The organism is Kitasatospora sp. NPDC043950 (genome assembly GCF_056435345.1).
Map to the genome: position 1 here is coordinate 99,673 of NZ_JBWKER010000012.1, position 55,247 is coordinate 154,919.

The 55,247-nt window shown below is 73.4% G+C and carries 54 protein-coding genes (1 of these 54 running past the window's edge); 31 read left to right on the forward strand and 23 right to left on the reverse strand.

Translation table 11 applies throughout. The features are described from left to right. Positions 1-106: 106 nt before the first annotated feature. The gene (locus AC07BF_RS11035; RefSeq protein WP_363632113.1) at positions 107-526 is read right to left on the reverse strand and encodes an NUDIX hydrolase; all 420 of its coding nucleotides are present in this window, start codon (positions 524-526) and stop codon (positions 107-109) included. Between the two features lie 352 nt (positions 527-878). On the opposite strand from AC07BF_RS11035, the gene AC07BF_RS11040 reads away from it, so the two are divergent. The 7 genes from AC07BF_RS11040 to AC07BF_RS11070 all read left to right on the forward strand — a co-directional run bounded on the left by AC07BF_RS11040 (position 879) and on the right by AC07BF_RS11070 (position 6,266). Continuing rightward, positions 879-1,091: a hypothetical protein gene (locus AC07BF_RS11040; RefSeq protein WP_363584986.1), complete on the forward strand. Its 213-nt coding sequence runs from the start codon at positions 879-881 to the stop codon at positions 1,089-1,091. Then, entirely contained in the window at positions 1,075-1,590 is a 516-nt protein-coding gene (locus tag AC07BF_RS11045; protein WP_363632112.1) for a DUF6879 family protein, read from the forward strand. Before AC07BF_RS11040 ends, AC07BF_RS11045 begins: the two co-directional genes overlap by 17 nt. Next, positions 1,587-2,420, forward strand: coding sequence for a helix-turn-helix domain-containing protein (locus AC07BF_RS11050; protein ID WP_363632111.1), 834 nt, complete (start codon positions 1,587-1,589; stop codon positions 2,418-2,420). The genes AC07BF_RS11045 and AC07BF_RS11050 overlap by 4 nt, the downstream gene beginning before the upstream one ends. Positions 2,421-2,520: 100 nt before the next feature. Then, positions 2,521-3,423, forward strand: coding sequence for a phosphotransferase (locus tag AC07BF_RS11055; RefSeq protein WP_371517495.1), 903 nt, complete (start codon positions 2,521-2,523; stop codon positions 3,421-3,423). A 34-nt stretch (positions 3,424-3,457) separates the two neighbouring features. Next, a complete protein-coding gene (locus tag AC07BF_RS11060; RefSeq protein ID WP_363584978.1) occupies positions 3,458-4,453 on the forward strand; it encodes a nucleotidyltransferase domain-containing protein in 996 nt (331 codons plus the stop codon). A 10-nt stretch (positions 4,454-4,463) separates the two neighbouring features. Further along, complete coding sequence (locus tag AC07BF_RS11065; protein WP_363632108.1) at positions 4,464-5,138, forward strand: histidine phosphatase family protein; 675 nt, start codon at positions 4,464-4,466, stop codon at positions 5,136-5,138. A gap of 9 nt (positions 5,139-5,147) precedes the next feature. Then, positions 5,148-6,266, forward strand: a complete 1,119-nt coding sequence (locus AC07BF_RS11070; protein WP_363584975.1) for a hypothetical protein — start codon at positions 5,148-5,150, stop codon at positions 6,264-6,266. A gap of 137 nt (positions 6,267-6,403) precedes the next feature. Here AC07BF_RS11070 and AC07BF_RS11075 read toward each other — a convergent pair whose 3' ends face one another. From AC07BF_RS11075 to pdxH, 5 genes are all read right to left on the reverse strand, one after another. Then, the gene (locus AC07BF_RS11075) at positions 6,404-7,639 is read right to left on the reverse strand and encodes a cytochrome P450 family protein (protein ID WP_371517497.1); all 1,236 of its coding nucleotides are present in this window, start codon (positions 7,637-7,639) and stop codon (positions 6,404-6,406) included. A gap of 290 nt (positions 7,640-7,929) precedes the next feature. Continuing rightward, a complete protein-coding gene (locus AC07BF_RS11080; protein WP_363632238.1) occupies positions 7,930-8,739 on the reverse strand; it encodes an AAC(3) family N-acetyltransferase in 810 nt (269 codons plus the stop codon). Positions 8,740-8,754: 15 nt separating this feature from the next. Beyond that, positions 8,755-11,196 (reverse strand): FxsB family cyclophane-forming radical SAM/SPASM peptide maturase, encoded by a 2,442-nt coding sequence (locus tag AC07BF_RS11085; protein WP_478333280.1) that lies wholly within the window; start codon positions 11,194-11,196, stop codon positions 8,755-8,757. A 41-nt stretch (positions 11,197-11,237) separates the two neighbouring features. Next, entirely contained in the window at positions 11,238-11,420 is a 183-nt protein-coding gene (gene fxsA, locus AC07BF_RS11090) for an FxSxx-COOH cyclophane-containing RiPP peptide (RefSeq protein WP_350877535.1), read from the reverse strand. A 506-nt stretch (positions 11,421-11,926) separates the two neighbouring features. Then, positions 11,927-12,559: a pyridoxamine 5'-phosphate oxidase gene (gene pdxH, locus AC07BF_RS11095; RefSeq protein ID WP_363585069.1), complete on the reverse strand. Its 633-nt coding sequence runs from the start codon at positions 12,557-12,559 to the stop codon at positions 11,927-11,929. 416 nt (positions 12,560-12,975) lie between these two features. Here pdxH and AC07BF_RS11100 point away from each other — a divergent pair, with 416 nt between their 5' ends. Beyond that, complete coding sequence (locus AC07BF_RS11100) at positions 12,976-14,076, forward strand: citrate synthase 2 (RefSeq protein ID WP_350877533.1); 1,101 nt, start codon at positions 12,976-12,978, stop codon at positions 14,074-14,076. 194 nt (positions 14,077-14,270) lie between these two features. Next, positions 14,271-15,389, forward strand: a complete 1,119-nt coding sequence (gene serC / locus AC07BF_RS11105) for a phosphoserine transaminase (RefSeq protein WP_363584964.1) — start codon at positions 14,271-14,273, stop codon at positions 15,387-15,389. Positions 15,390-15,687: 298 nt separating this feature from the next. On the opposite strand, the gene thpR is transcribed toward serC, so the two are convergent. Beyond that, positions 15,688-16,275 carry an RNA 2',3'-cyclic phosphodiesterase gene (gene thpR / locus AC07BF_RS11110; protein ID WP_400808808.1) on the reverse strand — a complete coding sequence of 196 codons (588 nt, stop codon included), beginning with the start codon at positions 16,273-16,275 and terminating at the stop codon, positions 15,688-15,690. Positions 16,276-16,320: 45 nt separating this feature from the next. On the opposite strand from thpR, the gene AC07BF_RS11115 reads away from it, so the two are divergent. Further along, a complete protein-coding gene (locus AC07BF_RS11115) occupies positions 16,321-16,839 on the forward strand; it encodes a GNAT family N-acetyltransferase (RefSeq protein ID WP_363584960.1) in 519 nt (172 codons plus the stop codon). Positions 16,840-16,918: 79 nt separating this feature from the next. Here the strand turns inward: AC07BF_RS11115 and AC07BF_RS11120 are convergent, their stop codons facing one another. Together AC07BF_RS11120 and AC07BF_RS11125 are read right to left on the reverse strand one after the other, a co-directional pair. Then, a complete protein-coding gene (locus AC07BF_RS11120) occupies positions 16,919-18,208 on the reverse strand; it encodes an MFS transporter (protein ID WP_350877760.1) in 1,290 nt (429 codons plus the stop codon). Between the two features lie 357 nt (positions 18,209-18,565). Beyond that, positions 18,566-19,000, reverse strand: a complete 435-nt coding sequence (locus AC07BF_RS11125; RefSeq protein ID WP_063348195.1) for a MarR family winged helix-turn-helix transcriptional regulator — start codon at positions 18,998-19,000, stop codon at positions 18,566-18,568. A 151-nt stretch (positions 19,001-19,151) separates the two neighbouring features. Here AC07BF_RS11125 and AC07BF_RS11130 point away from each other — a divergent pair, with 151 nt between their 5' ends. Together AC07BF_RS11130 and AC07BF_RS11135 are read left to right on the forward strand one after the other, a co-directional pair. Then, on the forward strand, positions 19,152-19,571 hold the full coding sequence (locus AC07BF_RS11130) for a VOC family protein (RefSeq protein ID WP_363584958.1): 420 nt from the start codon (positions 19,152-19,154) through the stop codon (positions 19,569-19,571). A 309-nt stretch (positions 19,572-19,880) separates the two neighbouring features. Further along, positions 19,881-20,687 carry an MHYT domain-containing protein gene (locus tag AC07BF_RS11135; protein WP_363584956.1) on the forward strand — a complete coding sequence of 269 codons (807 nt, stop codon included), beginning with the start codon at positions 19,881-19,883 and terminating at the stop codon, positions 20,685-20,687. A gap of 124 nt (positions 20,688-20,811) precedes the next feature. Here the strand turns inward: AC07BF_RS11135 and AC07BF_RS11140 are convergent, their stop codons facing one another. The 3 genes from AC07BF_RS11140 to AC07BF_RS11150 all read right to left on the reverse strand — a co-directional run bounded on the left by AC07BF_RS11140 (position 20,812) and on the right by AC07BF_RS11150 (position 25,383). After that, on the reverse strand, positions 20,812-22,524 hold the full coding sequence (locus AC07BF_RS11140; RefSeq protein ID WP_363632244.1) for a hydrogenase maturation protein: 1,713 nt from the start codon (positions 22,522-22,524) through the stop codon (positions 20,812-20,814). Positions 22,525-22,741: 217 nt separating this feature from the next. Next, positions 22,742-23,665 carry a DUF4231 domain-containing protein gene (locus tag AC07BF_RS11145; protein ID WP_363584952.1) on the reverse strand — a complete coding sequence of 308 codons (924 nt, stop codon included), beginning with the start codon at positions 23,663-23,665 and terminating at the stop codon, positions 22,742-22,744. 257 nt (positions 23,666-23,922) lie between these two features. After that, positions 23,923-25,383: an NCS2 family permease gene (locus AC07BF_RS11150; RefSeq protein WP_363584950.1), complete on the reverse strand. Its 1,461-nt coding sequence runs from the start codon at positions 25,381-25,383 to the stop codon at positions 23,923-23,925. Positions 25,384-25,545: 162 nt separating this feature from the next. Here AC07BF_RS11150 and AC07BF_RS11155 point away from each other — a divergent pair, with 162 nt between their 5' ends. From AC07BF_RS11155 to AC07BF_RS11165, 3 genes are all read left to right on the forward strand, one after another. Further along, positions 25,546-25,848 (forward strand): DUF2530 domain-containing protein, encoded by a 303-nt coding sequence (locus tag AC07BF_RS11155; protein ID WP_363584948.1) that lies wholly within the window; start codon positions 25,546-25,548, stop codon positions 25,846-25,848. A gap of 52 nt (positions 25,849-25,900) precedes the next feature. Further along, positions 25,901-28,375 (forward strand): HAD-IC family P-type ATPase, encoded by a 2,475-nt coding sequence (locus AC07BF_RS11160; protein WP_363632245.1) that lies wholly within the window; start codon positions 25,901-25,903, stop codon positions 28,373-28,375. A gap of 71 nt (positions 28,376-28,446) precedes the next feature. Beyond that, positions 28,447-28,704, forward strand: a complete 258-nt coding sequence (locus AC07BF_RS11165) for a hypothetical protein (protein WP_363584944.1) — start codon at positions 28,447-28,449, stop codon at positions 28,702-28,704. Between the two features lie 64 nt (positions 28,705-28,768). On the opposite strand, the gene AC07BF_RS11170 is transcribed toward AC07BF_RS11165, so the two are convergent. Then, positions 28,769-32,065, reverse strand: coding sequence for a sacsin N-terminal ATP-binding-like domain-containing protein (locus AC07BF_RS11170; RefSeq protein ID WP_400988821.1), 3,297 nt, complete (start codon positions 32,063-32,065; stop codon positions 28,769-28,771). A gap of 169 nt (positions 32,066-32,234) precedes the next feature. Beyond that, a complete protein-coding gene (locus AC07BF_RS11175) occupies positions 32,235-33,116 on the reverse strand; it encodes a DUF3027 domain-containing protein (protein ID WP_363585068.1) in 882 nt (293 codons plus the stop codon). Between the two features lie 582 nt (positions 33,117-33,698). On the opposite strand from AC07BF_RS11175, the gene AC07BF_RS11180 reads away from it, so the two are divergent. From AC07BF_RS11180 to AC07BF_RS11195, 4 genes are all read left to right on the forward strand, one after another. Next, positions 33,699-35,054, forward strand: a complete 1,356-nt coding sequence (locus AC07BF_RS11180; RefSeq protein ID WP_478333291.1) for an MFS transporter — start codon at positions 33,699-33,701, stop codon at positions 35,052-35,054. Between the two features lie 72 nt (positions 35,055-35,126). Next, positions 35,127-35,657, forward strand: a complete 531-nt coding sequence (locus AC07BF_RS11185) for a hypothetical protein (protein WP_363584940.1) — start codon at positions 35,127-35,129, stop codon at positions 35,655-35,657. A gap of 10 nt (positions 35,658-35,667) precedes the next feature. Beyond that, positions 35,668-36,432, forward strand: coding sequence for a futalosine hydrolase (locus tag AC07BF_RS11190; RefSeq protein ID WP_363584938.1), 765 nt, complete (start codon positions 35,668-35,670; stop codon positions 36,430-36,432). Further along, positions 36,425-37,276 carry a 1,4-dihydroxy-6-naphtoate synthase gene (locus AC07BF_RS11195; RefSeq protein WP_363584936.1) on the forward strand — a complete coding sequence of 284 codons (852 nt, stop codon included), beginning with the start codon at positions 36,425-36,427 and terminating at the stop codon, positions 37,274-37,276. Before AC07BF_RS11190 ends, AC07BF_RS11195 begins: the two co-directional genes overlap by 8 nt. Before the next feature lie 9 nt (positions 37,277-37,285). Here AC07BF_RS11195 and AC07BF_RS11200 read toward each other — a convergent pair whose 3' ends face one another. Beyond that, positions 37,286-37,669 carry a cold-shock protein gene (locus tag AC07BF_RS11200; RefSeq protein ID WP_063348207.1) on the reverse strand — a complete coding sequence of 128 codons (384 nt, stop codon included), beginning with the start codon at positions 37,667-37,669 and terminating at the stop codon, positions 37,286-37,288. Positions 37,670-38,141: 472 nt separating this feature from the next. Between AC07BF_RS11200 and AC07BF_RS11205 the strand changes: the two genes are divergently transcribed. Then, entirely contained in the window at positions 38,142-38,384 is a 243-nt protein-coding gene (locus AC07BF_RS11205) for a hypothetical protein (protein ID WP_363584932.1), read from the forward strand. Positions 38,385-38,418: 34 nt separating this feature from the next. On the opposite strand, the gene AC07BF_RS11210 is transcribed toward AC07BF_RS11205, so the two are convergent. Continuing rightward, complete coding sequence (locus tag AC07BF_RS11210; protein ID WP_363584930.1) at positions 38,419-39,045, reverse strand: HAD family hydrolase; 627 nt, start codon at positions 39,043-39,045, stop codon at positions 38,419-38,421. A gap of 100 nt (positions 39,046-39,145) precedes the next feature. Between AC07BF_RS11210 and AC07BF_RS11215 the strand changes: the two genes are divergently transcribed. The 5 genes from AC07BF_RS11215 to AC07BF_RS11235 all read left to right on the forward strand — a co-directional run bounded on the left by AC07BF_RS11215 (position 39,146) and on the right by AC07BF_RS11235 (position 43,677). Beyond that, a complete protein-coding gene (locus tag AC07BF_RS11215) occupies positions 39,146-40,177 on the forward strand; it encodes a FecCD family ABC transporter permease (RefSeq protein WP_363377332.1) in 1,032 nt (343 codons plus the stop codon). Further along, on the forward strand, positions 40,174-41,250 hold the full coding sequence (locus AC07BF_RS11220) for a FecCD family ABC transporter permease (RefSeq protein ID WP_478333281.1): 1,077 nt from the start codon (positions 40,174-40,176) through the stop codon (positions 41,248-41,250). Before AC07BF_RS11215 ends, AC07BF_RS11220 begins: the two co-directional genes overlap by 4 nt. Further along, positions 41,250-42,056, forward strand: coding sequence for an ABC transporter ATP-binding protein (locus tag AC07BF_RS11225; RefSeq protein WP_063348212.1), 807 nt, complete (start codon positions 41,250-41,252; stop codon positions 42,054-42,056). The genes AC07BF_RS11220 and AC07BF_RS11225 overlap by 1 nt, the downstream gene beginning before the upstream one ends. A gap of 66 nt (positions 42,057-42,122) precedes the next feature. After that, positions 42,123-43,094, forward strand: a complete 972-nt coding sequence (locus AC07BF_RS11230) for an ABC transporter substrate-binding protein (RefSeq protein ID WP_478317377.1) — start codon at positions 42,123-42,125, stop codon at positions 43,092-43,094. Between the two features lie 139 nt (positions 43,095-43,233). Further along, positions 43,234-43,677 (forward strand): MarR family winged helix-turn-helix transcriptional regulator, encoded by a 444-nt coding sequence (locus tag AC07BF_RS11235; RefSeq protein WP_478333282.1) that lies wholly within the window; start codon positions 43,234-43,236, stop codon positions 43,675-43,677. A gap of 30 nt (positions 43,678-43,707) precedes the next feature. Here AC07BF_RS11235 and AC07BF_RS11240 read toward each other — a convergent pair whose 3' ends face one another. Continuing rightward, positions 43,708-44,307 carry a short chain dehydrogenase gene (locus AC07BF_RS11240; protein WP_400988825.1) on the reverse strand — a complete coding sequence of 200 codons (600 nt, stop codon included), beginning with the start codon at positions 44,305-44,307 and terminating at the stop codon, positions 43,708-43,710. 122 nt (positions 44,308-44,429) lie between these two features. Between AC07BF_RS11240 and AC07BF_RS11245 the strand changes: the two genes are divergently transcribed. Next, entirely contained in the window at positions 44,430-45,296 is an 867-nt protein-coding gene (locus AC07BF_RS11245; protein WP_400988827.1) for a LysR family transcriptional regulator, read from the forward strand. A 32-nt stretch (positions 45,297-45,328) separates the two neighbouring features. Here the strand turns inward: AC07BF_RS11245 and AC07BF_RS11250 are convergent, their stop codons facing one another. Together AC07BF_RS11250 and AC07BF_RS11255 are read right to left on the reverse strand one after the other, a co-directional pair. Further along, a complete protein-coding gene (locus tag AC07BF_RS11250) occupies positions 45,329-45,949 on the reverse strand; it encodes a cysteine hydrolase family protein (RefSeq protein WP_478333283.1) in 621 nt (206 codons plus the stop codon). Between the two features lie 72 nt (positions 45,950-46,021). Next, complete coding sequence (locus tag AC07BF_RS11255) at positions 46,022-47,437, reverse strand: MFS transporter (RefSeq protein ID WP_478333284.1); 1,416 nt, start codon at positions 47,435-47,437, stop codon at positions 46,022-46,024. A gap of 251 nt (positions 47,438-47,688) precedes the next feature. Between AC07BF_RS11255 and AC07BF_RS11260 the strand changes: the two genes are divergently transcribed. Then, positions 47,689-48,294, forward strand: a complete 606-nt coding sequence (locus AC07BF_RS11260) for a TIGR03086 family metal-binding protein (protein ID WP_400988832.1) — start codon at positions 47,689-47,691, stop codon at positions 48,292-48,294. 211 nt (positions 48,295-48,505) lie between these two features. Then, positions 48,506-48,868 (forward strand): nuclear transport factor 2 family protein, encoded by a 363-nt coding sequence (locus tag AC07BF_RS11265; RefSeq protein ID WP_363584908.1) that lies wholly within the window; start codon positions 48,506-48,508, stop codon positions 48,866-48,868. Positions 48,869-48,946: 78 nt separating this feature from the next. On the opposite strand, the gene AC07BF_RS11270 is transcribed toward AC07BF_RS11265, so the two are convergent. Continuing rightward, complete coding sequence (locus AC07BF_RS11270) at positions 48,947-49,423, reverse strand: hypothetical protein (RefSeq protein WP_363584906.1); 477 nt, start codon at positions 49,421-49,423, stop codon at positions 48,947-48,949. Positions 49,424-49,477: 54 nt separating this feature from the next. Continuing rightward, on the reverse strand, positions 49,478-50,128 hold the full coding sequence (locus tag AC07BF_RS11275; protein ID WP_400808831.1) for a hypothetical protein: 651 nt from the start codon (positions 50,126-50,128) through the stop codon (positions 49,478-49,480). Between the two features lie 102 nt (positions 50,129-50,230). Between AC07BF_RS11275 and AC07BF_RS11280 the strand changes: the two genes are divergently transcribed. Then, positions 50,231-50,965, forward strand: a complete 735-nt coding sequence (locus tag AC07BF_RS11280; RefSeq protein WP_363584902.1) for a TetR/AcrR family transcriptional regulator — start codon at positions 50,231-50,233, stop codon at positions 50,963-50,965. On the opposite strand, the gene AC07BF_RS11285 is transcribed toward AC07BF_RS11280, so the two are convergent. Continuing rightward, the gene (locus AC07BF_RS11285) at positions 50,862-51,701 is read right to left on the reverse strand and encodes a hypothetical protein (RefSeq protein ID WP_363584900.1); all 840 of its coding nucleotides are present in this window, start codon (positions 51,699-51,701) and stop codon (positions 50,862-50,864) included. The genes AC07BF_RS11280 and AC07BF_RS11285 overlap by 104 nt on opposite strands. A gap of 343 nt (positions 51,702-52,044) precedes the next feature. Here AC07BF_RS11285 and AC07BF_RS11290 point away from each other — a divergent pair, with 343 nt between their 5' ends. Beyond that, positions 52,045-54,546, forward strand: a complete 2,502-nt coding sequence (locus tag AC07BF_RS11290) for a helicase C-terminal domain-containing protein (protein ID WP_363632258.1) — start codon at positions 52,045-52,047, stop codon at positions 54,544-54,546. A 20-nt stretch (positions 54,547-54,566) separates the two neighbouring features. On the opposite strand, the gene AC07BF_RS11295 is transcribed toward AC07BF_RS11290, so the two are convergent. Further along, the gene (locus AC07BF_RS11295) at positions 54,567-54,818 is read right to left on the reverse strand and encodes a hypothetical protein (RefSeq protein WP_280678786.1); all 252 of its coding nucleotides are present in this window, start codon (positions 54,816-54,818) and stop codon (positions 54,567-54,569) included. A gap of 189 nt (positions 54,819-55,007) precedes the next feature. Here AC07BF_RS11295 and AC07BF_RS11300 point away from each other — a divergent pair, with 189 nt between their 5' ends. Beyond that, on the forward strand, positions 55,008-55,247 hold the 5' end (the start) of the coding sequence (locus AC07BF_RS11300; RefSeq protein WP_478333285.1) for a DNA repair helicase XPB. The gene runs 1,398 nt beyond the window's last position; the window shows 240 of its 1,638 coding nt (coding positions 1-240); it begins with the start codon at positions 55,008-55,010; its stop codon lies beyond the right edge, outside the window.

The following is a 55,247-nucleotide window of genomic DNA, read 5'->3' on the forward strand; positions in this document are numbered from 1 at the left end:
CTAACTGCTTTCTTTTTGGGCAAAAGGTGGGGGGGTTTCACCCCCTCCCCCCCCGACCCAAAACAAGAAAAGGGGCCGCCCCCCGAGACCCGGCGGGCCCCGCCGCCTACCGATCGGCGCTGAGCGCGGTATCGAGATACTCCTGCACCGGCTCGAACAGCCCGTACGGCACGTACTCGGGGATCTCGGCGAGAGCCACCCACGCGAGCTGGTCCAGCTCCTCCGTGTCGACCACCTCGGCGGTGCCGCTGACGACCTCACAGGCCGTGTACGACATCAGTCGGCCGGTCTTCGGGTGCACGCGCTCACCCAGGAGCTTGATCGCGGCCACACCGAGCCCGGTCTCCTCCGCCGTCTCTCGGACAGCCGCCAGCTCGGGCGACTCGCCGGACTCGATCTCACCAGCCGGGAACTGCCACGAGAGCTGGCCCTCGCTGACCCGCCGCCGGACCATCAGGACGCGGCCTTCGTGGGCCACGATCGCGGCGGCGATTCCCGGGCGTTCCTCGGCAGTCTGCTGTGTCACGTCTGCTCCTCCAGCGCGGCCAGGACGGGTGGAAAGATCGTATCGGCGCGATGAAGCGGGTCACCTTCTCTCGCCGACACCAGTGCCGAGACGATCTTCTCCAAGCGCTTTCTGGAGCACATCAGCTCCAGGGCTCGGCCGGGCCTCTGATGATGACGGACTTCAGCCGGACCAGCGGTTGCCCCTCGCAAGGAGCCGCCGGTCAACAGCTCCCCGGAGCGTCAGAGCGGGAGACCCCCGGCAAGATTCTTATTCCAGATCAGGAATATGCCCGATACGGCTTGGACAGGCGCCGCAGCCGGCCTTAGCGTCGTTGATGGGTTGGGAGGCACTCGACCTGGAAGGGGTCAGCATGGCTGAGTACCCGCAACTGCTGCGTCTTACCGGCAAGTTCAACGGCCCGAACTGCGACGATGACGACTGCCCGAACGTGTACGCCACCGACCGAGGGACGTTCGTGGTCCAGGGCGACCACTTCACGGCCCTGAAGGTGCCCACCGGGGAGTCCGCCGTCGAGATTCCCCGACACGTCCTGGAGGAGGCCATCCGTGCTCTTGGATGGTGACCAGTGGCGCGCTCACTTCGACAGTTACCAGCACGAAGCGTTCCGGTTCGAGGCGCAGCCCGCCTACACCATGCCCAGGGAAGCAGAGAGCCTGGCCCGCTTTCTGCGCGGCGAGCCGAAGCCGGTCGATCACAACGCGGCGTGGCACCGGAGGGTGCACGGCTTCGTCTCCTCGGGGCGGACGATCGGCCGCGTCCGGGTGGTGCGCCGCCCCCTCACGGACTACCAGCGGTACCAGTTCGCCTGGGGCATCCCCGGCAACATCGCCGCCGGGGAAGACATTCGAATCCTGGACGCCACTGAAGGGAACTTCGGTATCCCCGACCAGGACTGGTGGCTGTTCGATGACACCTCGGCGGTCCACCTGAACTTCCGACCTGACGGCACCCAGATCAACCGGGAGCTGGTCAGCGGCGACATGCGCCGCCACCGCGAGTGGAAAAGAATCGCCCTGGCTCACTCCGTGCCGTTTTCCGAATATCTGAAAGAGCTCGGGTGACGCTCGATCCAGATCAGCTCGGCCGGTCGAAGTCCGATCTGGCCGAAACGCTCAGAAGGCTCCGCCTGGAAGCCGGTCTCACAGGAGACCGGCTTTCGGTGCGTTGTGGCATCTCCCAGAGCAAGATCAGTAAGATCGAGACCGGAAAACTGACCCCGACCCTCGTCGATGTGGAGCGCATCCTCAGGGCTCTTGGGGCTCCGGCCGCCCTCGTCCGGGAAGTATCCTCGCTGGCTCGTACGGCCAATACCGAGTGGCAGGACAAGCGAACCTCATGGCGCCGGGGCATCGAAAAGCGACAGGCGGAGCTGGCGTCGCTGGAGTCGGACGCGACAGAGCTGCGATATTTCCTGCCGGCAATGATCACAGGCCTCCTGGCCACGCCCGAGTACATTCGGGCCAGCTTGAGCCACTCCCCCGGCGACAGGGCGATCATCGTGGGCCGCAAGCTGGAACGCCAGGTGGCTCTCTACGACGAATCAAAGTCATTCACGTTCCTGCTCACGGAGCAGGCGGTGAATTGGGCACTGCTTCCTCCTCAGGCAATGGCCGTCCAGATTGACCGCCTTGCATCGCTCACCCATCTGCCGTCCGTTCGAATCGGCGTGATTCCATATGGGACACTTATTACTCGCGGACCAATGAACACGTTCACGGTGTACGACGACCGCCTCGCCACTGTGGAGTCGTTCACCGGCCGTCTCGCATTTCGCGATCACCGGGACATCCAGCGCTATCGTGAAATTTTCTCGATATTCGAAGAATCCGCCCTCTTCGGCGACGAGGCCAGGGGGCGGCTCAGCGAATGGTCGATGATTTACCGTGGGTGATATTTATTCACTGACGGGAATATCGTTGTCCGGCCTGCTCGAACCCTCCTAGTCTGGACGCCTGCGCTACGGCGACTCGGTACGGCAGAAGGACGGGCCGATGAACACCTGGGAGTTCGTGAAGGACCGGACCGCCACCCGGGGTGCGGTCTGGAGATCGGCTGACGGCTCGCTCTACAAGCGGACCGGCGGAGAGGACTTGCGGGCGGAAGTCGAGTTCCAGCAGCTGGCCGCCGGACTTGGATACCCCGTACCTGCGATTGTCGACAGCGGATTCGAAGGCGGAAGTTACTTCGCCATCGAACGCACCATCGGCAACAGCTCACTGCACGAGGACGCCCTGGCCGACACTCAGCGGGCCGGACAGGTCGGCGACCACGTGATCAGCACCGCGGCCGCCGTCGCCTCGAAGCTCCTACAGGCCCAGGCGAGGCACCCTCTGCCCTCGACCCCGTGGTTCGAGAAGGCGGCCTTCGCAGCGGCCGTCTTCGAGGAGAACCCGGACTTCGACACGCCGCGGGTCCACCAGGCCGTCGAGCACGCCCTCGACCGGCTGTCCCGACTCCCCATCGTGCACGGGCACTTGGACTACGGTCTGCCCAACATCCTCACGGCCGGGATCATCGACTGGCAGCACCACGGACCGATCCCGTTCGGCTACGACGTGTACCCGGCGCTCGACATCGTGGCCTTCAAAGGTGGAGGCAAGGGCTACACCATCACCTCGGAGCAGCGCGCCACGTACACCGTCGCACTCGACCGGACCAGCACGTCCCTGATCGGCCGGCGGGTGAGCGATCACCTGGGCGACTTCCTGCTCGTCAAGTGCTTCTTCTTCCTCGCCCTCATGCGGCCCACTCACCCCGCAGGGCATGACAAGCACATCAAGTGGCAGTACCGCCGCGCCCTCTTCTCGATGGGACTTGAGCAGTATGAGTCGTCCACCACGATTGACACCGGAGCCTTCCCCGCTCTGGAGCAGTTCGCCGCTGAACACCGGTAGGCCGGTCCCCATCGTCCGCGACCGTGACTACCTGATGGATCACCACGGCGTCGTCTTCAAGGTCATCGGGGACAGCCACCCCGGCAGCCACTACCTGGGCTACGTCAAGTACCACCCGGACGAGAAGGGGGACCGGCGGGTGTTCGGCCGGACCTACCGGCAGAACAGTGTCGTGTCGAAATCCTTCGGCATCCTTGCCGACCGACCGGAGTGCTACGTCTACTCCGACGCCCTCGGCTGCGTCATCACGGGCATTCCGCGCGAGGACGTCGCCGTCCACTACTCGTGCCGCCAGGCCCTCTCTGCCATCCATGAGGAACCCGGATCGGTCGCCGACAATCCGGCAGGCAAGGACCTCCTGGCGATCACCGAGTGGGTCGCCACGAACGGCGCCCGGGATCTCCTGGGTGTCACCGGGTCCTTTCTCGTCGGCTGTTTCAACGAACGCTCGGACATCGACCTCGTCTGCTACGGGCCGGAGGGCTACGAGGCCGCCCAGGACCTGTTCCAGCAGACCGCTCTGATCAAGCCCTACGACGGAGACGACCTGACCCGGCTGTACATCCGCCGGGCCAAGTACATGGAGGGCAGCTCCTTCGAGGCCCTCATCAAGCAGGAACGCCGAAAGCTCCAGGGGCTCACCTCCAGCTCCGGCGCGCACATCAACTGCGAACCCATCCGCTCCGACCGCGACAGACCCTTCTCCCGCATCTCCTCCAAGGAGATCGGAGAGATCTCCCTCCTCGCGAGAATCACCGACCACGCCGAAGGCCTCACCACCCCGGCGCTCTATGGGATCAAGGTCAGGACCATCCTGAGCTCGACCATCGACGAGCCCGACTCCTTCGCCCGCCGGATCACCCACATGCGTTCCTACCTCGGCGCCTACACCGGCGCGTTCCGATCCGGAGACACCGTGCACCTGTCCGGCAAACTCGTCCACTCCCAGGACGGCGACCGCAGCAGCTTCGGCATCGAGCTCACCCCCTGGACCGTCAGCGGCTCCTACGTCGCCAACCTCGCCGCGTAGGCGCCGCGCGGTGGCCCTGCTCGTCATCCGGCACGCCGAGTCCGTCGAGAACGCCGACAAGTACCACGGCTTCTACCAGGACCCGCGCCCCTGCACCGGAGCCGTCGCCCACACCATCTCCCGCACGATCGTCGGCCTCACCCCGCACGGTTTCCGGCAGGCCCAGTGGCTCGCCGGCATCCTGCCGAAGCTCGCCGGCCCCACGCCACGCGTCTACACGTCGACCTACCGCAGGACGATCGACACCGCCGCGATCGCCCTGCCCGACATCCCCGACGGCTGGCCCCAGCAGACCACGCTCCTCGACGAGCAGCACTACGGCGACGCCACCTACATGACCAAGCGTGAGCTGAACGACAGCTACCCCGAACTCGCCGAGGACCGCCGCCTGCGCAAGCACCTCTGGACCGCACCGGGTGGCGGCGAGTCGCTCGCCGAAGGCGTACTCAACCGGGCCACCGAGTTCGCCGCCCTCGCCCAGGCCGAACTCCAGGAATCGAGCACCATCGTCGCCTTCACCCACCAGACCGCCGCAGTGGCACTCCGCTCCCTACTCGAAGCCTGCACCCTGCCCGAGATCCTCGCCGAGGAGCGGAAGGGCAAGATGCCCAACGCCGCGATCCTCCACTACGAACTGCGAGACGGCCGGTTCACCCGGACGCGAACCACGACCCCGCCGATCTAGGAGGAGTCCGTGCGACACCTGTTCCTCAACGGCCCTGTCCAGAACGGGACCTTCATCTTCGGCACCCGCCCCGGCAAGGCCGTCGGCATCCGCCTCGCCGCCGCCCTCAACGCCATCCTCGGCTCACCGCCCGCACCCCACCTGTGGAACACCGCCACCCTCGCCGGAGACCTCCGCCACCGCGAGGCTGAGGGGCCGAAGATCCCCCGTCAGCGCTTTGAGGCCGACCTCATCGCGAGCAAGTACGCGCCGGGGCAGTCTCCGGCAGGCGGCATCATGACCGACACCGACACTGAGGTCGCAAGCCTCGCCCTGGAGATGATCGAGAACAACCTCCGCGCCGGCACCCTGACCATCAGCCGTGAGACCGTTCCCACCTGCCGGGCCTGCGGCCACATGACCGGTACCGGTGGCCGCCCCTGCAACGCCTGCGGCAGCACCGACACCCGGGACCGCACAAGCCTTCACCTTGTCGCCGAACTCGCCAAGGACCGCCCCATCCTCGACCGCTCGGACATCCACGCCAGTCACCGACAGCAGCCCAGACACCTTCAGGGCACCGTCGGCAAGGTTCCAGGGCGCCTGATCCTCTCCCGTACCCGCGACCACGGCATCGACCTGTCGCCAGTCGGTCTCGACCGCCTCGTGCTCGACCCGCGCGCCGGCATCCATGCCACCGTCCTCGCCGCAGCCCGAAGGCACCGGGCGGAGGTGGCCGTCATGGCCACCACCCAGAATGCCGCCAACCACATCGCCGCCCACGGCCTGCACTTCCGCGAACACGACGGCATCCGCCTCCGCTATGCCCTCCACGGACACCTGCCCTACAACCACACGGCAGATCTTCAACCGCTCCACGACGCATACCGAGCCACCCCGGCGATCAAGGAGAGCTTCGAAGCCTGGTTCCTCCCCCTCTTCTCCCTGCAGGCCAAGGCCGCAACCCGGCCCGAGCAGTTGCCGGCAATCTTCAGGCACTACATGCGGGCGCACCTGGCCAGACCGGCTGCAGCCGACGAAGAGATGATCGAGGCCCTACGGTGCTCAGTCGAAGCCGGCAATACGGAATGGATCACTCGGAAACGCGTGCTGGCCGCCGCGATGACAGCTTGTGAGGCCACTGTGTAGAAGCATCCGGCCCTGCATAGGAAGTCGGGCCCACCGACTTCCTATGCACAGGGAGGCTCGACAGGAACGTCGCCGCCTTCGACGGAAGGGCGGCTCCCGCGAACTCGCGGGAGCCGCCCTTCCCCCAGGTGCCGCCGTCACTCTGCGGTGGGCCTCGGGACGATCCAGAGCTCGGCCGGGCCGCTGATGATGACGGACTCCAGGCGGGCCGGCGTCGGGCTGGCCGGGTCCAGGACACTGCCGGGGTAGGCGCCGAAGAGGCCGTCCAGGGCCACTTCGGCCTCCAGCCGGGCCAGGGGTGCGCCGAGGCAGAAGTGCGGGCCGTAGCCGAAGGACAGGTGCTCCGTGTCGGGGCGGGTCGGGTCGAAGTCGTCCGGCCGGTCCGGGTGGACCTCCGGGTCCCGGCCGGCCGCGCCGAATCCGAGCAGGATCGGCTCGCCCTGCCGGATGACCACGCCCTCGCCGAGGTCGATGTCCTCCAGCGGGTAGCGAAGCGGGATGTGCATCACCGGGCTCTCGTGGCGCAGGGTCTCCTCGATGACGTCCTCCCACGCGAGGGCGCCCTCGCGGACCTGGGCCAGGTAGCGGGGGTGGGTGAGGAGCGCCTGGACGGCGCTGGTGATGAGGTTGACCGCCGTCTCGTACCCGGCGCCGAGCATCAGGAAGAGCTCGTCGCGGGACTCCTCCTCGGCGCGGCCCGTGTCGCCGCCGGTGCCGACGGCGGCCACGTCGCTGGCGAGGTCGGGCCCGGGGTCGCGCCGTTTGAGCTCCAGCAGTTCGACCAGCACCACGTTGATCTCCGCCCGCGCGACCGTCATCTGCTCGGTCGTCGCCGTCGTCGTCAGCAGGGTGTCCATCGACCGGCCGATCTGCGGCCGCATGTCGGCGGGTACGCCGAAGAGGTCGCAGATCACCGTCATGGTGAGCGGGAGCGAGAGGGCCCGGCGGATGTCCACGGCCTCGCCGGGGGCGAGGTCACGGAACGCGCCGACCAGGGCGGTGGTCGTCGCCTCGATCCCGGGCCGCAGCGCGGACACCCGGCGGGGCGAGAACGAGGGCGCCATCCGTCGTCGTGCCGAGCGGTGTTCGTCGCCGTAGCGGTTGAAGAAGTTCTGCTGGAACGCGATCGGGCCCATCGGCCACCCCTCGGGCACCGCGGCCAGGCCGGGCCAGTGCTTGCGCGGGTCGCGGGAGACCCGCGGATCGCCGGTCAGAGCGCGGATCACCGAGCTGCGGGTCACGGACCAGGCGATGATGCCGCCGGGGAGTTCGACCCGCACGGCGGGCCCGGCGGCGCGGAGCTCCGCGTTCTGCTGGTGCAGGGCCCGGGCGGTCATGTCCAGCACCGGGCAGCCGTTGTCGTCTGGAGCCATGGCATTGCTCCTCAGGATCTCTCGGGGGTGCCCCGGCAGTCCGTGCCGCGACACGTCCTGCCGTGTCCGGGGCCTGTGCTCCGTTCTAGAGCGGCGCGGAGCGGTCGTCAACGGGCCGGGACGGTGTTACCAGGATCATCCAGTCAGACGGACTGTGCACCGTCTACACCGACGGTCACGCCGAACCGGCCCAGGTCCGGCATCCCCTCCCCCCACTGCCGACCGCACTTCGATCGCGTAGGAAGTCGGTGGGGCCGACTTCCTACGCACCAGGGCGCTGAACAGGACCGTCAGGGGCGGAGGAGGTGTTCGGCGAGGTCGACGGCTTCGCGGACGGGGACGAGGCGGCAGTCGGTGGTGCCGAGGTGGATGGTGGTGATGCCGGTGGCAGCGGCGAGGACCTGGGTGCCGAGGTCGGCGAAGTGGAGGTCGTCGAGCTCGGGGGCCCGGAAGGTGAGCCAGCCGTCGGGGCCGACGCAGCGGTACTCACGCAGGGGGACGTCGGGCATGCGCTGGTCGGCGAGGTGGAAGGCGGTGAACCGGGCCATCGGGACGCCGAGCATCAGCACCCTGGCGTCGAGGTCGTAGAGGCGCCCGAGCGGGGACTCGGGGCCGAGGTGGGAGGTGAGGGGGTGGTGGGCGGTGATCTCGCGGGCGTGCCGGCCGAGGGCCGTCCAGGAGGTCTGGGGGTGGCGGCTGCGCAGGGCGCCGGGGCGGGTGCGGATCTCCTCGGAGAGGGCGCCCATGGTCGGCGAGCAGGGGGTGTTCGCCGGGTCGAACCGCGGCATCCGGGCCCGGTAGGCGGCGGTCTCGGCCGGGGTGAGGCCGGCGGTGGCGGTCTGGTGGATGCGCGAGGTGGCGGAGTTCTCGGGGGTGGCGGTGTAGGCGACCAGGGTGCCGCCGGGGCCGAGGACGTGGAGCAGCGCGTCGGCGACGGTGGCGGCGCCGCCGTCCACCGGGCCGAGGGCGCGCAGGGAGGCCTCGACGTGCACCACCATGCCCGGGCGGACGCCGAGTTGGGCGAACCCGGCGGCCAAACCCCCAGCGGTGAGGGCGGTATCGGTGAGGGCGGTTCCGGTGAGAGCAGTGACGGTGCGCATGGCCGCTCCTCTGGGTCAGACCTCGGCGGGGCGGGCGTGGCCGCGCTCGTGGCGGGCCCGTTCGGCGGCCCGTTCGGCGGCGGCGGGCAACGGCACGGCGAGCCACGGAGCGACGCTCTCACGCATGCCGTCGGCGAAGCGCAAGCCGAGCGCCGTGAGGGCGCCGGATCCGGCCAGCCGGTCGACGGCTTCGGCGGTGTACCGGCGCCAGAGCGCGAACTGGGTGCGCGCCCGGTCGGCGGCCTCGCCCGGCAGCCCGTCGTAGGCGAACGCACGGGTGCCCCAGTACTCGGTGACGGCGAGGTGCGCGTAGGTGCCCTGGAGCAGGCCTTCGAGCGGGCGCGGGTCGGGCCGCCAGGGCGCGAGGTACAGCTGGTCGTCGGCCGGGTCGTGGAGGTCGAACAGGTCGAGTACGGCGCCGAGTTTGACGTGCTGGAACTCGTGCGCGAGCAGCAGTGCGAGCGTCGGCGCGGTCGCGGGCCGGGCGATGCCGACCGCGCCGTGGGCCTGCCGGGCGGCCGAGCTGACGTCCCGCCCGGCGGGGCCCGGCCGTAGCGGGGTGATGGTGGTGAGGCCGGCCCGGAGGCCTTCCGCGTACGCGGGCAGGTCGTGCCCGAGCAGTTCCCAGGCTTCGCGCAACGCGCCCGTCCAGTCGAGCAGTTCGCCGTCGGAGAGCCGGCCGGCCACGGCGTGGTCGTGGCTGTCGCGCAGCGGGTCGACGTCCTCCAGGGTGACCGTCCACCCTCCGGCCAGCCGGACCCGCCGCAGCGGCTCGTCCAGGGCGGCGGACACCGATCCGTCGGACGCCCGCACGCTGAACCCGTCGGCCAGGCCGGTGACGACCGCCTCCCCGTCCGGGGCGGCGGTCCGCCCGAGGGTCGGCAGGTGCAGCCACCCGCCGCGCACCGGCACCGCGACCGCGTCCCCCCGCCCGGCACGGACGGCGGCGGCGGCGGCCAGGGCGGCCAGCGGGCCGAGCCCGACGGTGAGGTCCCCGGCGAGCCGGCGGGCGGCCCAGGCGCGGGCGTACGGGTGGGCGAGGACGGTGTCGACGGCGGCGGGTGCGCTCGCGTCGAGTTCGGACAGCAACGCCCACGCGGCCGATCCGGGCTGCCCGGAGGCGTCCCAGGCGGCGGCCAGCATGGCCCGGGTGAGGGCGAGTTGGGCGCGGGACAGGGCCCGTACGGTGTCCTGGTCCCCGTACCCGCGGGCGAGCTGGTCGAGCTGCCGCTCGGTGAGGGTGGCCGGCACCACCGGCTCCCCGGCCTGGGCGGGGACAGAAGGACCCGCCCCGACAGCGGAAGCGGCGGCGGAACCGGCAGCGGAACCAGAGGCGGAACCGGCGGCGTCGCCGGCGAGTTCGTTGATGAGCTTCATGAGGTCACCGCAGTAGACGGAGGGATTGTCGAAGCCCGTGTCGGCCCGGTACCGGTGGGCGTACAGGCCGCCGCCGCAGCTGCGGACGACCGGGCAGGCCCGGCAGGCGGCGCTCAGCCCGGCCAGCCCCGACTGGCGGGCGGTCATGCCGGGGTGCAGCGCGACCTGGTCGAGGCTGTGCGTGAAGACGTCGTACCCCGTCTCCGGCGCGCCGTCGTAGGCGGTCTTGAGGCTGTCGGCCTGTTCGAAGCTGCCGTCCGTCTCCAGGACGACGAGGTCGGACGGTTCCAGGCCGAGCGATTCGGTGAGGCTGGAGAGCCCGTGCAACGTCCGGTGGACGGATTCGAAGGTGCGGACGGCGAACGGGCGGCCGTCGGCGTCCCATCTCCGGTACACGGCCAACAGCCAGTCCGCGTACGGCGTTCGCGCACCGTCGACGGCCGGTTTCGGCCGGTCCTCCCAGGTGGCGTGCGGCAGCAGGAAGTCGACGGCGGGGGGGTCGAGTTCGGCCAGGGCGCGGTAGACGGCGTCCGGGTCGTTCTCGATGTCGACGGTGCAGAGCAGCCCGGCGTAGAGGTGCCGGTAGGCGGGCCGGCGCAGCCGCTCGACCGCCCGCAGGACGTGCGGGTGGCTGCTGCGGCCGTCGGCGAAGCGGCGGTGGCGGTCGTTGGCGGCGCGGTCGCCGTCGAGCGAGACGCCGACCCTCATGCCGACTTCGGCGAAGAGTTCGCAGTAGGCGTCGTCGAGTTGGACGCCGTTGGTGTGGATGCGCAGGTCGAGTGCGCAGCCGGGCGGCAGGGCCGCCCGGAGCGCCTTGGCCGCGTGGCGTAACCGGTCCGGGCCGGCGAGCAGGGGCTCTCCCCCGTGCAGGACGACCCGGACGGCGGGCAGCCGGTGTGCGGCCGCGTGGTCGCCGATCCGCTCGGCGATCCTGTTCAGGACTTCGTCACCGATGACCTTGGGGCGTCGACGCCAACTGGTGTCGGCGTGCTCGTACACGTAGCAGTGATCGCAGGCGAGATCACACCGGCTGTGCACTTTCACGACGAACTGGGTGAAAGGCAGCGGAGTTGGCGTCATGGTCGATCGGATTCAGCCGGAGCCGATGGTCAGTCGGCCGATCAGATGGAGGAGTTGAAGGCCGCGACCGGCACCGCACCCGCACCGGTGTCGGGCAGGGCTCGTCGGATCCTGGTGGAGAGCTCCTCGGCGCCGAGCTGGGCGAGGTCGGCCAGTGAAGGCCGGGTTTCGCCCTGAGGCTCCGTCAGTTCAGTGCGGGGCATGGTGTCCAGTGCGGGTGTCATGTTCGATTCTCTTCCACGATGGGGGTTAGAGAGAAGCAGGGCCGGGTATATAGGTCGGCCTAGTCGACCAGGGTACTGCCAGCACGTGGGCTGCGCCGTGCTCTTGCGCGCCCCTAACAGCCCACTACCCCCTTCACGCAGCGAAGTCTCGCCAAAAGTTCACCCACTCGGCGGTCGCGTGAAGGCACCTGACCGGCGCACAGGGGACCGGCGTCGCGCCGCCGAACCCACCCTGGCGGCGCCCCTCCGCCGACGTACGGCCGCCGCCCCGGCCCGACCCGCTCCCCCGGCGCGGCCGGAGCCCGCTCCCCCGGCGCTCGCGCCCCATCCGAACCACCGGTCGGCGAAGGCCAGTTGGCGCGATTCGACAGCGCCCCACACTCCCCCGCCACCGCACGACAGCCAGCCCGACGAGCCCGATGGCGGACCCGACGAGCCCGACGAGCCCGACGGCGAACCCACACCGACGGACGCGCCGGTATTCGAACGCCTCGCAGACCCGCCCGCTACGGGCAGAGCCGCTCCACCCGCCACCCGCCCGCTCCGGCCGGATCGGCGAAGTAGCGCAGCCGGTCGTGCAGCCGGTTCTCCCGCCCCTGCCAGAACTCCACGCTCTCCGGGATCACCCGGTACCCGCCCCAGAACGGCGGCACGGGCACGCCCTCGCCCTCCGGGTAGCGGCGCTCCAGTTCGGCGTAGCGCTGTTCGAGGACGTCGCGCCCGCCGACCGGACTGGACTGCTCGCTGGCCCAGGCGCCGAGCTGCGAACCGTGCGGCCGGGTGCGGAAGTAGGCGGCGGTCTCGTCCCGGCCGACCTTCTCCACCCGCCCCTGGACGATCACCTGGCGGGCCAGCGCGATCCACGGGAACAGCAGCGCGGCGTACGGGTTGGCGGCGAGCTCGGAGCCCTTGCGGGAGCCGTAGTTGGTGAAGAAGACGAAGCCGCGCGCGTCGTAGCCCTTGAGCAGGACGGTGCGCGAGCTGGGCCGCCCCTGGGCGTCGGCGGTGGAGAGCACCATCGCGTTGGGCTCGACCACCCCGGCGTCGTCCGCCTCGTGGAACCAGCGGGTGAACTGGGCGATCGGCTCGGGCGCGAGCTGTTCCTCGACCAGGCCCTCGTGGGTGTAGTGCTTGCGCATCACGGTGAGGTCCGGTCCGGGCCGGGCATCGTCGGCCAGGATCCGGGTGGCGGGGCTCAGGGGCGTCGACTGGGCGCGTTCCGGGGTCTGCACGTCAACATCATCCCGTACGACAAGCAACCGGCACCGCTACCTCCGGACAAACCCCGGTGGGAGATAAGGTGTCCCGCCACCGCTCGACCGCCCCCCGTACGGTGAATTGTCCCGAACCAGGCGTTTGGTTCCGGAGATTCCCGGGCACGACCGACCCTCGGCGGAAAAGTCAAGCGGGCCCAAGCGCAACATCACCATGGTGGTGTATGGCGCAATGCACCCGGTGCCTGTCACTCTGGCACCGAGTGCCAACCACCATTCGGTCACTGGCGCGCCGCCCCACCACGGCGCAGCGCCGATCGCAGAACTGAAGGAGCCGTCGTATGTCCGACTTCGTACCCGGGCTTGAGGGAGTCGTCGCGTTCGAGAGCGAGATCGCCGAACCCGACCGTGAAGGCGGCGCGCTGCGGTACCGCGGTGTCGACATCGACGACCTGGTGGGCCACGTCTCCTTCGGCCACGTCTGGGGCCTGCTGGTGGACGGCAAGTTCAACCCCGGCCTGCCGGCCGCCGAGCCGTTCCCGATCCCGGTGCACTCCGGTGACATCCGGGTCGACGTGCAGTCCGCGCTCGCCATGCTCGCCCCGGTCTGGGGCCTCAAGCCGCTGCTCGACATCTCCGCCGAGCAGGCCCGCGACGACCTCGCCCGCGCCGCCGTGATGGCGCTGTCCTACGTGGCCCAGTCGGCCCGCGGCCAGGGCCTGCCGATGGTCCCGCAGAGCGAGATCGACAAGGCCGAGACGGTCGTCGAGCGGTTCATGATCCGCTGGCGCGGCGAGCCGGACCCGAAGCACGTCAAGGCCATCGACGCCTACTGGACCTCCGCCGCCGAGCACGGCATGAACGCCTCCACCTTCACCGCCCGCGTCATCGCCTCCACCGGCGCCGACGTGGCGGCCGCGCTCTCCGGCGCGGTCGGCGCGATGTCCGGCCCGCTGCACGGCGGTGCGCCGTCCCGCGTGCTCGGCATGATCGAGGAGATCGAGCGCACCGGCGACGCCACCACCTGGGTCAAGAACGCGCTGGACCGCGGCGAGCGCCTGATGGGCTTCGGCCACCGCGTCTACCGCGCCGAGGACCCGCGCGCCCGCGTGCTGCGCCGCACCGCCAAGGAGCTCGGCGCCCCGCGCTTCGAGGTCGCCGAGGCGCTGGAGAAGGCCGCGCTGGAGGAGTTGCACAACCGCCGCCCCGACCGCGTGCTGGCCACCAACGTCGAGTTCTGGGCCGCGATCATGCTGGACTTCGCCGAGGTGCCGGCGCACATGTTCACCTCGATGTTCACCTGTGCGCGCACCGCGGGCTGGTCGGCGCACATCCTGGAGCAGAAGCGCACCGGCCGGCTCGTGCGCCCCGCCGCGCGCTACATCGGCCCCGGCCCGCGCCGCCCCGAGGAGATCGAGGGCTGGGACGCCATCGGCCACTGAGCCCGCCGAGCGCCCCCGAGCGCCCGCCGAACGCCCCCCGAGCGCCCCGGGCGCCCCTCGTCCGCACCACCCCTGAGCAGCGGGTCCGACCTCCGTCGGGCCCGCTGTTTCCGCAGCTGGGAGCCGTGAAGATCACAGTCTCAGCGGGCGGACGACCGTACCCCGGGCGGCTCCCCGGCCGGTAGGCTGCGCGCGTGGCTCAGATCCAGATCCCCGCTGACATCAAGCCCGCAGACGGCCGTTTCGGCTGCGGACCGTCCAAGGTGCGCCCCGAGGCCCTGAGTGCCCTCGCCGCCACCCAGACCTCCCTGCTCGGCACCTCACACCGCCAGGCCCCGGTCAAGAACCTGGTCAAGCGCGTACGCGAGGGCGTGAGCAGCCTCTTCTCGCTCCCCGAGGGCTACCAGGTCGTCCTCGGCAACGGCGGCTCCACCGCCTTCTGGGACATCGCCGCGTTCGGCCTGGTGCGGGAGAAGTCCCAGCACCTGGACTTCGGCGAGTTCTCCTCCAAGTTCGCCTCCTCGGTCAAGGCCGCGCCGTGGCTCGCCGAGCCGAGCGTCATCAAGACCGCCCCGGGCACCCACCCGCTGCCGGTCGCCGAGGCCGGCGTCGACGTCTACGGGCTCACCCACAACGAGACCTCGACCGGCGTCGCGATGCCGATCAAGCGCCCGGTGGGCGCGGACGAGGGTTCGCTGGTCCTGGTGGACGCCACCTCGGGCGCCGGCGGCCTGCCGGTGGACATCACCGAGACCGACGTCTACTACTTCGCCCCGCAGAAGTCCTTCGCCTCCGAGGGCGGCCTGTGGCTGGCCGCGTTCTCCCCGGCCGCCCTGGAGCGCGCCACCGAGATCGCCGGCTCCGGCCGGTACATCCCGCCGTTCTTCGACCTGCCGACGGCCATCGACAACTCGTCGAAGGACCAGACGTACAACACCCCGGCGATCTCCACCCTGTTCCTGCTGGCCGACCAGCTGGAATGGCTGAACGGCAACGGCGGGCTCGACTGGGCCGTCGCCCGTACGGCTGATTCCTCGTCCCGGCTGTACGCGTGGGCCGAGAAGTCCTCCTACGCCAGCCCGTTCGTGGCGAACCCGGCCGAGCGCTCCCAGGTGGTCGGCACCATCGACTTCGACGAGTCGGTGGACGCCGCCGCCGTCGCCAAGGCACTGCGTGCCAACGGCATCGTGGACACCGAGCCGTACCGCAAGCTGGGCCGCAACCAGCTGCGCGTCGCGATGTTCCCGGCGATCGACCCGGCGGACGTCGAGGCGCTCACCCACTGCATCGACTACGTGGTCGAGCAGCTCTGAGCGATCCCGTGCACGGCTGAGGGCCACCGCCTCCGGGCGGTGGCCCTCAGCCGTTGCGGCGGGGTCGACCCACCGGGCCGGGTAGGCGTGCCCGCCGGCCCGGCTACCCGCCGACCATCGAGCTGATCAGCACGACGACCAGCAGCAGCACCAGGGTGCCGGTCACGATACGCATACGAGTCTTGGGATCCACGGTCAACGAGCGTACCTCCGGACCATCCGCCGACGGATCGGAGCCCCGGGCCCAACGGCCATCCCGGACCCACCCCCCCCGCCCCGGACCCGGGCGCGCCCCGGCTCAGCTCCAGTCGGCGAGCGGCCAGGCGCGCAGCGAGGAGTAGTGGGCGAAGCCGCCGTCCAGGTCGCTCTGCATCAGGTGCAGCTCGGCGGCCTCCCACTCGGGCCCCCGGTAGCCGGCCAGCGCGGCCGCCAGGGTGTCCAGCTCGGCCGCCGCGAGCCGCTGGACGGCCCGCCGGTGGCCGCGCGAGGAGCCGGCCCGGGCGAGGGTGAGGTGCGGGTGGAAGGTGAAGGCGTCGACCTCCCCGGTCACCCCGGCGGCGGCCTCGGACACGGCCTCGGCGAGCCTGCGCAGCGCCCAGGTCTGCCCCTCCACCCCGGCCCAGAGCACCCGGTCGCCGAACCGCCCGGCGCCGGACAGCCGCAGCCGGTGCACCGGATGCACCTCGGCGACGGCGGCCAGGCCCGCCTCCAGCTCCGGCAGTTCCTCGGCCGGCACCTCGCCGAGGAAGGCCAGGGTCAGGTGCCAGCCCTCGACGGTGGTCCAGCGCAGCCGGTCCGCCCCGGGCAGCCCGCGCACCGGCGCCACCGCGTCCGACAGCCCCTGGAGCGCGTTGACCGGCGGCAGGACCGCCACGAAGAGCCTCATGGGGACATCTTCCCGCGCGAGGCCGTTTGGGCTAGAACCTTTCGTATGAAGATCCGCACCGGGGGACCGGACGACATTCCCGACATCCTCGCCCTGCTCGACGGCGCCGTGGGCTGGCTGGCCGGCCAGGGCCGCACCGGCCAGTGGGGGGACCAGCCCTTCAGCACCATCCCGGCCCGGGTCGAGCAGGTCGCCGGGTACGCCGCCGAACCGTTCCTGATCCGCCTCGCCGAGGACGCCGAGGGCCGCGCCATCGGCTGCTGCGTGCTGTCCGAGCAGCGGGGGAAGTACATCCCCCCGGTGGACGAGCCCGAGCTGTTCGTCCGCATCCTGGTCACCGACCGCAGCCGCAAGGGCTCGGGGATCGGCGCCGCGCTGATCGCCGACGCGGTCGAGGAGACCCGCCGGCGCGGCCTCGGCCTGCTGCGGGTGGACTGCTACGCGGGCGCCGACCGCAGGCTGGTCGGCCAGTACCGGGCACTCGGGTTCACCGAGACCGAGTCCTTCGAGGTCGAGCAGCCGGACGGCGTCTGGCCCGGTCAGGTCCTCGCGATCCGGCTCTGACCCTCGACCCTGCACCGAAGCCCCTCGACCCTGCACCGAAGCCCCGGGGCGGACCACCGCCCCGGGGCATGACGCCTCGTCAGCAGGCGGGCGCCAGCTCCGACTTGTTGGCGGTGACGGTCCGCGGCACGAAGGCCACCACCCGGCCGCCACGGCCGGGGTGCAGGTCGAACCGCACCCGCAGGTCCGCGCTGCGGGCCAGCACCAGGCCCACCACGCCGGCCGCCAGCGCGGACACCAGTCCGCAGGCCAGCAGGCCGAGCCGGGGCCCGTACGAGGCGGTCACCCAGCCGACGATCGGGGCGCCGATCGGCGTGCCGCCGGTGAAGACCAGCACCAGCAGGCCCATCACGCGACCGCGCATCGCGGGGTCAGTGGCCAGCTGCAGCGTGGAGTTGACGGAGGTGTTGAAGCTGAGTCCGAACACCCCGATCAGCGTCAGCAGCACCGCGAAGGTCCAGTAGTCGGGCGCGAACGCGGCCACCACCTCCAGCGAGCCGAAGGCCAGCGCCGCCGCCACCAGCCGGCGCAGCCTGGGCACGCCCCGGCGGGCGGCGAGCAGCGCGCCGGCCAGCGAGCCGACCGCCATCGCGGTGTTCAGCAGGCCGTACTGGCCGGCGCCGACCTTGAAGGTGTCGTAGGCGAAGCCGGAGAGCAGCGTCGGGAAGTTGAAGCCGAAGGTGCCGATGAACCCGGCCAGGACCATCGGCCAGAGCAGTTCGGGCCGCTCCTTGACGTAGCGCAGGCCCTCCCGCAGCTGGCCCTTCTCGCGGGCGATCGGCTCGGTCGGGCGCAGTTCGCTCTCCCGCATGGCGAGCAGCCCGCCGATCACGGCGGCGAAGGACAGCGCGTTGACGGCGAACGCCCAGCCACTGCCGACCACGGCGATCAGCAGGCCCGCGACGGCGGGGCCGACCAGCCGGGCGGTCTGGAAGTTGGCGGCGTTCAGGCTGACCGCGTTGGCGAGGTCCTTGGGCCCGACCATCTCGGACACGAAGGCCTGCCGGGTCGGGTTGTCGACCACGGTGACCAGGCCGAGCAGCAGCGCGAAGGCGTACACGTAGTACGGCGTCACGACGCCGCCGATGGTCAGGACGGCCAGGCCGGCGGCCAGCAGGCCCATGGCGCCCTGGGTGTAGATCAGCAGCCGGCGCTTGGGCATCCGGTCGGCGAGCACGCCGCCGAACAGGCCGAGCAGCAGCATCGGCAGGAACTGCATGGCGGTGGTGATGCCGACCGCGAGGGGACTGCCGGTGAGGCTGAGGACCAGCCAGTCCTGGGCGATCCGCTGCATCCAGGTACCGGTGTTGGACACCACCTGGCCGGCGAAGTAGTAGCGGTAGTTGCGAACGCGAAGGGAGGAGAACATCCCCCCGGGCCTCGTGAAGCGGGCACCTGCGGGAGACGTGGACGCGTGGGTGCGTCCGGGAGCGGCGGGGTCGTCCGCCGCGGTGCGTTCGTCGGGGTCGTCGTCGCCGCTGCCGGGCAGCCCCGTGGGGGCGGGCGCCTGGAGGTCGGCGGCCGCGGCGCCTGCCGCGGCGGGGTCGGTGGTCTGGTCGTCGGTGCGGATGGCGGCGGCGCTGGCTGCGGCCGGCGGTGTCACGGTGGTCTCCCCTCGCGGCGCGGCGGCCCGAACTGCGGCCGTCGTGCTCCTGGTTTCGGTGGTCGGTCCTGCGGTGATGCGGTGCTCCTTCTTCTCCCGGCCGGCGGGCCGGGGTCGGCGTGCCTAGAGGTGTGCGAGCTTGTAGAGCACGGGCGCGGCCTCCCGGAGGACGGCCCACTCCTCCTCGTCGAGCCCCTCGGCGAGCTCGGCGAGCCAGACGTTGCGGCGACGGCGGCTCTCGGCGAGGATCGCCTCGGCCTGCTCGGTGCTGCTGACGACGACCTGGCGGCGGTCCTCGGGGTGCGGCTCGCGCCGCACCAGCCCCTTCTCCTCCAGCATCGCGACGATCCTGGTCATGGAGGGCGGCTGCACGTGCTCCTTCCGGGCGAGCTCACCCGGTGTCGCCTTTCCGCATCTGGCGAGGGTGCCGAGCACCCCCATCTCGGTGGGGCTCAGCGACTCCTCGACCCGCTGGTGTTTGAGTCGACGGGAGAGGCGCATCGTGGACGATCGCAGCTGATTGATCGCTGCGAGGTCCTGCTCGGACATCTCGGGCATGTTCTTTAGCTTACGTCATTACTCTCGCTAAGGAAAATGCGTTCCCAGTCCACCCCGCCGGCCCCGTCCGTTCACCGCGCGCCGGAAGATCGGCCCGGTGCGATGCTGGTGCTGGGTCTCGAATGATCTCGACTGGAAGGGCCGACCAGACATGTCCGACCTCGCCGCCGACCCCGCCTCCGGCCTCGCCGCCGAGCCGGACGACACCGGCTTCGCCCGCCTCGCCATGGTCACCATCGACTGCGCCGACCCGATCGCGCTGGCCGGGTTCTACGGCGAGCTGCTGGGCTGGGAGAGCCGCCACCTGGACGAGCAGTTCGCGATCCTGGACAACCCGGAGGGCGGCAGCCCGCTGGGCTTCGGCCGGGTCTCGGGCTACCGGCCGGAGCCGTGGACGGAGCCGGACGGCGGCAAGCACTTCCACCTGGACTTCTACGTGGACGACCTGGACGAGGCGATCGCGAAGGCGCTCGCGCTCGGCGCGACCGAGCCGACGTACCAGCACGGCCGGACGCTCAAGGTGCTGATCGACCCGGCCGGCCACCCGTTCGGGCTAGCCCCGCTGGAGTGACCAACCCGGAGTAACGAACCCGGAGTAACGGACGAACCGCCCGGCGGCCGTGCGCAGGCGGTGTCAGGAGTTGGTGCCAAGATCATGCAGACCGCGTAAAGGTCCATCCTGACCAGGGACTTCACGAAAAGCGCGAACCTTGTGCGACCGTCCGGTAGTGGTTACTGTCCCCCGTTGTCAGGGGCACCACACGCCAGGTCTCCCTTCGGCGGCGCCGTTCCCGCGCCCGTTGCCGCGTTCCCTCCCGACCACCCGTGTCCGCCCGAGGCCTGGCGCCCTTCCTCCCCCGCATCCGTCCTGGGAGCTCTCTTGGGTGAGATCCATCATGCCGACCACGGCTGGGTGACACCGGCGGTCTCGTACTTCGTCGCCTGCCTCGGCGCCTTCGTCGCCCTGCGCAGCGCCCGCTGGGCACTCGTCTCGCAGGGCCGCACCCGGGTGCTCTGGCTGCTCTTCGCCTCGACCTCGCTCGGCGCCGGGATCTGGTCCATGCACTTCATCGCGATGCTCGGCTTCTCCGTCACCGGGGTCGACATCAGCTACCGGCCCGGACTGACCGTGCTCAGCCTGCTGGTCGCCATCGCCGTCGTCGGCATCGGCCTGTTCACCGTCGGGTACAGCCGCCGGCCTGTCCTGTCCCTGCTGGCCGGCGGGCTGACCACCGGCCTCGGGGTCGCGGCGATGCACTACCTCGGAATGGCCGCGATGGTCCTGCCCGGCCACCTCGGCTACGACCGGCTCACGGTCGGACTGTCCGTCGCCATCGCCGTGTTCGCGGCCACGGCCGCGCTGTGGGCCACCCTGAACATCCGCGGCACGCTCGCCGTCCTGGCGGCCGCGCCGGTCATGGGCGTGGCAGTGTGCGCGATGCACTACACCGGCATGGCGGCGCTCTCGGTGCGGCTCGACTTCTCGCACTCCACCCAGGGCGGAGTGATGGCGCTGCAGTTCATCTTCCCGCTCGGGGTCGGGCTCGGCTGCTACGTCTTCTTCGGCTCGCTGGCCTTCGCGGTCTCGCCGAGCCGCGGCACCACGCAGCCGCTCCTGCTCGGCCCGGCGGCCCCGTTGGTCCCGCGCCAGCCGCGGCGGCGGGACGAGGCCGGCGTCAGGCGCTGAGCCGGGCGGGTCCCACCCCCCCCCCAAGCCCCGAGGGCGTCCGACCGGGTCCCCCACCCCGGCCGGGCGCCCTCGGCTCACTTCCGGCGACCTCCCCCGCCTCGCTCCCGCGACCACCCCTGCCTCACTCCGGCCGCCCCAGCAGCCCGGTCAGGTGCGCGGGCGTGGCCACCGGGCAGACCTTGTGCACGAAGTCCCGCCGCAGCGCGTGGTAGGGCTCGCCCGCCCGGTAGAAGTTGGCGTGCATCCGCCGCAGTTCCTCCGCCCGGTACTCGGCCAGCGGCTTCGCCTCCTCGTCGGCGGACCGGCGGCGCTTCTTGTCGACCAGCCGCCCGGTGAGTTCGGGCGAGGCTCCGAGCGCGGCGGCCTCCCGGACCACCCAGCGCCGGAAGGCCGCCGCGTCCCCGCCGCAGGTGCGGTCCACCAGGCCGATCCGGCGGGCGTGTTCGGCGCCGACCGGCAGCGCCTCGGTGGTCAGCCGCGCGGCCTGCTCGTCGCCGACCCGGCGCGGCAGGGTGTACGTCCAGTACTCGGAGCCGTAGAGGCCCATCAGCCGGTAGTGCGGGTTGAGCACCGCCGACTCCCGGCACCACACCTCGTCGGCGGCGAGGGCCGCCATCAGGCCGCCGGCCGCCGCGTTCCCGGCCAGGGCGGCGACGGTGAGCTTGTCGGTCGTGGTGAGGACCGCGTGGACCAGGTCGTCCATCGCGTTGATGTTCTCCCAGGACTCCAGTGCCGGGAACGCCGCACCCTCGATGACGTTGAGGTGGATCCCGTTGGAGTAGAAGTCCCGGGGCGCCCCGAGCACCAGCACCGAGGTGGGCCGGCCGGCGGCCTCGCGGTAGGCGGCGAGCAGCCGGCGGCACTGCCCGGTGCTCATCGCCCCGCCCGCGTAGGCGAATTCGAGGTAGCCGACGTCGCCCTCCTCGCGGTAGCGCAGCTCCGACCAGGTGTCCCGGTGGGCCGCCGAGGTCGGCGTCACCGGGACTTCGCGGACCCGGTGCAGGCGGCCGGCGAGCACCGTCGCGGCCGGCTGCTTGAAGGTGGCAGGCCCGCCCGGGGTGCGGCGCGGGCGCAGCTGGGGGATCCAGACCGCGCCGTCCACGGTGGCACGGCAGATCGCGCCGTCGCGGGTGGCGAGCACGGCGCCGGGCACCGGGCCGCGCAGCTCGTCCTCGGGGTGGCCGCCGTGCAGGAAGTACTCGCGTCCGAACAGCTCGTCGAGCACGCCGGGTTGGGAGTCGGCGGCGCGGAGCTTGCGCAGCACGGTGGCGGTGTCGTCGGCGGCCCAGTCGATCCGGCGCGCGTCCTGCCGCAGCAGGGGCCGCAGCCTGCCGTGGACGTCCGGCCGGTCGTAGTCGAGCGGTTCGGGGGTGAACAGCCCGCCCTCGAAGCGCTGGACGGCGAGCAGGACGGCCTCGACGGCGGCGTCGGCGACCTCGCCCCGGTACAGCTCGCTCTTGCCGCAGCCGGTGACGGGGAACTCGACGGACGCCCAGATGTCACCGGCGTCCATCTCCTCGACGGCCTGGAGGACGGTCACGCCCCAGCGGTCCGCCCCCTCGGCGATCGCCCAGTCGAGCGAGGAGGGGCCGCGGTCGCCCTGGGGCCCGGGGTGCACGATCAGGACGGTCCGGGTGGACCAGATGTCCTGCGGGACGGCCTTGGTGAGCATCGGACAGATGATCAGCTCGGGGTCGGTACGGTCCACCGCCGTCCTCATCGCCTCGTCGCCGAGGGCGAGTTGGACGGCGACCTGGTGGCCGCGCCCGCGCAGCTCGGTGTGGACGCGCTGGGTCAGGCTGTTGAACGCGCTGGCGATCAGGAGAATGCGCAAGAGGGCCTCCGGACAGGGACTGGGGTCGCGCGCAGGCGATGAAACCAGGGCATGGACACGTAATGATTACGTTCTACGCCTTCCCGCCCGACCCTCACGCACTCCGCACACCTGTGCCCTCGGCGTGGCGTCCGCTTCGCCGGATCTCCCCAGCCCCTCCCCTGAGTTGACGGCAGCGACAGACCCGGCCGATCCCCGGCGTCGACGGCCCCGGCCGTTACCTCGGAAACGCCCGGCGGGCCCGCCAGGTGGTGTGCTCGCGGGACACCGCGTCCTCCGCCTCGGCGGCCATCCGGGCCCAGCGCGCCTCGGCGTCCGGCGTCTTGAGGTCGAGGTCGGAGAGCTGGTTGCCGACGTTCTCCAGTTCGCGCGCGGCCAGCTGGTAGGCGGCGGCCAGCGGGCGCAGCTGCTTGAGCTGGGTCCAGGCGATGACGGCGGCGGCCGCGGCCGAGCTGGCGCCGAAGACGTGCACCTGGAGGGCGCCGGTGGCCTGGGCGACGGCCGCCGCCGCGCCGATGATGATCAGCGCCGCGATGCCGAGCCCCCAGGACACCGCCTGCGTCTCGCAGGCCTCGGCCCGGGCGCGGTACCAGGTGCGCTGGCCCTCGACCCGGGTGCGCAGGTAGAGCATGCGGCGGGCGGTCAGGCTGTCGGCCCGCATCCGCCGCATCTCCGGGGTGATCTCGGGGACGGTGCCGGGCGGCACGATCTCCGGGTCCTCGAAGGCCCGCAGCACGTCCTCGACCTGGAGCAGGTAGCCGCGGTCCACGTCCGCGGACTCCGCCTCACCGTCGAACGGCCGGGCCCGGACGGTGTACTTCCAGGCCAGCGTCTTGACCGACTCGGCCGCCGCCCGGGCCTCGTACCAGCGGCCCTGCGGGTTGCTGCGGCGCAGCCGGGACCAGAAGTAGCCGGCGATCAGGAAGGCGCCCACCGAGTACAGCGGCACACTGTCGAAGGAGCCGCGGTCCTTCGGCCCGGGGAACGAGCCGATCACGGCGGCGATCACCAGCATGGCGATCAGTCCGCGGTACCAGCGCAGCGTCTCGCGCTGGCCGTCCAGCGAGGCCTTGTCCGCCGTCCAGAACAGCTCCGGCAGCAGCTTCGCCTCGTCTCCCCCGGGCGGATCCTGTTGCACCATCGGTCGAGCCCCCTCCCCGTGTCCGTCCAGGCAGTATTCCCTCCGTCAACTTCGCTACACAGGCCCCTTTTTGACATTCTTCCCGGCGGCGATCGCTCCGCCCCCTCGAGACCGGTACGACCGGTTGCAGCTCTGCGTTCACCGACGGCCGACCCCAGGGCCACCGGCCCCGGGATCGAAGGCGCCCCCGGGAACGGCAGCGGCCCCACCCTTCCCCCAGGGGGAGAGGACGGGGCCGCCGGTGGAGCGGTACGGCGTCAGAGCAGGCCGAGGGCCGGCATCAGGTAGTAGAAGGCGAACACCGCCGCCACCGCGTACAGCGGGACGGGCACGCTGCGTCCGCGCCCGGCGGCCAGGCGCAGGACGCAGAAGGCGATGAAGCCGAAGCCGATGCCGTTGGTGATGCTGTAGGTGAACGGCATCATCACGATCGTCAGGAAGGCCGGGATCGCGATGGTGTGGTCCGACCAGTCGATCTCCTTGATCGAGCCCGCCAGGATCAGGAAGCCGACGGTGACCAGGGCCGGGGTCGCGGCCTGGGCCGGGACCATGGTGGCGAGCGGCGTGAGGAAGAGCGCGACCACGAAGAGCAGGCCGGTGACGATCGAGGCGAAGCCGGTCCGGGCGCCCTCGCCGACACCGGCGGTGGACTCCACGAAGCAGGTGTTCGCGGAGGCGGAGGTGGCGCCGCCGGCCGCGGTGGCGATGCCGTCGACCATCAGGATCTTGTTGATGCCCGGCAGGTCGCCGTTCTCGTCGAGCAGGTGGGCCTCGTCGGCGACGCCGAGGATGGTGCCCATCGCGTCGAAGAAGCAGGACATCAGCACGGTGAAGACGAACAGCACGCCGGTCAGCACGCCGACCTTCTCGAAGCCTCCGAACAGGCTGACCTTGCCGACCAGGCCGAAGTCGGGGGCGGCGACCGGGTTGCCCGGCCAGGCCGGGACGGTCAGGCCCCACTTGAGCGCCGGGACGTCGACGAGCTTGTCGATCACCACGGCGAGCGCGGTGCTGACCACGATGCTGATCAGGATGGCGCCGGGCACCTTGCGGATCAGCAGGACGAGGGTGAGCAGCAGGCCGAACACGAAGATCAGCACCGGCCAGCCGAGCAGGTGCCCGCTGCCGCCGAGTTGCAGCGGGACGGTGGTGTGCGCGGCGTCCGGCATGCGGCTGACGAAGCCGGAGTCGACCAGGCCGACGAGGCTGATGAACAGGCCGATACCGATCGCGATGGCCTTGCGCAGCCCGAGCGGCACGGCGTTCATGACCCGCTCGCGCAGGCCGGTGGCGACCAGCAGCATGATCGCGAAGCCGGCCAGCACGACCATGCCCATGGCGTCCGGCCAGGTCATCTTGGGGGCGAGCTGGAGCGCCACGATGGTGTTGACGCCGAGGCCGGCGGCCAGGCCGATCGGGACGTTGCCGATCACGCCCATCAGCAGGGTGGTGAGACCCGCGGTGAGGGCGGTGGCGGTGACCAGTTGGGCGCTGTCCAGGTGGGCCCCGGTCATGTCCGTGGCGCTGGCCAGGATGATCGGGTTGAGCACCAGGATGTACGCCATGGTAAAGAAGGTGGCGACGCCGCCGCGGATCTCGCGCGGCAGGGTGGAGCCGCGCTCGCTGATCCGGAAGTAGCGGTCCAGGGCGCCGGCGGGGGGCTTGGGGGCGCTGGAGGCGGGTTCGGGCGACTCGGTGGTCGGCTGGACCACAGGCATGCGTGCGTCCTCTGTGGGGGAGCTGAGGAGGGGGGACGCCCGGGGCGACGGTGGCCGGGCGGGGAGTTTTCAGTATGGTTTCCCGATCGCACACGCGCTATCTTCGCGCGTAGAAGCCCGAGGGCCCCTGAGGGCCGGCCGCCGCACCGTACGCTAGGCCCCATGCCCAAGAAGCCGCTGCACCCCTCGCCCCCTCCGCTGGAGGCCAACGACGTCGCCATCGTCGGCGGCGGCACGGTGCTGTGGTTCGTCGCCTTCCTGGCGCTGCTCCCCTTCCAGGGCACCCTCTCCGACCACGGCCACGGCACCTGGCCGTGGATCTGCCTCTCCGGCGGCCTGCTCGGCCTGATCGGCCTCTGGTACTGCCGCGCCCGACGGGACGCCATCGCCCGCGACCGCGCCGCCGAGGCCGCGAACCGGGCGGCCGGAAACGACGGCCAGGACCCGGCCACCCGGTCGGACTGAATAGTCCTTTAGTAGCACGCACCGGACATAAGGCACCCGTAGAGTCGGTGCCATGACGCAGCCTGCCCACCCCGCGGAAGAGCAGCCCGGCGACGCCGACCGCCCCGACGGTGCGCACCCCCTCGGGCTGCTGCCCGGCCGGCGCGGCGGACTGACCTCCGCCGAGGTGGCCGAACGCGTCGCGCGCGGACAGGTCAACGACGTCCCCGTACGGTCCAGCCGCTCCGCCAAGGAGATCGTCCGGGCCAACGTCTTCACCCGCTTCAACGCGATCATCGGCGTGATGTTCGGGATCATCCTGATCGTCGGTCCGATCCAGGACGGCCTGTTCGGCCTGGTCATCGTGGCCAACACGGCGATCGGCATCATCCAGGAGCTGCGCGCCAAGAAGACCCTGGACAGCCTGGCCCTGATCGGCGAGGCCCGCCCCGAGGTCCGCCGGGACGGCACCGTCGAACAGATCGCCGTCGCCGAGATCGTGCTCGACGACACGGTGCTGCTCGGCATCGGCGACAAGGTGATCGTCGACGGCGAGGTCACCGAGGCGGACGGCCTGGAGATCGACGAGTCGCTGCTCACCGGCGAGCCCGACCCCGTCCTCAAGCAGCCCGGCGACCAGGTCATGTCCGGCAGCTTCGTGGTGGCCGGCGCGGGCGCGTTCACCGCCACCAGGGTCGGCCGCGAGGCGTACGCGGCGCAGCTCGCCGAGGAGGCCAGCCGGTTCACCCTGGTGAAGTCGGAGCTGCGCAGCGGCATCAACAGCATCCTTCGCTTCATCACCTACCTGCTGATCCCCACGGCCATCGGCCTGATCATCAGCCAGCTGGCCGTCGAGGGCCGCGACTGGCGCGAGGCCGTGCGCCGGATGGTGGCCGGGATCGTACCGATGGTCCCCGAGGGGCTGGTCCTGCTGACCTCGGTCGCCTTCGCGATCGGTGTGATCCGGCTGGGCCGAAAGCAGTGCCTGGTCCAGGAGCTCCCGGCCATCGAGGGCCTGGCCCGGGTCGACACCGTCTGCCTGGACAAGACCGGCACCCTCACCGAGGGCGGCATGGACGTCGTCGACCTGCGGGTCCTCTCCGACGGCGAGCCCGGCGCCCTCGACCCGGACACCATCAAGCACGCGCTCGGCGTGATGGCCGGCGCCGACGCCCGCCCCAACCCCTCCATGCAGGCGGTCATCGACGCCTACGGGCGCGGCGACGGCGGCGCCCCGGGGGCCGGCGGCGCCCCGGCCGCCGACGGCTGGCGGGTGATCGAGGCGATGCCGTTCTCCTCCGCCCGCAAGTGGAGCGGCGTGCAGTTGCTGGAGCCGCAGGGCGGCGAGGCCAGCTGGCTGCTCGGCGCCCCCGACGTGCTGCTACCCGCCGGGCACCCGGCGCTCACCGAGGTCGACGAGCTGGGCGCCAAGGGCCTGCGGGTGCTGCTGCTCGGCCGCACCCCCACCCCGCTGGACTCCCCCGACCCGGCCGCCGGGCTCGCCCCGCTCGCCCTGGTGGTGCTCCAGCAGCGGCTGCGCCACGACGCCGCCGAGACCCTGCGCTACTTCGAGGGCCAGCAGGTGCAGGCCAAGGTCATCTCCGGCGACGCCGCGGTCTCGGTCGGCGCGGTCGCCGGCCACCTCGGCCTGCCCGGCGCCGACCACCCGCTGGACGCCCGGACGCTGCCCGCCGAACCGGACGCCCTCGCCGACACGGCCGAACGGACCACGGTCTTCGGCCGGGTCACCCCGCAGCAGAAGCGCCAGCTGGTCGCCGCACTGCAGTCCCGCGGACACACCGTGGCGATGACCGGCGACGGCGTCAACGACGTGCTCGCGCTCAAGGACGCCGACATCGGCGTGGCGATGGGCACCGGCAGCGACGCCACCAAGGCGGTCGCCCAGATCGTGCTGCTCAACGACTCGTTCGCCACCCTGCCCTCGGTGGTCGCCGAGGGCCGCCGGGTGATCGGCAACATCGAGCGGGTCGCGGGCCTGTTCCTGGTGAAGACGGTCTACTCGGTCCTGCTGGCCCTGCTCGTGATCTTCACCCACTCGCCGTACCCGTTCCTGCCCCGGCACTCCACCGTGCTCTCCACCCTCACCATCGGCGTGCCGGCCTTCTTCCTCGCCCTCGCCCCCAACAACGAGCGGGCCCGCACCGGCTTCGTGAAGCGCGTCCTGCGGCTCGCCGTGCCGGGCGGCGTCATCGCCGGCACCGGCACCTTCGTCGCCTACGCGCTGGCCCGCGCCGACCACGCGACCGACCTCAAGGCCGACACCAGCGTGGCCACCCTGACGCTCTTCCTGATCGCCATCTGGGTGCTCGCCATCGTCGCCCGCCCCTACAGCTGGTGGCGCCTGCTGCTGATCGGCACCATGGGCGGCGCCTTCGCCCTGGTCCTGCTGGTGCCCTGGCTGGCGGAGTTCTTCCAGCTCTCGCTGGTCGGCACCCGCGACCCCCTGGTCGGCGTCGGCATCGCGGTGGTCTGCGGCCTGGCCCTGGAGATCGCCTGGCGCTTCATGAAGCGCCGCGGGATGGAGTGAGGCCCTGGCACCCCCAGCCCGCAGCCCCCAGCCCGCAGCCTGGATGATGGATCGCGGAAGGGGGTGCCGACATGGCCCGCACAGGTGGGGAAACCGAGCGCGAGACCGGGCAGGTGGAGGCGTTCGCCGCCTTCCTGGCCGGCCTGCTGGCCGCCGGACTGACGGTCCTGGCCCTGATGGGCGGCCGCTGGCTGACGAACGCCGGCGAGGTGACCGCCCCGGCGCTGCCGTGGGTGCCGACAGCCGTGAAGGCCCTGGTGGCGGCCGTCTGGCTGGCCACCACCACCGCCGTCTACCTGCGGTTCAAGCGCCGCGGGCGGGCCCGCTGAGCGCCCAGGTCCTCCCTTTCGGATCACGTCGGATCAGCGCCCGGCGTGATCCGGAAGAGAGTGCCTAGCCCTCGAAGTCCCGCGCCGCGGACAGCTCGTACGCCCGGTCCGGATCGGTGAGCGCGGCCAGCACCTCGAACCGCCGGTGCCACTGCCCGACCGACCAGGCGAGCCCGGCCGCCAGGCCCTCCGGGGTGGCCGCGTGCAGCAGCCCGGGCACCGGCGGGAGCTCGAACTCGTCGTCCTCGTCGGCGGCCTCGGCCGCGTCCGGGTCGTAGGGCGCCTCAGGGGCGTCCGCCTCGACGTCCCAACGCCAGTCCACGGCGGCGTCGTTGCCGTCCGGGCCGACCACCAGCAGCTCCTCGTGCTCCTCGTAGGCGACCGGGCAGCCGGGCAGCAGCTCCCGCACCACGGCGGGGACCCGGTGCAGCACGCCCTCGGAGAGCACCCGCCCGCCCGCCACCTCGCTGGCGAGCGAGACGTGCAGCCGCTCGGCGAGGTCGGCGGCGAGCGCCGGGGCGACCGGCACCAGCGGGTACGGGTGCAGGAGCTGGACGAGGTCGGGCGCGTCGGCGACGACCGCCCTGGAGGCGTCGACGATCACCGTGTGGGCCGGCCGGCGGCCGGTGTCCGGGTCGAGCGGCGGCAGCGCCCGCACCACGTCGACCGGTTCGATCCGCTCGATCTCGACCCGCGCCAACGCGCTGTGCAGGCCGTGCAGTTGGCGGTGGCCGACATCGGAGGCCTGATCGGTGAGCCGGTCCAGCACCTCGTCCGGGCCGTGCGGTTCGGCGAGCAGCGCGGCCAGCGTGGTGCGTACCCCGAGCGCGTGCAGGAACTGCTCGTCCAGGGTCGTCCGGGCCTCGTCGTAGAGGCCGCGCAGCAGCGGGTCGGCACCGGCCGCGCGCAGCCCGGCGGGCTCCCGGCCGTCCAGCACCGGGTGGTCGCGCAGCCACCAGGCGGTGTACGGCGGCAGGTCGGTGTAGGAGCCGTCCGGCAGCAGGGTGCGGACGGGGTTGACCACGGCGTCCCGGTACGGCGGGCGGGAGAGCGCGGCGAGCGCCTCGGGCCAGGCGTCGTCGTCGACCAGGTCGAGGTCACGGACGGCCAGCAGTTCGGCGGCCACCGGCGGGACGCCCACGACGTCGTCGGCCTGCAAGGCTTCGAGGGCGTCCTCGGCCCAGTCGGCGAGGCCGTCGGGCGCCTCGTCGAGCAGCCCGGTGGGGTGGCCGCCGGCCGCGCGGTCGGCGGGCGCGGTGGGGTCGAGCCGTTCCAGGTCGTCCGGGTCGAGCACCACGTCCTCGGCGCGGACGAGGACGAAGTCGGCGAGCACGCCGACGGCGGTGAGCACCTCCGGGCCCCAGCGCTCCAGCAGCTCGTCGTCCACCCAGCCGGCGTCCTCCTCGCGGGCGAGGGCCGCGAACGGGCTGCCGGGCAGGACGAGTTCACCGGCGCGGGCGGGCTCGCCCTCGTCGTCGAGCAGGGCCAGCCGGGCCAGCCAGGGGTGCTCGCCGGCGGTCGGGCCGGCGACCTTGACCAGCGCCAGGACGGCGTCGGCCAGTTCGAGCGCGGCCTCGACGTCGTCCTCGGCCACCTGGTAGGAGCGGGCGACGGCGGCCCGCACCTCGGGGGTGTCGAGCACCCCGGCCGGGGTGGCGGTGCCGGCGCCGAGCTTGGCGAGCAGCGGGTGGGCGGCCTCGGGGTGGGCGAGCCGCAGGTCGAGGGCGGCGAGCGCGTCGGCCAGCGACTCGGGGTAGCCGGGGAAGGCCGCCCAGTCTGCGTCCTCGGAGGGCAGCAGGACGCGCCGGGGCCCGGTGATGGTCCGGCCGTCGGCGAGTGGGACGGGCAGCGCGCCGAGCGCCTCCGGGTCAGCGGCGCCGAGCGCCGCGTACAGGTTGCGCCACCAGGCGGGCTCGCGGTCCAGACCGCCGAGCTGGTCGACCACGTCGGCCAGCGGCACCCGGCGCACGTTCAGCACCCGCAGCTCGGTGCGGCGCTCCAGCCCGGCCGGCAGCAGCCCGGGGAAGATCGGCGCCAACGCCTCGACCACCGAGCCGTCCGCACCCTCCAGCAGGGTGGCGTCCCGGGGGCGCAGCGCGGGCGTGCCCGCCTCGACCGGCGCCGGGTGCGGCAGGAACGGCGTGCCGGGCAGCCGGGAGAGGACGGCCCCGCGGAGCGCGTTGTCGAGCGCGCCCTGGCCGAGCGGCCCGGGGACGAGACCGAGCGAGCCGAGGTCGGCGCCGCGGGCGCGCAGCAGGTCGGCGTAGCTGTCGGCGGCGCGCTCGGTGAGGAAGTCGGCGAGCGCGCCGGGGGCGACGTGCCGGCGGGTGGAGTCCAGCGGGTAGGAGGCGATGAGCAGCGCGGGCAGGCCGATCGGCTCGTCGCTGGGGGTGGGCGCGTGCAGCACCGGCGCGATGCCGGGCGCCTGCGGGGTCCCGTCGGCGGCGACCGGAACGGCCCAGGTGACCGTCCAGTACGGGCGGGCGCGCTCCTCGGTGGGACGGTCGGCGAGCAGCTCGGCGGCCAGGGTGCCGGTGGCGCCGGCGGTCTGCCAGCGGGTCCGCCGCGGCCGGCCGTCCGCGTCGTCGGTCACGGTGACCTCGGTGACGCCGTCCGGGCGGGGCTCGGCGGCGGCGCGGGTGAGCGTCCGGGTGCCCTCCGGGGTCTCCACCACGACCTCGGCGAGGCCGGGCAGGGTGAGCAGCAGCGCGTCGTCGATGCCGGCGAGCAGACGGCGGGTCAGGTCCTCGGCGGCGGCGTCCCGCAGCGGCAGCACGACCACCGTGTCGTAGCCCTCGGGGGCCGGGCCCTCGGCGGCGAACGGCAACCGCAGCAGCGGCACGTGGCCGTCCCGGCGGCGCAGTTCCTCGGCCAGCGCGGGCTGCGCCTGGGCCAGCGAGCGGGCCTCGCCGAGCGACCAGCGCACCCCACCGGCGGCGCCGAGCACGGCGGGCTCGTCAGTGACGGCGAGCACGGCGGCGAAACCGACGCCGAACCGGCCGACGGCGGGCGTCTCACCGCGCTTGGAGGAGGCGCGCAGGGTGGACAGCGACTCGACGGCGGCCGCGTCCAGCGGGGCCCCGGTGTTGGCTGCGGCGAGCACGCCGTCGGCGAGGGTGAGCCGCAGCCGGCCGGGCCCGTGCCCGGCCCGGACCGCCGCGTCGGCCGCGTTCTGCGCCAACTCGACGACCAGGCGGTCGCGGTAGCCGCCGAGCGCGAGTTCCTCCTCGGCGTTGGCGTCCTCCCGGAACCGGGCCGGCGAGGCGGCCCAGGCGTCCAGCACCCGCCGGCGCAGCGCGGCGCTCCCGAAGGGGTCCGCGAGGTGCTCGTCCGTGCCGCTGCCGATGATCCGAGGTTCCACTGGACCTGCCGCCTTCCGCCGCCCTGTACTTCGTACGGGGGGCATTCTCCCCCGCCCCGGCCGCTGCTCCGGACCGCGCCCCCGCCGCCGGGCGCCCGCAGGGCCCCCACCCGCACGAACGCCGCGGCCCGCCCCACCGGTTCGGTGGAGCGGGCCGGAGCACACATCGTCAGGAGTGCCCGAGCTCCTCCGCCGGGGCGTCCGGCTCGACCGAGCCGGAGGTGCGGTCCGGGTGCAGCTGCATCGGCTCGACCACCAGCTCGTCCAGGATCAGCTCGGACGGCGCCGGCGGGGCCGGGATGACGGCCGCCTCGGAGTGCCCGCCGCAGCCGTACGCGAAGGAGACGATCTGCCCGTCCGCCGGCCCGAACTCGTTGCCGCACACGCCGAAGGCCTGTCCGAGCGAGCCGCCGATCGGGATCAGGAAGCCGCAGCTGCCGCACGCGGCGGGCGCGGCCTGCGCCATCGGCGTCTGCGCGCCGTGCGCCTTCTCCCAGCGGTCGGCGGCCAGGTGCAGGCCGAGCCGGGAGAGCACCCGGCTGCGGCCCATGCCGAGCTCCTCGGCGACGGCGTTGATCCGGGCCCGGGCCGGGGCGGGCTGGATGCCCGGGTCGGTGACGACCACGTCCTCCTCGGCCGCGAGGGCGACCGCGGAGTTCGGGGCGGGCTCGTCCTCGCCGCTCCAGCCGGGTTCCAGGCGCGCGTCGTCGGCGCCGGTGGGCAGCAAATCACCCGGGCCCATGTCGCCGGGGCGCAGCCGCTCGCTCCACGGCACCCACTGGGGGGCGAGGACGGCGTCGGCACCGGGCAGCAGGACGACCTCGTCGAGGGTGACGTTCTTGGCGCGCGGGGCACGGGCGACGGTGACCGCCCAGTGCCAGCCACGGTAGGCGGCGTCCAGGCACTCGAAGGTGTGGGTGACGACGCGGTCGGCGTCCGCCTGGGCGCCGAGATGTGGTCCGACGGTCTCCGGGCCGACGGCCTCCTCGGCCGCCTTCCGGGCGAGTTCGACGGCCTCGGCACAGAGCCGATCGGGGGTACGGCTTCGCATCGCAGCACTCACGGCGTCGATTCTCTCCCAGTTCTTCTGTCGCCCACGGCGTGTTGCCTGTTCCGTCGCGGCTCGATAGTCCCTTGTCCATTCTGCGCGACCAGGGGCCGCCGCGGATACCGGCCGCGCCGCTCGTCCGGGCCTGCCGGCGCCCCGGCGCTCGGCGCGCGGCCCTTGGGCAGGCTACCCGCCGGTCGGCGCCCCGGCACAGTCCGGGGCGGTGGCGGCCGTTCCGGGGCCGCGCCGAGGGGGGTGGATTCCCGCGTCACTGCGGCGATTCTGGGGCAGGATGGGCATGTGGCGGACGAGGACCCGTCGCAGCACGCACTGCACGCCTCGCAGGCCGGCAGCCCCGACCAGGCGGACGCCGTGCCGCGACAGCAGTCTCCGGCCCCCGCTGCGGGCGAACCGCAGCCGGGGGGCGATTTCGAGTCGCCCGCCGCCCCCGTGAGCCTCGTCAAGACCGGCGCCGCGATCGCCACCCTGACCGACACCGGCCCAGACCCGGCCGTCCACGCCCGGCGGCTCGCCGCCCTGGACGGGGACCCTGGCGAAGAGGATCCCGAGCCTAGCCGCAACCTCCTGGTCCGGACCGCCTCCGCCGCCGGCGCCCGCACCGGCCGGGTGGTGCACGGCACCGGCCGCCGGATCCGCAAGGCCACCTCCGCGGAGGGCGCGGGCGAATCCGGCCTGGCGAAGCTGATCGAACTGCACGCGCTGAACTCCTTCGGCGACATGCTGATCACCGTCGCGCTGGCCTCGACCATCTTCTTCTCCGTGCCCACCGGCGAGGCCCGCGGCCGGGTGTCGCTGTACCTGCTGATCACGATGGCCCCGTTCGCCCTGCTGGCCCCGGTGATCGGCCCGCTGCTGGACCGGCTGCCGCACGGCCGCCGGGCGGCGATGGCGATGTCGATGCTGGCCCGGGCGGTGCTGGCCTGGACGATGGCCGGGGTGATCACCGGCGGCGGCCTGGCGCTGTACCCGGAGGCGCTGGGCGTGCTGGTGGCGTCCAAGGCGTACGGGGTGGTGCGCAGCGTGGTGGTGCCGCGGCTGCTGCCGAGTCGGCTGTCGCTGGTGAAGGCGAACTCCCGGGTCACCCTGGCCGGGCTGCTGGCCACCGGGGTGGCGGCCGGGGTGGGCGGCCTGCTGCACCTGATCGGGCCGGGCTGGCCGCTGCGCGGCGCGTTCCTGGTCTTCGTGATCGGCACTCTGATGGCCTTCCACCTGCCGCACGCGGTGGACTCCGCCAAGGGCGAGCAGCGCGCCCTCCTGCACGCCGAGATGCACGGCGGTGTGCACGGCGAGCGGGCGCCGGAGGACGCCCGGGCCCCGAAAGCCTCGCTGCGCACCGTCGGCCCGTCGGTGATCCTGGCACTGCGGGCGATGTCGGCGCTGCGCTGGCTGGTCGGCTTCCTGGTGATGTTCCTGGCGTTCCTGCTGCGCGACGAGCCGATCGGGGGCCTGCGGCCGACGCTGGCGCTGGGCCTGGTGGCGCTGGCGGCGGGGACGGGCAACGCGCTGGGTTCGGTGCTGGGCTCCTGGCTGCGCACCCGGGGCTCGGAGGCGACGGTCACCGCGATGCTGCTGCTGGCGACCGGCGCGACGGCGGCGGCCGCGCTCTGGTACGGCGTGGTGACGGTGGTCCTGGTCGCCGGCGTGGCCGGGGTGGCGGCCTCGCTGGGCAAGCTGGCGCTGGACGCGCTGATCCAGCGGGACGTCCCGGAGGCGGTGCGGACCTCGGCGTTCGCGCGGTCGGAGACGCTGCTCCAGCTGTCCTGGGTGGCCGGCGGCGCGGTCGGCATCCTGCTGCCGCTGAACGGCGTGCTGGGTCTGTCGGTGGCCGCCGGGGTGGTGGGTCTGATGCTGCTGTGGACGGTCCGCACGCTGTTCCGGGTGGGCCTGCGGCGGCGCCCGGCGGCGCCCAGGGTGGCCTGAACCGGCCACGGGCAACACGCGGTGGCCGACCCCCGCGTAGCGTGATCGGCGAAGCCCGGTAGATTCTGACGCATGAGCCTCAATACCCGTGCCATCGCCGCCCTCGGCGCCGTCGTCGTGGTCGGTGCTGCCACGGTCGGCACGTCCGTCGCCATCGCGAGCGGCCAGACCGAGCACAGCTCCCACCGGGCGACCCTCACGGTCGGCAACTCCTCGATCGTCGCGGACCCGCTGTGCTTCAACGGCGGCAGCCCGATCACGGAGGACCTGCAGCAGGAGTGCCAGCAGAAGGCCACCCAGGCCCTCGCGGAGGGCACCCTCCCGACCTCCGACGTCGTGGTGAGCGACCGGGTCGGCGTCGGCGTCTCCCCGAACGTGGCCGACAAGGGCTGGTGGGCCTTCAGCAACGGCGGCTCGCAGGGCCAGGGCGGGCGCTACAGCCTGTTCTCCTACGCCAAGGGCCCGACCTTCTCCGGCTCCCAGCCGGCGAGCCAGGTGCTGAACGCCTCCGGCAAGACCCTGGTCACCGTGGTCGAGGGCGACAAGAACTCGGACAACCCGGTCGCCGTCTGGTACTTCCAGCTGAACACCCAGGACAGCTGACGCTCCCGCGATGACCGCACACGCCGTCACGGACGAGCGCGACGAGCAGCCGGGCCCCGACCGGGCCCGGCTGCTCGTCGTCGTCGCGGTGCCCGCCGAGGCCGAGGCCGTCCTGCGCGGCCTGCCCGGCCCGGCCGCCGTGCTGCCGTTGCCCGGCGGTGCGCTGCACCGGGCCGCGGGCGCCCCGGTGGACGTCCTGGCGGGCGGGGTCGGCCCGGCCGCCGCCGCGGCCGCCGCCGCCGCAGCGCTGGGGGCGCGGGCGGCCTCGGGGGGCCGCTACGGCCTGGTCGTCTCGGCCGGGATCGCCGGCGGGTTCGCCCCGCACGCCCCGGTCGGCACCACCGTGCTGGCCGACGCGATCGTCACCGCCGACCTCGGCGCCGAGACCCCCGAGGGCTTCGCCGACGTCACCGAACTGGGCTTCGGCACCGTCCGGCACACCCCTCCCCCGGCTGCCGTCGCACTGGCCGCCCGGGCCCTGGGCGCCGCCACCGGCCCGGTGCTGACCGTCTCCACCGTCACCGGCAGCGCCGAGCGGGCCGCCGCGCTGGCCGCCCGCCACCCGGGCGCCCTGGCCGAGGCGATGGAGGGCTTCGGCGTGGCCGAGGCCGCCGCCCGGTACGGCGTGCCGGTGCTCGAACTGCGGACCGTCTCCAACCCGGTCGGCCCGCGCGACCGGGCCGCCTGGCGGATCGGCGAGGCGCTGGCCGCCCTGGAGCGGGCCTTCGCCGCACTGCCCGTCCACGAACTGATCGAGGAGGCCGGCCGTGGCTGAACGGCTGAGCATCGCGTACTCGCCCTGCCCGAACGACACCTTCGTCTTCCACGCCTGGGCGCACGGCCTGGTGCCCGGGGCGGACGCCCCCGAGGTGACCTTCGCGGACATCGACGTCACCAACGGCCTGGCCGAGCGCGGCGAACTGGACGTCCTGAAGATCAGCTACGGCGCGCTGCCCTGGGTCCTGGACGAGTACACCCTGCTGCCCTGCGGCGGCGCGCTCGGGCGCGGCTGCGGCCCGCTGGTGCTCACCCGGCCGGGCACGGACGCCCCCGCGGACCTCACCGGGAAGACGGTGGCGGTGCCGTCCGAACGCTCCACCGCCTACCTGCTGTTCCGGCTCTGGGCCGCGAAGGCGGTGCCCGGCGGCTTCGGCGAGATCGTCGTCCTGCCGTTCCACGAGATCATGCCCGCCGTCCGGGACGGCCGGGTGGACGCCGGCCTGGTGATCCACGAGGCCCGGTTCACGTACCGGCAGTACGGCCTGCACAGCCTGGCCGACATGGGCGAGGCCTGGGAGCAGGAGACCGGCCTGCCGATCCCGCTCGGCGCGATCGTCGCCCGGCGCTCGCTCGGTGCCGAACGGCTGCGCGCGCTCGCCGACGCCGTCCGCGCCTCCGTCCGGCAGGCCTGGGCGGACCCGAGCGCCAGCCGAGAGTACGTGCTGGCGCACGCCCAGGAGATGGACCCGGCCGTCGCCGACCAGCACATCGCCCTGTACGTGAACGAGTTCACCGCGGACCTCGGCGAGGAGGGCTACGCGGCCGTCCGCGCGCTGCTCACCCGGGCCGCCGCGGAGGGGCTGGTGCCGCCGCTCGACCCGGGTGCGCTGGCGTTCTGATCCCCCCGGTCAGACGTCGAACTGGTCGGCCACCGCGCGCAGCAGGCCGGCCAGCTTCTGGCCGGTCGCCTTGGCCGGGTAGCGGCCGTGCTGGAGGCCCGGCAGCACCGCGTCCAGCGTGGTGATCAGGTCCTGGACGATCGGCGCCATGTCGTCGGCGCTCTTGCGCTGGGCGGCGGCCACCGACGGCAGTGCGTCCAGCAGCTGCACGGCCATCGCCTGGTCGCCGCGGTGGCCGGCGACCACGCCGAACTCGACCCGCTGGCCCGGCTTCAGCACGGTGACACCGGCGGGCAGCGCCTTGGTGTGGACGAAGACGTCGCCGCCGTCGTCGCGCGACAGGAAGCCGAAGCCCTTCGTCTCGTTGAACCACTTGACCTGGCCGGTGGGCATCTCGACAGTCCTCGAATGGGTGTGAGGGATCCCGGCCCTGGCCGGGGATCACTGGGTGGTGGGGAAGGCAGCCGACCTCGACTCGGCGCCCGCGGGCGCTCATGGTCAGCACGCTGTCAGGAGCAGACTAACGGTCCGTCACTGCCTCATCCGCGTTCCGCGAAAGATCCGCGTTCCAAGGCCCGTTGGGGGCGGTACGGGCGCGGCGGTCTCGCGATCACGGGCGACCCGGTACTGGCACGGCCGGGGCGCGGCTCAGCACGGTCCATCGGCTCACACCCCCGGGTCTGAGGAAACGGGGCGCACCTGTCGCACCCCTCGGCACCCCCTGCATACCCCCGCCCAGCAGGGATCAAAACGTTCAGCTTCCGAGAAACTGCGCAACGTGACCGGGTCGCTCCGGTGGCGGGGGCCGGCGGCCGCTCTGCCAGACTGGACCGACCGCCCGACCAGCCCCGAGGAGCGAGCAGACGTGAGCAGCCAGAGCGCCGACCCCGGCGACGTGTACGTCAAGGCCGGAACGATCGTCTTCGGTCTGGGCGCGCTCGCCACCCTGGTCACCTTCGTCCCGCTGTTCCTGCACCTGACGCCGCTGCCGACGGCCGCGTACTGGCTGAGCATGCTGATGCCGGCGGGCTTCCTGGCCGCGCTGACCGGGCTGCTCCTGAACGCGCGGGCCCAGCGGCGCCGGGTGGAGTCCGCGGGCGCGTCCTAGGACCCGGTCCCGGGGCGTGCCCCGGGGCCGGGGCTCAGTCGGCCAGGTGGGCGTCGAGCCAGGCCGGGAAGCCGGTGAGGTCCGCCAGCACCACGTCCGCCCCGGCCGCGCGCAGTTCGTCCGCGCTGTACGGGCCGGTGGCCACGCACACCGCGACGGCGTCCGCGTGCCGGGCGCCCCGGATGTCGCCGAGGTGGTCGCCGACGTAGACGCTCGCGCCGTGCTCGCGCAGCGCCTCGCCCTTGGTCTCCGCCCAGAGGTCGCCGACCAGCGCGTCCGCGTGCAGCCCGGCGTGCTCCAGGTGGAGGCGGGCGTTCGGCTCGTACTTGCCGGTGATCACCGCGACCCGGCCGCCGTGGTCGCGGACCGCCTCGACGGCGGCGTGCGCGCCGGGGAGGGCGACGGTCGGGGCGAAGGCGAGGTCGCGGTAGAGCTCGCGGTAGCGGGTGACGGCGCGCTCCACCTCGTCCTCCGGGAACCAGTTGCGGATCTCGTCCAGCAGCGGCGGGCCGAGCCGGGTGACCACCAGGTCGGCGTCGATGCGGGCGCCGGTCTCGGCCGCGAGCGCCAGGTAGGTGGCGTGGATCCCCGGCCGGGTGTCCAGCAGCGTCATGTCGAGGTCGAAGCCGACGGTGAGCGGGGCGGTGCGGGTCTCGGGCATGCCGCCAGGCTATCCAACGGGCGGTTCGGGGGGACGAGGCAATTTGCCCCGGCTTCCGACGGGAACTTAGGTTTACCTGAGTTGTCTGCGGAGAGGGCCCATGACCGACACCACCGCGCCACCCGGCGCGCGACGGACAGCGCGCCGCCGAATACTGTGGCTCGCCGCCGCGCTGGCCGTCCTGGCCGCCGCGGTGCTGCTGAGCCTGGCGGTCGGCAGCCGCACCATCCCCTTCGGCGACACCCTCGACGCCCTGCTGCACGGCGGCGACACGGCCAACGCCGTCGTCGTCCGCGAGCTGCGGGTGCCGCGCACCGTCGTCGGGCTGGCCGTCGGCGCGGCGCTCGGCCTCGCCGGAGCCGTCATGCAGGGCCTCACCCGCAACCCGATCGCCGACCCCGGCATCCTCGGCGTCTCCCAGGGCGCGGCGGCCGGCGTGGTCCTCGCCATCTCCGGCTTCGGCGTCTCCACCCTCACCGGCTACGTCTGGTTCGGCTTCGCGGGCGCCGTGATCGCCACCGTGCTCGTGTACGGCCTGGCCGGGCGCGGCCGGGGCGGGGCCACGCCGATCAAGCTGGCGCTGGCCGGCTCGGCGATGTCCGCGTTCATCGCCTCGCTCAACACCATGGTGCTGACGACCGACGCGGCCACCATGGACCAGTTCCGCTTCTGGCACGTCGGCTCGCTCTCCGGGCGGACCTCGGACGTGGCCTGGCAGCTGCTGCCGTTCCTCGCCGTCGGCACGGTGCTGGTGGTCGCGGTGGCCCGCGGCCTGGACGCGCTCGCGCTCGGCGAGGACACCGCCAAGGGCCTCGGCGCCAAGACCGGCCTGGTCCGGGCGGTCGGCGCGCTCGGCGCGACGGTGCTGACCGGCTCGGCCGTCGCGGCCGCCGGGCCGATCGCCTTCGTCGGCCTCGCCGTCCCGCACGCGGCGCGGGCCGTCGCCGGCGCGGACCACCGCTGGGTGCTCGCCTTCTCCGCCGTCCTCGGCCCGGCCCTGCTGCTGCTCGCCGACACCCTGGGGCGGGTCCTCTTCCCGCCGTCGGAGGTCCCGGCGGGCGTGATGACGGCGCTCGTCGGCGTCCCGGTCCTGGTCGCGCTGGTGCGCCGCCGGAAGGTGGTCGCGTCATGAGCGCGCAGGGTGTGCGAACCGTCGGGCGCGGCGCCGTCTCCCCGCGCGGGTACGCCGTGCTGCGGGCCGGGCGGGCGTCCGTGCTGCTGCACCGCCGGTCGGCGGTGGTGGCGCTGGGCCTGCTGGTCGCGCTGGCCGGGACGGTCGTCGCCTCGCTCTGCCTGGGCGAGTCGGCCGTGTCCCCGGTCGAGGTGGTGAAGGTGGTGCTCGGGCAGCCGAGCCCGCACGAGCTGGTGGTCGGCGAGTTCCGGCTGCCCCGGGTGGTCGTGGGCCTGCTGGTCGGCACCGCTCTGGGGCTGGCCGGGGCACTGATCCAGGCCGTCGCCCGCAATCCGCTGGCCAGCCCCGACGTGGTGGGCGTGACCTGGGGCGCGACCGCCACCGTCGTCGGGCTGATGGCGTACGGCGTGGTCGGCTCGACCGGTCAGGCCCCGTACGCGGCGGTGGCGGGCGGGCTGGTGGCCGGGCTGCTGGTGTACGCGCTGGCGTGGCGGCGCGGCCTGCACGCGCAGCGCTTCGTGCTGATCGGGATCGGGATCAGCGTGGCCCTGTCCTCGCTGACCTCCGTGTTCCTCACCAAGGGCGACGGCTTCCAGGCGCAGGCCGCGAAGGTCTGGATGACGGGCAGCCTGAACGGCGCCGGCTACGACCAGGCCGGCTGGCTGGCCTGGGTGCTGCTCGCCGCCGTGCCCGTCGTCCTGTGGGCGGCGCGGGCGCAGCGCTCGATCTCCTTCGACGACGCGACGGCCGTCGGTCTGGGCCTGCGGCTGGACCGGATCCGCCTCGGCATGGCGCTGCTGGGCATCGTGCTGGCCTCGTGCGCGGCGGGCGCCGCCGGGCCGGTGGACTTCGTGGCGCTGATGGCCCCGCAGATCGCGCTGCGGCTGGTCCGGTCCGCGCAGGTCCCGCTGTTCTGCTCGGCACTGACGGGCGCGCTGGTGGTCGTGCTGGCCGATCTGATCGCCCGGCGGCTGGTGGCGCCGACCGAGCTGCCGGTGGGCGTGGTGACCGGCATGGTCGGCGCGCCGTACTTGATGTGGCTGCTGATTCGTTCCCGTCGTGGAGGTTCCTGATGTCCGCTCACCGTCTGGAGGCCCGGGGCCTCACCCTGGCCTACGAGGCGCGCACGGTCGTCGAGGGCCTGGACGTCGGCATCCCGGACGGGCGGGTGACGGTGATCGTCGGCCCGAACGCCTGCGGCAAGTCGACGCTGCTGCGGGCCCTGGGGCGCCTGCTGAAGCCGGTCCGGGGCGCGGTGCTGCTGGACGGCGAGGAGCTGGCGCGGATCCCGACGAAGCGGATCGCCCAGCGGCTGGGCCTGCTGCCGCAGTCGCCGACGGCGCCGGAGGGCATCTCGGTGGCGGACCTGGTCTCGCGGGGCCGCCAGCCGCACCAGAGCTGGTGGCAGCAGTGGTCGCCGGAGGACGAGGCGGCGGTGACGGAGGCGCTGGAGCGGACGTCCACGGCGGAGCTGGCCGAGCGCAGCATGGACGAGCTGTCCGGCGGCCAGCGGCAGCGGGCGTGGATCGCGATGGCGCTGGCGCAGGGCACGGACATCCTGCTGCTGGACGAGCCGACCACCTACCTGGACATCGCGCACCAGGTGGAGGTGCTGGACCTGGTCCGCCGGCTGAACGTCGAGCGCGGCCGGACGGTGGTGGCGGTGCTGCACGACCTCAACCAGGCGGCCCGGTACGCGGACCACCTGGTGGCGATGCGGGACGGCCGGGTGGTGGCGCAGGGCGCGCCGACCGAGGTGGTGACGGCCGAGCTGGTGCGGGAGGTGTTCGGGCTGGAGTCGGTGGTGGTGCCGGACCCGGTGACGGGCACGCCGTTGGTCGTTCCGGGGGCCCCGTGGGCGGCGGCCGTGGACGCCTGACGGCAATTCCACACCAAACCGGACATAATCGGCGCGCCCCCGAAGCCTCACGCCCGAGGACCGCCGATGCACCGGATCGCCCGCCGTTCGTTCCTCGCCGGTCTCGGCGGGGCCGCGCTCGCGGCCTGCACGACCCGGCGGTCGGCGCCGCCGACCGCCGACGGCCTGGGCGCGTCCGCCTCGCCCACCCCGGTGCCGCCGGTCACGGTGGACGCGGCCACCGGGCCGGTGCTGGTGCCGGGCGAGCCGCTGCGGGTGGTCGTCCTCGACACGGACGTGCTGGACTCCGCGCTGACCCTCGGCATCACCCCGGTGGGCGCCGCGCTGCCGGCCGCCGACATCCGGTTCCCCGCCTACTGGCCGGCCTCCCGGGTCGCCGGGATCCACCGGGTCGGCCTGGCCGGCGCCCCGGACCTGGTCGCGATCCGGGCGCTGCGGCCTGACCTGATCCTCTCCAACCAGGCGCGCGACGGCGACCGCTACGACCAGTTGCGGGAGATCGCGCCGACCGTGCTCACCCAGACCACCGGCGCGCCGTGGAAGGCCGACTTCCAGGTGCACGCCCAGGCGTTGAGCCGGGAGGCCGCGGCGGCGGCCTTCGTCTCCTCGTACCAGCGGCACGCCAACCAGGTGGTGCAGGCCCTGTCGGCGGCGAAGGCGTCCGGCCGGAAGGTGAGCCTGGTGCGGTTCGTGGAGGGCGGCGGGATCCGGCTGTTCGGGAAGCAGAGCTTCCCCGGGATCGTGCTGTCGGACGCCCAGGTGGGGCGGCCGGACGCGCAGAACGTCGACCAGTCCGACGTCGAGATCCCGCTGGACCAGATCGCGAAGGCGGACGGCGACCTGCTGCTGTACGCCACCTCCGGCGATCCGGCCCTGGCCGGCACCGACGCCGCGCTGGAGAGTCCGGGTTGGCAGGCGCTGGGGGCGGTCAAGGCGCACCGGGCGTTCCCGGTGGACGACCAGCTGTGGTTCCAGGGGATCGGGTACACCGGCGCCAACTTCGTGCTGGCCGAGCTGCAGCGCTTCCTGGGCGCGTGACCCGCCGCGCGGCGTCGGAGAGTCCGTACCGGCCAGGCCAGGGCGTGGCGCGAGGATCCGCCGGACGGTCGGCCCCGCCCCCGTACGCCGGGGTTCCGGCGCCGGTCGGGGCGGCTGCGCCCTGCCATAAGCTGGCACGGTGAGTAGCGAACCGGCCCCGCCCGAGGACACCGCCGTCGAGCTGATGCGCGCGATGACGCGGCTGCGGGCGCGGCTGCGCACCGAGGCCCCGATCGACGACCTGCCGTGGAACTGGTCGCACCTGACCACCCTGCACCGCGTCGTGCAGGAGGGCCCGGCGACCGTGACCGAACTCGCCCAGGCCGAGCACGTGCGCCGCCAGTCCATGGCGGAGACCGTGGCCGCGCTGCGGGCCGGCGGCCTGGTCAGCGCCGCCAAGGACCCGAACGACGGGCGCAAGTCCCTCTTCAGCGCGACCCCGGCCGGAGCCGACCTGTGCGAGCGGATCCCGGCGGCGCGGGAGGCGTGGCTGGCCGAGGTGATCGGATCCGCCCTCCGGGCCGGCGAGCGCAAGACGCTCGACCGGGCGGCGGAGATCATGAACCGCCTGGCGGACAGCTAGGGCCCGTCCTTCGCGCCGGCTCGGTTGCTTCTAGCGGACCCGGTAGATCTGGCCGGTCTGCGCGCCCTCGATCGAGCGGACGTACGCCGTCGCCACGCGGGCGGCGGGTACCGCCTCCATGCCGGGGAAGAAGGGCCCGTAGGCGGGCAGGGACTCCTCGACCACGGTCGGGCTCACCGCGTTGATCCGCTGGGGCGGGAGTTCGATCGCGGCGGCTCGTACGAACGCCTCGACGGCACCGTTCGCCGCGGATGCGGCCGCCCCGGCCACGATCGGCTCCTCGGTGAGGATCCCGCTGACCAGAGTGAACGAGCCGGTCCTGGCTACGTGTGAGGCGCCCTGGCGGACCAGCTCCAACTGGCTCAGCGCCTTGCCGCGGAACGTCGCCGCGACATCGCCGGCGGTCAGCTCGCCGAGCGGCTTGAACACGGCGGCGCCCGCCGCGACCGCGACCGCGTCCAGCGGGCCTGCCTGCGCGTACAGCCTGGCCACCGCTTCCGGGTCGGTGACATCGGCCACCAGGTCCCCGCCCGTGCGGCCCGCGCCGATCACCTCGTGGCCGCGCTCCGCGAGCGCCCGGCGCACCGCGCTGCCCAGCGTTCCACTCGCACCGACCAGAAGAATCCTCATGACCCACACCGTCCATCACGTCTCGGGACCGAACCCCGGGAACCGCCCCGGGTACCTGTGACGCTACGGATCACGCCCCGTCCCCGGAAATGCCGTTTGGGCAGGGACTATGCTCCACAGGCATGGACGATGTGGAACTGCGTCACCTCAGGGCCCTGGACGCGCTGGCCGAGGCGGGCACCGTCACCGCCGCCGCGGCCCGGCTACACATGACGCAGCCCGCCCTCTCCCGCACGCTTGCCCAGATGGAGACCCGCGTCGGCGTCCGGCTCGTCGACCGCTCCTCCCGGCACCTGGCCCTCACCCAGGCCGGCACCACCCTCCTCGGACACGCCCGGGCGATCCTCGCCCACCTGGATGCGGCCCTCGCGGACGCCCGGACGATCTCCCGCCCCCTACGGCTGGGCTACACCTGCGCGGTGCTCGGACAGCAGACCGTCCCGCTGCTCCGGTCGTGGCGCCGCACACACCCGCACGCCCCGCTCGAGGTGGTCCGACGGGACAACAGCACCGCGGGCCTCGCCACCGGGGACACCGACGTGGCGGTGCTCCGCACCGTCCCCGCCGATCCGCGTATCCGCACCGAGGCCCTCTACACGGAGGGCCAGGTCGCGGCCCTGTCCGACGACCACCCCCTTGCGGACCGGGACGGGGTGCTGCTGGCCGAACTCACCGTCGGCCAGGACCTCCCGCTGGCCCTGTGGCCGGGTGTCGGTACCGCCTCACCGGACCTGTGGCCCCCGGAGCAGTGCCCGGTCGGGACGGTCGAGGTGGGCAACGTGGACGAGTGGCTGAACCTCATCGCCACCGGCGGTGCGTTCGGCCTCGGCGCGGCAGGTACCGCGGAGAGCCACAGCCATCCGGGCGTCCGCTTCCTCCCGGTCTCGGACGCCCCTGGCGCCACCGTCTACCTCGCCCACCCCGCTCACCCCACCCATCCCCGGACGGCGGACTTCCTCACGGCGGTCCGGGAAGTGGTGAGCGGCTAGCGCCAGACCCCGTCGCACGTCTCCGCCGCGCCTCACCGGCTCCCGGGCACGCTCAGGGCGGCCAGGTCCGCGGTGGCGACGATCCAGGCCTGGCGCGGGAAGACCTTCTCCATGAGCACCCGGTGCACCTCCGGGGCGGGGTCGGCGGTGGCGTCGGCCAGGACGAACAGGCGGTAGTCCTCGTCGGCCGCCTGCCGGAGGGTGGTCAGCACCACCCCGCTGGTGGAGAGCCCGGCGAGGACGAGGGTGTCCACGTCCCGCCCGCGCAGTTCGGCGCGCAGATCGGTGTCACTGGCGAAGACGCCGAAGCGCGTCTTGCGCACGGTCACGTCGTCCTCGCGGATCTCCAGGGACTCGTGCACGGCCGTCGCGGGGTGGCCGTCGGCGAGGTGGCCGGCCTCGGCGACCCGGGCGAAGGCCTTGTTGCGGGCGGGGACGGCGGCGAGGTCCGCCTCGGCGAACGCGACGCGGACGAAGACGACGTGCGTGCCGTGGGCGCGGGCCCAGGCCAGCGCCTCGCCCGCGCGGGCCAGCAGACCCTCCGGGTCGGGAACGGCGCCGAGGGCGGCGGGCTGGAAGTCCATCAACAGCAGCGCGGTGCGCGCGGGGTCGATCGCGGGCGCGGTCTCGGTCACGGTGGTCATGGTGGTCATGTCGTGGATCGGCTCTCTGCGGGTTGAGGTGGGCCCGGGCCGGGTGGGTCCGGGCCGGTTCGCCTGCGGCGGCTAGGACTCGGCGAGTCGGCGGTCGCAGGCGGTCAGGACGAGGAGGAGGGCGGAGATCGCGACCAGCACCCAGGCGATGGAGTGCAGGCCGGCGTCGCCCACCCGGTCGTGGAAGGCGGCGCCGGTGATCGCCGCCGAGGCGATGGAGCCGAGGTAGCCGAAGGTGCGCAGCAGTCCGGAGGCGGTGCCGACCGTCGCGGCGGGGGCCTCCTGGTAGAGGACGGTCTGGTTGGCGACCGTCCCGGCGCCGGAGGTCAGCCCGAACACCGCGCTGACGGCGACGACCGCCGCCATCGGGGTGCCGACGCCCACGAACAGCACGGCCACCGCGCCGAGCAGCAGCAGCACCGCGCAGGCGATCAACGGCAGCCGCACGCCCGTCCGTCGTGCCACCGCCCGGGCGGTCACGGCGCTCAGGACGCCCATCGGCATCAGCGCCAGGCCGGCCTGGTAGGCGGACAGCCCGCGGGCCGCCTCCAGCCACTGGGTGAGCCCGTAGAGGATCACGTACGTCCCCATCAGCGTCAGGCCGTTGCGCACGTAGGTGCGGGTCAGGGCCCCGTTGGAGGCGAGCAGCCGGACGTCGAGGAACGGGTGGGCGGCGCGCAGTTCCCAGCCGACCAGCACGGCGGCGAGGACGAGGGCGGCGGCGAGCGCGGGCCAGTCCGGGCGCGGCAGGGCGGCGAGGAAGACCATCAGGGCGGTGAGCGAGCCGCCGAAGCCCAGCATGCCGGGCAGGTCGAGGCGGGAGGCGAGGGCACGGGGTGAACCGAGGCGCACCGGGTCGGGGTCCGGCGCGATCCCGACCACGGCCAGGACCAGGGCGACGGCGGCGACCGGAATGTTGATCCAGAAGGCGGTCTGCCAGCCGAACCAGCCCACCAGCAGTCCGCCGAGGGCGGGGCCGACGGCGACGGTGGCGGCGCCGGTGATCGCCAGGCCGCCGAGCACCCCGCGCGGCGGGGCCTGGTAACCGGCCTGTTCGGCGCGGCGGCGGATCAGCAGCATCGCGGCCGGGTAGCCGGCCGAGGTGCCCGCGCCGATCAGCACCCGGGCCGCGATCAGGGCGGCCATCGAGTGGGCCAGCGTGCCGACGATCCCGGCCGCGAACACCAGCACGATGCCGGCGACGAAGATCCGCCGGGGCCCGAACTCCTCGGCGAGCCGCCCGGCGGCGGGCTGGGCCAGCGCGCTGGTGAGGTACAGGCAGGAGATCAGGATCGCGGTGTCCCCGACGGGGAGGTGCAGGGCCGCCGCGATGGCCACCAGCGCGGTCGCGATGATCGAGCTGTTGACCGGGTTGAGCGAGGCCCCCAGGTACAGCGGGGCCACGAAGCGCGGGCCGAAGGGGTTGCCGGTGGGCGTCGCGGTCGTGGCCGTCTGCTGCGGGGTGTGGGTGTCACCGGGGAGAGGCATGTCGGCCCCCTTCCTCCGGAACCTCTGCGACGGAGCTGGCCTGCTGGGGAGGTCCCGGTAGAGATAGGCAGGCTGCCTGCTTAATATTAGCAGTCTGCCTGCCTACTCTGAACCGGTTGCCGCAGCCGGGGCGGCCACCGCGGGCCCCGGGCCGGCGCTCCTGGCCGGGGCCCGCGGCGTCACTCCTGGTCAGGGCACCGGCCGTCGCGTTTCTTCAAGACCCGGCGGCCCGACCGGCGCAGGATCGGGGCATGAACGATCACCCGACCCGGGACACCCACCCGCTGCACCCCCTGCTGGCGCGCGCCGCCGCGGCCGCCGCCCGGGTCGCCGACGGCGTCCCGGCGGACCACCCGCTGGACGGCCCGACACCCTGCACGGACTTCGACGCCCGTGCGCTCGTCAACCACTGGGTGCTCTACACCTCGCACGGCCTGGAGCACCGGGCCCGCCGCACCGAACTGCCCGAGGAACTGGTCGACCGCGACTTCACCGCCGACCCCGGCTGGCCCGCCGCCTACGCGGCCCGGCTGGACCGCGCCGTCGCGACCTGGGCCGACCCGGCCGTCTGGGAGGGGCACGTCGACCTCGGCGGATCCTCGGCACCGGCGGAGGGCATCGCCCGGATGCTGATCGCGGAGCTCGTCCTGCACGGCTGGGACGTCGCCCGGACGACCGGCGGTCCGATCGGGATCGACGAGGAGTTCGCGCAGCTGGTGCTGGCGGTCGTCGAGGAGAACGCCGAGCTGTACCGCCGGTACGGCGGCTTCGCCGCCCCGGTGGCGGTGCCGGACGGCGCTCCGACGCTGGACCGCGCGCTGGCCGCCTCCGGGCGCGATCCGCGCTGGAACGGCTGAGCGCCTGGCTGCCCAAGCGCCCGACCGCCCGACCACCTGACCGCCTGACCGCCTGGCTGCCCGAGCGCTCAGCCGGCCGCGCTCAGTCCGCCGCCCGCAGGGACGCACGGAGCCGGGCGTGCAGCAGGCGCACGGCCGGCGAGTGCTGGTCGGGTCGGGCGACCAGGCCGAGGCGGGCCCGGACCGGTGCGTCGACGACGGGGATGGAGGCATGACGACGACGAAGACTGCACGTGGGATTTCCGAGACCTACTTCGCGGCCTGGCAGGCGGGCGACTTCGAGACGCTGCGGGGGCTGCTGGCGGAGGACGTCGACTTCGTGGGCCCGCTGGCCACGGTGTCGGGGGTGGAGGAGGCCCTGGCCGGACTGAAGGGGCTCGGGCAGGTGCTGGAGAAGATCGAGGTGCACGCCCGGGTCGCCGAGGGGGACGACGTGATCACCTGGTTCGACCTGCACACGAGCATCGCGCCACCGGCGCCGACGGCGAACTGGAGCCACGTGGAGAACGGGAGGATCACCCGGATCCGGGTGACCTTCGACCCGCGGGGGCTGCTGGCGGGCTTCGCGCGCTGAGCGGAGGTCGCACCGGCCGCCGGGCTGAGCGATCCGGGCCCGACAGGGCGGGCGATCCGGGCCCGGCGGGGCGATGCCCTACTCGTCGTCGCCGTCCTGGATCTCCTCGGGCGGCGGCGCGAGGATGATCGGCCAGTCGTCCTCGGAGGCGAGGAGGTCTTCGAGCGGGGTGCCGGGGCCGGCGGTGAAGACGGCCAGCCCCTCGTCGAACCAGGCGGGCAGCACCGGATCGACGGTCGTCCCGGCGCGCAGGACCAGGTGGGCGCGCGGGTCGACGGTCGAGCGGTCGGGGAAGTCGGCGGGGTCGACGCCCACCTGCTCCAGCGCCACCGGGTAGACGGCCACCGAGATCGCCAGCCGGTCCCCCTCCAGGGAGGGCTCGAACCAACCGTCCGTCTGCACCAGGTAGAACACCCCGTCGCCCTCGTAGCAGTACGAGCCGAGCCGGTCCAGGGCGCGCTCACCGGGGGTGCCGTCGGGGTCGACGACCAGGACCGCGGCGGGCGCGTCCGGTTCGTCGGGATTCGGGCCGGGCCGTACGTACAGGCGGGCCATCGGGCACCTCCGGGTCGTGGCGGGTCGGGCGGGGCTCAGCGGGTCGGGCCCAAGCTACCGTCGCGCCAGGCGACCGCGAACCGCCCAGGCCACCGCACCGAGGGCGAAGCCGTAGACCGCCACCAGGCCGTGTCCGTTGTCCTGGGCGAGCCACATGGCGAGGCCCAGCACCGGGACGCCGACCGCCAGGGCGCGCTCCTTGGGGAGGCGGGTGCGGGTGAGGAAGGCGAGGGCCAGGGTGGCGCCGAGGAAGTAGGTGGCGCCGGAGCTCCCGGCGAAGTTGCGGGGGTCGGTGCTGGGGCCGTCGCCGAAGCCGAGCAGGCCGTCGATCCGGCCGGGCAGCAGGATGCCCGCGAGGAAGAAGGCGAGGGTGAGCGGGCCGCCCCAGTACCACTGGGCGAGCGCGGCGACGGCGGCGAGGGTGGCGAGGTTCCACAGGCCGCCGCCGAGGCCGCCGTTCTGCATGAAGACCGAGGTGAACTCGCGCCACCAGCCGGACTTGGCGGGGTCGGCGTCGAGCGTGTCCATGGCGCCGGACCAGAGCAGCTGGAGCAGCACGCCGCCGACGGCGAGCGCGGTCAGGGCGACCGCCGCCCACGGGATCGGCCGCCCCCGCAGCGTGTCCCGGCCGACCACGCCGAGCCCGCAGTTGACCATCATGACCATCAGCGCGGCCGTGGTCACGTTGAACAGGATCGCCCCCATGACTGCCCCTCCCCCATCACATTCCAACGCCGTTCGAAAACCGGGCAGGGCAAAGCTAGCACAGTTTTCGAACAGTGTTGGAAAGCGTTGTACGGTGGAGCCATGAAGCTCACCAAGGAGCGCATCGTCGATGCGGGCATGGCCGTCTTCGCGGAGGTCGGCTACCACAACCTGTCCATGCGCCAGGTCGCCGACCGCCTCGACGCCCACGCCGGCAGCCTCTACTACCACGTGCGCGGCAAGGACGAGTTGCTCACCCTGATGGCCGACCGCGTCTGCCGACAGGCCTACGACACCGGCACCGCGGCCCTCGCCGCCCTCCCCCCCGACGCCACCTGGCGGGACCGGGTCGAGGCCCAGGCCGCCACCCTGCGCCGCAGCATCCAGCAACACCCCGGTGGCGCACTGCTCCTCGCCGAGAGCCCCGGCGTCCTCAGCTCCGGCGGCCTCTCCCTGATGGAACGCCTGCTGCGCACCCTCCTCGACGCCGGCCTGCCCACCGTCCACTGCGGCATCGCCGCCGACATCCTGCTCAGCCACGTCACCGGCTTCGTCCTCCAGGAACAGAACCAGCCACCGGCCCCACCACCCGTCAGCGCCGAGCTCTACGCCGACCTGTGCGCGGAGTTTCCGCTGATCATGGGCGAGTTGATCCCCCGAATCGGCCAGGACGAGAAGTTCACCCAGAGCATCCGACTGCTCTGCACCGGCTTCGCCGCCCTCGTCCCGGGCGTCAGCCCTGCTGCGGCGGACGACGGCGCAGGCTCAACAGCAGCAGCACCACCGCCGACAGCACCGCCGACAGGCGCAGCACGCCCGGGGCCGCCGACCAGCTGATCTGACTGAACTGCGCACCGGCCTGCACGCCCGCGCCGCCCTGGGCGCCCGGCTTGGCCTGCATGGCGTGCAGGGTGGCCGCGCTCATCGTGATCAGCGGGATCCCGAGGATGACGAACTTGCGCATCAGATCGGAGAGTTGGCGGGACAGGTAGCCGAGGGCCCAGCCGACCAGCATGGCCGGGAAGAAGCTCATGGCGGCGCCGCCGATCAGCAGCCCGCAGGAGAGCAGGACCAGCAGGGACGGCCGACGGGCCCCGACGCCCGCGCCCGCACTCGCGCCCGCACCGGCAGTTGCGCCCGCACCGGCACCGGCCTGGCCGGCGGGGGCGGTCGGCTGCGCCTTCGCCTTCCCCGCGGCGGTCGCCCTCCCCTTGGCCTTGCGCTGCTTCTTCCCCTTCGCCGAGGCCGCCGCAGCCGCCCCAGCCACAGCCCCCGCCGGATCGGCGGCCTGCGCACCCGCCGCTCCCGCCCCGTCCCCGGCACGCTGCTCGGGGATCGGCTTCGGCGGAGCCTGCGGCGCGTCCGAGAAGTTGAGCAGCACCAGATCCCAGCCGTTCGCGCCGGAGCTGTACACCTGGGGCGGCGGGATGGAGCCCGGATCGTCCTCGGGCCCGTCGAAACGCGGCTTGTCCAGCTGGACGGGCGGCGCCCCGGCCCCCGGGGTGCGCGGCGTCCGGGGCGGGTCCAGCGGCACCGACGGGGTCCCGCCGCCCGGCGCCGCCGTGTCGTACACGCTGTCCCCGTCGGAGGCACCGGACGGACCGGACGGACCGGAGGCGCCGGATGCACCCGAACCGCCCGAACCGCCCTCGTCGCCTGCAGCACCGGACCCGGCAGACCCGCCGGAGGCCCCCGCCCTGCCCCCCGAACGGCCGCTCCACGGCCCGCTCCTGCGCCACCACTCGCCGTCCGTCATCACCGACACCCCGCCTCGCGCCCGAACCCCGGCCCACCGAACCACCCTCGGCCGTGACGCTACCCACCCCGCCCCCGCCCGCGCGAGTCCTGAGGACCGGTCCACCACGGGCCGCCGCACGGACACCCCGCCGTCCGCCCGCCCGACTAACCTAGGTCGAATGACCACACAGCAGGGCCCTCAACGCCAGGGCAGGTCCGCCGCCGGCCCCCGCACCCTCGCCGAGGAGTTGCGCGCCCGCCCCGACGACGCGCTCGCCGCCCTGCTCCGCTCCCGCCCCGACCTGCTCAACCCCGTCCCCGGCGACCTCACCCAGCTGTCCGCCCGGCTCTCCTCCCGCGCCTCGGCGCTGCGCGCCCTGGAGCGCCTGGACCGCTTCACCCTGCAAGTCGCCGAGGCCCTGGCCACCGCCCCGGACGGCACCGGCCTGGCCACCGTCCGCACCCTGCTGACCGGCCCGGCCAAGGTCAAGCCGCACCCCGGCGCGACCCCGCTGACGCCCGCCGACCGGTCCGCCGTCGCCGCCGCCCTCCCCCGGGCGATCGCCACCCTGCGCGACCGGGCGCTGCTCTGGGGCCCGGACAACGGCCTGCGGCTGGTCCTCGCCGTCCGCGAGGCACTCGCCCCGACGGCCGCCAACCCCGGCCGCACCGGCCTCGGCCCGACCCTCTCCGACGCGACCGTCGGCATGTCCCCGGCCCGGCTGCAACAGCTGCTCGCCTCCGCCGGGCAGCCCGCCACCCCGGACCCGGTCACCGCCGTCGACGCGCTCACCTCCCTGCTGAACGACCGCGCCCGCTGCGCGGCGCTGCTCGACACCGCCCCCGAGGCCGCGCTGCGGCTACTGGAACGGCTGGTCTGGGGGCCGCCGACCGGCACCGTCCCGGACGCCACCCGCCCGGTCACCGCCGAGGACGCGCAGAGCCCCGTCGAGTGGCTGCTCGCCCGCGGGCTGCTGCTGCCCAGCGGGCCGGGCAGCGTCGTCCTGCCGCGCGAACTGGCCCTGCACCTGCGCGGCGGCCGCACCCACCGCGCCGTCGAGCCGGTCCAGCCCGAGCCCGCCCCGGCCGCCGCCCCGCGCGATCCACAGGCTGTGGACGGCGCGGCGGCCGGCCAGGCCCACACCGCCGTCAAGACCGTCGAGGAACTCCTCGACACCTGGGGCCTCACCCCGCCGCCCACGCTGCGCGCCGGCGGCCTCGGCGTCCGCGACCTCAAGCGCACCGCGCAGGCCCTGGAGACCACCGAGCAGCAGTCCGCCTTCTGGCTCGAACTCGCCTACGCCGCCGGACTGCTGGCCCCCGACGGCGAGGCCGACGAACGCTGGGCCCCGACCCCCGCCTACGACGGCTGGCTCCAGCGGGACACCGCCGAACGCTGGTCCGTCCTCGCCGCCGCCTGGCTCGCCGCCACCCGCGTCCCCGCCCTCACCGGCACCCCGGACGGCAAGGGCAAGCCGCGCGCCGCCCTCGGGCCCGAACTCGACCGCACCCTCGCCCCGTCCGTCCGCCGCGCCACCCTCGCGCTGCTCGCCGAGCTCCCGCCCGGCACCCCCGCCACCGCCGCCGAACTCCTGCCCACCCTGCGCTGGCAGCGCCCGCTGCGCGGCGGCCCCACCGGCCCGGACGGCCACGAGCTGCGCGACGACCTCACCGCCTGGACCCTCGCCGAGGCCGAACTCCTCGGCGTCACCGGCCGCGGCGCCCTCGCCGCCCCCGCCCGCGCCCTGCTCACCGCCGAATCCGACCCGGCCGAGGTGCTCGCCCCGCTGCTGCCGCAGCCGCTCGACCACGTGATCCTGCAACCGGACCTCACCGCGATCGCCCCCGGCCCGCTGCTCACCCCGCTCGCCCAGGCCCTCGCGCTGTGCGCCGACATCGAGTCCAAGGGCGGCGCCACCGTCTACCGCTTCACCCCGGTGTCCGTCCGCCGCGCCCTCGACGCCGGACGCACCGCCGCCGACCTGCGGGCCTTCCTGGAGCAGCACTCCCGGACGCCCGTCCCGCAGCCGCTCGCCTACCTGATCGACGACGTCGCCCGCCGGCACGGCATCCTGCGGGTCGGCGCCGCCTCCTCCTACCTGCGCTGCGACGACCCGTCCCTGCTGAACGAGGTCCTCGCCGACCGCCGCTCCGCCGACCTGCGGCTGCGGCTGCTCGCCCCCACCGTCCTCGCCGCCCAGGCCGCCCCGGACGCCCTGCTCGCCGCCCTGCGCGCGATGGGCTACGCCCCGGCCGCCGAGTCCGCCGAGGGCGACGTCCTGATCACCCGCCAGGACAGCCACCGCACCCCGCCCCGCACCGCCCCCGCGCCCGTCCCGGACGGCCCGCCGACCCCGGACGACACCCTGCTCGCCGCCGCCATCAAGGCCATCCGGGCCGGCGACCGCGCCGCCACCGTCAACCGCCGGGACTCCACCCCCGACCCGCGCCAGCTGCCCCGCACCGCCGCCGCCGAGACCCTCGCGGCCCTGCAGACCGCCGTCCTGCTCGGCGAACGGATGTGGATCGGCTACCTCAACGCCGAGGGCATCGCCAGCCAGCGGATCATCGACCCGGTCAAGGTCGAAGGCGGCTTCGTCACCGCCTTCGACCACCACGCCGACGAGCTCCGCACCTTCGCCCTGCACCGCATCACCGGCGTCGCGGAGCTCGACGAGTAACCCCGGCGGCAGGGCCGGGCTCAGTGCCCCTGCGACTCCTTCATCTTCTCCTTGACGGCCTTGTCCGCCAGGCTGCCGATCTCCCCCTGCCCGACCGGCAGCGAGCCGCCGCCGACCTGGTCGGCGATCAGGAATCCGGGCGCGGCGAGCAGCCCGCCGGGCCCCTCCCCGATCCCCGCGAGGGCGTGCGCGGAGCCGGCGGACGAGGCGGTGGCCGCGAAGGCCGTGCCCATCAGGGCGAGAGCGGTGAGAACGCGCTTCGACTTCTTCATGACCGGCTCAACGAGCGATGCGCACCGTGGTCACCCGGCGCCGTCGCCCGGAGCGCGGGCTCGGTCGCCCGTACGAACGGAAGGAGCCCGTTCCCGTTCGGAAGGAGCCCGACCACGTTCGCCGCGGAATGCGCGACACTGGAGGGTCTGCGTCAATCCAGCCTGTCAGCCAGTGGAGGGCTTCCCCGCGTGAACGACGGACCGCTCATCGTCCAGAGCGACAAAACTCTTCTCCTGGAGATCGATCACCCCAAGGCCGCCGAGTGCCGCCGCGTCATCGCGCCGTTCGCCGAGTTGGAGCGCGCCCCCGAGCACGTGCACACGTACCGGGTGACTCCGCTCGGGCTGTGGAACGCGCGGGCGGCGGGGCACGACGCCGAGCAGGTGGTCGACGCCCTGGTGACGTACTCGCGCTACCCGGTGCCGCAC

What these genes read in the sequence shown, in the direction of transcription:
- AC07BF_RS11100 (WP_350877533.1), top strand. Translation starts at nt 12,976, where the DNA reads ATGTCCGACTTCGTACCCGGGCTTGAGGGAGTCGTCGCGTTCGAGAGC.
- AC07BF_RS11145 (WP_363584952.1), bottom strand. Translation starts at nt 23,665, where the DNA reads ATGGTGCAACAGGATCCGCCCGGGGGAGACGAGGCGAAGCTGCTGCCG.
- pdxH (WP_363585069.1), bottom strand. Translation starts at nt 12,559, where the DNA reads ATGCGCAAGCACTACACCCACGAGGGCCTGGTCGAGGAACAGCTCGCG.
- AC07BF_RS11060 (WP_363584978.1), top strand. Translation starts at nt 3,458, where the DNA reads ATGGATCACCACGGCGTCGTCTTCAAGGTCATCGGGGACAGCCACCCC.
- AC07BF_RS11260 (WP_400988832.1), top strand. Translation starts at nt 47,689, where the DNA reads ATGAACGATCACCCGACCCGGGACACCCACCCGCTGCACCCCCTGCTG.
- AC07BF_RS11175 (WP_363585068.1), bottom strand. Translation starts at nt 33,116, where the DNA reads ATGCGAAGCCGTACCCCCGATCGGCTCTGTGCCGAGGCCGTCGAACTC.
- AC07BF_RS11185 (WP_363584940.1), top strand. Translation starts at nt 35,127, where the DNA reads ATGAGCCTCAATACCCGTGCCATCGCCGCCCTCGGCGCCGTCGTCGTG.
- AC07BF_RS11200 (WP_063348207.1), bottom strand. Translation starts at nt 37,669, where the DNA reads ATGCCCACCGGCCAGGTCAAGTGGTTCAACGAGACGAAGGGCTTCGGC.
- AC07BF_RS11075 (WP_371517497.1), bottom strand. Translation starts at nt 7,639, where the DNA reads ATGGCTCCAGACGACAACGGCTGCCCGGTGCTGGACATGACCGCCCGG.
- AC07BF_RS11290 (WP_363632258.1), top strand. Translation starts at nt 52,045, where the DNA reads ATGACCACACAGCAGGGCCCTCAACGCCAGGGCAGGTCCGCCGCCGGC.
- AC07BF_RS11155 (WP_363584948.1), top strand. Translation starts at nt 25,546, where the DNA reads ATGCCCAAGAAGCCGCTGCACCCCTCGCCCCCTCCGCTGGAGGCCAAC.
- AC07BF_RS11115 (WP_363584960.1), top strand. Translation starts at nt 16,321, where the DNA reads ATGAAGATCCGCACCGGGGGACCGGACGACATTCCCGACATCCTCGCC.
- AC07BF_RS11240 (WP_400988825.1), bottom strand. Translation starts at nt 44,307, where the DNA reads ATGAGGATTCTTCTGGTCGGTGCGAGTGGAACGCTGGGCAGCGCGGTG.
- AC07BF_RS11150 (WP_363584950.1), bottom strand. Translation starts at nt 25,383, where the DNA reads ATGCCTGTGGTCCAGCCGACCACCGAGTCGCCCGAACCCGCCTCCAGC.
- AC07BF_RS11165 (WP_363584944.1), top strand. Translation starts at nt 28,447, where the DNA reads ATGGCCCGCACAGGTGGGGAAACCGAGCGCGAGACCGGGCAGGTGGAG.
- AC07BF_RS11225 (WP_063348212.1), top strand. Translation starts at nt 41,250, where the DNA reads ATGTCCGCTCACCGTCTGGAGGCCCGGGGCCTCACCCTGGCCTACGAG.
- AC07BF_RS11230 (WP_478317377.1), top strand. Translation starts at nt 42,123, where the DNA reads ATGCACCGGATCGCCCGCCGTTCGTTCCTCGCCGGTCTCGGCGGGGCC.
- AC07BF_RS11080 (WP_363632238.1), bottom strand. Translation starts at nt 8,739, where the DNA reads ATGCGCACCGTCACTGCTCTCACCGGAACCGCCCTCACCGATACCGCC.
- AC07BF_RS11250 (WP_478333283.1), bottom strand. Translation starts at nt 45,949, where the DNA reads ATGACCACCATGACCACCGTGACCGAGACCGCGCCCGCGATCGACCCC.
- AC07BF_RS11275 (WP_400808831.1), bottom strand. Translation starts at nt 50,128, where the DNA reads ATGGGGGCGATCCTGTTCAACGTGACCACGGCCGCGCTGATGGTCATG.
- AC07BF_RS11265 (WP_363584908.1), top strand. Translation starts at nt 48,506, where the DNA reads ATGACGACGACGAAGACTGCACGTGGGATTTCCGAGACCTACTTCGCG.
- AC07BF_RS11215 (WP_363377332.1), top strand. Translation starts at nt 39,146, where the DNA reads ATGACCGACACCACCGCGCCACCCGGCGCGCGACGGACAGCGCGCCGC.
- AC07BF_RS11245 (WP_400988827.1), top strand. Translation starts at nt 44,430, where the DNA reads ATGGACGATGTGGAACTGCGTCACCTCAGGGCCCTGGACGCGCTGGCC.
- AC07BF_RS11125 (WP_063348195.1), bottom strand. Translation starts at nt 19,000, where the DNA reads ATGCCCGAGATGTCCGAGCAGGACCTCGCAGCGATCAATCAGCTGCGA.
- AC07BF_RS11055 (WP_371517495.1), top strand. Translation starts at nt 2,521, where the DNA reads ATGAACACCTGGGAGTTCGTGAAGGACCGGACCGCCACCCGGGGTGCG.
- AC07BF_RS11295 (WP_280678786.1), bottom strand. Translation starts at nt 54,818, where the DNA reads ATGAAGAAGTCGAAGCGCGTTCTCACCGCTCTCGCCCTGATGGGCACG.
- AC07BF_RS11040 (WP_363584986.1), top strand. Translation starts at nt 879, where the DNA reads ATGGCTGAGTACCCGCAACTGCTGCGTCTTACCGGCAAGTTCAACGGC.
- AC07BF_RS11085 (WP_478333280.1), bottom strand. Translation starts at nt 11,196, where the DNA reads ATGACGCCAACTCCGCTGCCTTTCACCCAGTTCGTCGTGAAAGTGCAC.
- AC07BF_RS11130 (WP_363584958.1), top strand. Translation starts at nt 19,152, where the DNA reads ATGTCCGACCTCGCCGCCGACCCCGCCTCCGGCCTCGCCGCCGAGCCG.
- AC07BF_RS11255 (WP_478333284.1), bottom strand. Translation starts at nt 47,437, where the DNA reads ATGCCTCTCCCCGGTGACACCCACACCCCGCAGCAGACGGCCACGACC.
- thpR (WP_400808808.1), bottom strand. Translation starts at nt 16,275, where the DNA reads ATGAGGCTCTTCGTGGCGGTCCTGCCGCCGGTCAACGCGCTCCAGGGG.
- fxsA (WP_350877535.1), bottom strand. Translation starts at nt 11,420, where the DNA reads ATGACACCCGCACTGGACACCATGCCCCGCACTGAACTGACGGAGCCT.
- AC07BF_RS11220 (WP_478333281.1), top strand. Translation starts at nt 40,174, where the DNA reads ATGAGCGCGCAGGGTGTGCGAACCGTCGGGCGCGGCGCCGTCTCCCCG.
- AC07BF_RS11120 (WP_350877760.1), bottom strand. Translation starts at nt 18,208, where the DNA reads ATGTTCTCCTCCCTTCGCGTTCGCAACTACCGCTACTACTTCGCCGGC.
- AC07BF_RS11210 (WP_363584930.1), bottom strand. Translation starts at nt 39,045, where the DNA reads ATGCCCGAGACCCGCACCGCCCCGCTCACCGTCGGCTTCGACCTCGAC.
- AC07BF_RS11190 (WP_363584938.1), top strand. Translation starts at nt 35,668, where the DNA reads ATGACCGCACACGCCGTCACGGACGAGCGCGACGAGCAGCCGGGCCCC.
- AC07BF_RS11160 (WP_363632245.1), top strand. Translation starts at nt 25,901, where the DNA reads ATGACGCAGCCTGCCCACCCCGCGGAAGAGCAGCCCGGCGACGCCGAC.
- AC07BF_RS11270 (WP_363584906.1), bottom strand. Translation starts at nt 49,423, where the DNA reads ATGGCCCGCCTGTACGTACGGCCCGGCCCGAATCCCGACGAACCGGAC.
- AC07BF_RS11280 (WP_363584902.1), top strand. Translation starts at nt 50,231, where the DNA reads ATGAAGCTCACCAAGGAGCGCATCGTCGATGCGGGCATGGCCGTCTTC.